This is a genomic window from Aquabacterium sp. (assembly GCF_029946005.1).
Taxonomy (GTDB): domain Bacteria; phylum Pseudomonadota; class Gammaproteobacteria; order Burkholderiales; family Burkholderiaceae_C; genus Aquabacterium.
In genome coordinates this window covers 1-57,671 of sequence record NZ_JAQSDR010000004.1, presented here as the reverse complement: position 1 = coordinate 57,671, position 57,671 = coordinate 1, and the positions used below count along the sequence as shown (strand labels likewise).

Below are 57,671 nucleotides of genomic sequence, written 5' to 3'. Positions count from 1 at the left end.
TCAGCCACTACCTTCTGGCGGCGCTGCGCGACTTGCGCGCGGCCGATCCCACGCCTCAACTCGTCATCCTGGACCCCGCATGATCGGCATCATCATCATTGGCGACGAGATCCTCAGTGGACGTCGCGAAGACAAACACCTGGCCAAGTCCATCGAGTTGCTCAATGAGCGAGGCCTTCGCTTGTCGTGGGCCCGCTATGTGGGCGACGAACCCGAGCACATCACCGCCGAATTGCGCGCCGCCTTGGCTGGCAGCGATGTGGTGTTTTCTTTCGGTGGCATTGGTGCCACGCCCGATGACCACACCCGGGCTTGCGCCGGTGCAGCCTGGGGCCGCTCACTGGTGCTGCACCCCGAGGCGCGCGAGTTGATCCTGGCGCGCGTCAAGGCGATGGCCGACAAGGAGGGCGTGCCCTTCCTGCCCGACCACCCTGACACCCTGCGCCGCCTGGACATGGGCCGCTTTCCTGAAGGCGCCACCATCATCCCCAACCCCTACAACCAGATCCCGGGTTTTTCGATTGAGCGGCGCGTGCATTTCCTGCCGGGCTTTCCCGTCATGGCCTGGCCGATGATGGCTTGGGCGCTGGACGAACTGCACGGCGATCTGCGCGGGTTGGGGCAGCAGGTTGAGCATTCGGTGATCGTCTATGCCATGGCCGAGTCGGTGCTGACACCGATGATGGTGGAGCTGGAGCAACGCTTTCCCGGCGTTCGCGTATTCAGCCTGCCCAGCGTGGATCACCCGGTGCATGGTCGCCACATTGAACTGGGTGTCAAAGGCGTGGCGCAGGACGCCGTCCAGGCCTTTGAATGGATGCAGACCAACTTGTCGCAAATTGGTGCATCAACCGGCCCAATAATGGTGCGTTAAGTTATTTGACTCATATATGCACTTTATTGGTGCAAATAGGAGGGTCTTCACGCCGGGGTCAAGCTGGCTTTGGGGCTCCATTCCCGGCCCGGTGATGCGTTGGGGTGCATCAAGCACTGAATTTGTGGCATCGAGTGGCGGGTGGGTTTCTGAATTTCCAAAGTTGATCGTCTGGGCGACGGCACGCTTTCTGCTATTACACTGCGCGCTGTTTCTGATCTGGAAACATCCTCATTCGATTACTCTGCTTGCAACCAAAGCCTCTAGCTAGGAGCTTCTGATGGCCAATAAGACCGTCGCCGACGTGATGAAGTTGGTGAAAGACAATGAAGTCAAATTCGTTGATTTCCGTTTCACTGACACCCGCGGCAAAGAACAGCACGTCACCGTGCCCGTGTCGCACTTCGACGAAGACAAATTCACTTCAGGCCACGCTTTTGACGGCTCTTCCATCGCAGGATGGAAGGGCATTGAAGCCTCTGACATGCAGTTGATGCCTGACCCGAACACGGCCAACATCGACCCGTTCTTCGAAGAGCCCACCCTGATCCTGTCTTGCGACGTGGTCGAGCCTGCCGACGGCAAGCCCTACGAGCGCGATCCTCGCTCGCTGGCCAAGCGCGCTGAAGCCTACATGAAGGCCTCCGGCCTGGGCGACACCGCTTACTTCGGCCCCGAACCCGAATTCTTCGTGTTCGACAGCGTCCGCTGGGGCAACGACATGTCCGGCTGCTTCTCGAAGATCGACTCCGAAGAAGCTTCGTGGAACACCGGCAAGGAATACGAACACGGCAACACGGGTCACCGTCCTGCTGTCAAGGGTGGTTACTTCCCCGTGCCCCCCGTTGACAGCTTCCAGGACATGCGCTCGGAAATGTGCCTGATCCTCGAATCGCTGGGCATTCCCGTTGAAGTGCACCACCACGAAGTGGCCAACGCCGGTCAAATGGAAATCGGCACCAAGTTCAGCACGCTGATCCAGCGCGCCGACTGGGTCCAGCTGCAGAAGTACGTGATCCAGAACGTCGCCCATGCCTATGGCAAGACGGCTACGTTCATGCCCAAGCCCATCGTTGGCGACAACGGTTCCGGCATGCACGTTCACCAATCGGTCTGGAAAGACGGCAAGAACCTGTTCGCAGGCGACGGCTACGCTGGCCTGAGCGAATATGCGCTGTTCTACATTGGCGGCATCATCAAGCACGCCCGTGCCCTGAACGCCATCACCAACCCTGGTACGAACTCGTACAAGCGTCTGGTGCCTGGCTTCGAAGCCCCGGTGAAGCTGGCCTACTCGGCCAAGAACCGCTCGGCCTCGATCCGGATTCCTCACGTGGCGAACCCCAAGGGCCGTCGCGTGGAAGCCCGCTTCCCCGATCCACTGATGAACCCCTATCTGGGTTTCTCGGCCTTGCTGATGGCAGGTCTGGATGGCGTGGAAAACAAGATCCATCCTGGCGAAGCCGCCACGAAGGACCTGTACCACCTGCCGCCCGAGGAAGATGCACTGATCCCCACCGTGTGCCACAGCTTGGATCAAGCTCTGGAATACCTGGACAAGGACCGCGCGTTCCTGACCAAGGGTGGCGTGTTCACCGACTCCTACATCGACGCTTACATCGAGCTGAAGATGCAAGAAGTCACCCGCTTCCGCATGGCCACTCACCCGGTCGAGTTCGACATGTACTACAGCCTGTGATCCCTGCCGGGATCACGCTCTGGCGTGTGTAAAAGGGGCGACTCCGGTCGCCCCTTTTTGCTTTTCAAGCGTTATGGGTGCTGGGCTGAAGGCATACTTGGCCCGAATCACGCTGGAGCGCTCCCACCATGCACGACAGGAAGAACACTTTGACGAAGGATTTTTCTCTGCCCCAGGCCGCCCGTGGGCTGGCTTTGCTGGCCCTGCTGCTGGCAGGTACCGCCCAGGCGGCGGACGACAAGCCGGTTTACCGTTGCCCAGGCAATCTCTACACCGATGCCTTGTCGGCCAAGGAGGCCATCGCCAAGGGGTGCAAGACGCTGGAAGGCACGCCCATCACGGTGATCCAGTCGATCAAACCCAAGGCGGGCTCGACATCCTCATCATCATCGGGCGGTGAAAAAGTGGCCGCCGATGACCAGAAGGCCCGCGATGCCGACAAGCGCCGCATCCTGGAGGCGGAACTCCAGAAGGAAGAGGCTGCTTTGGCCGCCTTGCAAAAGCAGTACAACAACGGCCAACCCGAGCGCCAGGGCGACGAGCGCAATTTCCAGAAGTACCAGGATCGGGTCAACGAGATGAAGGCTGCCGTGACCCGCAAAGAGGCCGATGTGGCCGCCCTGAGGCGTGAGTTGACGGCGGCAGGAAGCGGAAAGTGAGTCAGGCGGCATCATCTGGCCGCGCAGGCGCGCACTCGGGGCGCCATGCGAGCATGGCCCGGGGCGGTTCCACCGTGGATCCTGGCGAGGTTCAAAAGCTGTTGCCCAGTAATCTGGACGTGTTTGACTACCTGGCCACCATGGTGGCAGTGGTCGAGCCTGACGGGCAGTGCCTGTTCGCCAATGCCGCTTTTGAAGAGGTGCTGGGCCTGTCGCGCCGCAGTGTGTTGCGCGAGTCCATCTTCGACTGGTTCGAAGACCCGATGCTGCTGCAGGACATCGTGGGCGCCGTGGCACGCAATGAATACGCCACCAGCCGCATCGAGGCCCAGCTCAAGCGTCATCCGCATGTCTTTGCGGATTCGTTGCCGGTTCAGGTGATCGTGACGCGGTTGGAGCATGCCGATCTGGTTCTGATCGAGTTGGTCGAGGTCGAGCAGCAAACCCGCCAGGAGCGGGAAGAGCGTGCGCTGGACCAGGCGCAGGCCAACAAGGAGCTGATCCGCAACCTGGCGCACGAGATCAAAAACCCGCTCGGGGGCATTCGCGGCTCGGCGCAATTGCTGCAGATGGAGCTGGAATCCAAATCGCTGACCGAGTACACCCAGGTCATCATCCACGAGGCCGATCGCTTGCAAGCGCTGGTCGACCGGCTGCTGGCGCCGCATCGTCGGCCGCATCTGGTGGGCGACGTGAATGTGCATGAAGTGTGCGAGCGTGTTCGCTCCCTGATCCTGGCCGAGTTCCCCAAAGGCTTGAAGGTCTGGCGTGACTACGACACCTCGCTGCCCGAGTTTCGAGGCGACCGCGAGCAGTTGATCCAGGCTGTTCTGAACATTGCCCACAATGCCGCCCAGGCTTTGTCGGACAGGATTCAGGCTGGTGAAGCGGTGCTGACCTTGCGCACGCGCGTGGCCCGCCGCCTCACCATCAACCGACAATTGCACCGCCTGGCACTGGTCTTGCATATTGAGGATAACGGCCCGGGCATCCCCGAGTCCATCCGCGATCGCATCTTCTACCCCTTGGTGTCTGGGCGAGACGGTGGTTCGGGACTGGGTCTGACATTGGCACAAACCTTCGTTCAACAGCACCAAGGCACCATCGAATGCGAGAGCGAGCCAGGACGCACGGTTTTCAAATTATTGATTCCCTTGCCGTGACCGGGCTGCCCTGTCAGCATTCGACCATCGGGTGCACTCACTGACAGGCCGGCATGAAACCTATCTGGATCGTTGACGACGACCAATCCATCCGCTTTGTGCTTGAAAAAGCGTTGGCGCGTGAAGACCTCCCGGTTCGCAGCTTCACCAATCCGCGTGATGTGCTTGCAGCCCTTGAAGACGACGAGCCGCAGGTGCTCGTTTCGGACATCCGCATGCCCGGCGGCTCGGGCATTGATCTGCTGAGCAAGGTCAAGGCGCGGTTCCCCGGCCTGCCGGTCATCATCATGACGGCCTACTCTGACCTGGACAGCGCCGTGTCGGCCTTCCAGGGCGGTGCGTTTGAATACCTGCCCAAACCGTTTGACCTGCCCAAGGCGGTGGAGCTGATCCGCCGTGCGGTGGACGAGAGCGTGCGCGAGGATGTCTCCGACGAGCGCCTGCAGCAAATGCCTGAGATGCTGGGGCAGGCTCCGGCGATGCAGGACGTGTTCCGCGCCATTGGCCGGCTGAGCCAGAGCAACGTCACCGTGCTGATCACGGGTGAGTCGGGCTCAGGCAAGGAGCTGGTGGCTCAGGCACTGCACAAGCACAGCTCGCGCAGCGGCGGGCCTTTCGTTGCCATCAACACGGCGGCCATCCCCAAGGATCTGCTGGAGTCTGAATTGTTCGGCCACGAGCGTGGGGCTTTCACCGGCGCGCAGACCATGCGCCGTGGGCGTTTCGAGCAGGCCGATGGCGGCACCTTGTTCCTGGATGAAATCGGCGACATGCCGTTTGACCTGCAGACGCGTTTGCTGCGCGTGCTGAGCGATGGCCAGTTTTACCGCGTTGGCGGACACCATCCGCTCAAGAGCAATGTGCGCGTGATTGCCGCCACCCACCAGAATCTGGAAGACCGGGTGCGCCAGGGCGTATTCCGCGAGGATTTGTTCCATCGCCTGAACGTGATCCGCTTGCGCCTGCCGCCCTTGCGCGAACGCCGTGAAGACGTGGCCGCCTTGGCGCGCTTCTTCCTGCAAAAAAGCGGCAAGGACCTGGGCGTGGATGCCAAGCGCATCTCCGAGCCGGCTTTGGCCAGGCTCACGGCCTTCGACTTTCCCGGCAATGTGCGCCAGCTAGAGAACATCTGCCATTGGTTGACGGTGATGGCGCCCTCGCAGGTGATCGAGTCCAAAGACTTGCCGCCTGAGTTGATGGGTGTGCAGCCTGTCGCTTCTTCTGCGCCTAACAGTCTGTCGGCACCCGTTCAGGCTTATGCGCCACCCGAGGCGGTGGCGCCAGTAGGCGGTTTGGGGTCTGCGGACAGCCATGGCGTGGCTTCCTCCATGGAGCCAGCCGTGGCAACCGGCAGCATGGTGGGGGGCGTTGAGACTCCCTATGCGCCGCCCAGTTCCTTTGCAGGCAACTTGGCGCCCAGCACGCCGGCGGCGGCCCCCGCCAGTTGGCTGTCCGATCTGGAGCGCGAGGCGCGTGTCAGGCTGGAGTCTGGCGCCACGGATGTCTGGGACGTGCTGACCCGGCAATTCGAGGCTCAGTTGATCCACACGGCGCTGGAAATCACGCGTGGGCGGCGCATTGAGGCCGCGCAAAAGCTCGGCATCGGTCGCAATACCATCACGCGCAAGATTCAGGAATTGGGCATCGAAGACTGAGCGGAGGGGATGCGTTAAAGTGCCTGAACAGCCGCTGAGGACCATCCCCATGAAACGTTTTTTGATCGCCGCCAGTACCGGCTTGATATTGGCCGTGCTGGCCGCCTGTTCCACGACCAGCCCCGATGTGGTCAAGCCGGGCGACGCGCAGCGTCTGTCCCAGGTCGAGGATGCCGTGGTGCTGAATGTTCGGCCCGTGGTGGTTGAAGGCTCGCAAAGTGGGGCGGGCGCGGCCACTGGCGCCGTCATAGGCGGCGTGGGCGGTTCGGCAGTCGGTGGTTCGCGAGAACAGGTGATCGTGGGGGTGATTGGCGCGGTGGTGGGGGGCGTGGTCGGCAACGCGGCTGAACGCTATGGCACCCGCGAAGACGCGAACGAGATCTTGCTGCAAATGAGCAATGGGCAACGCCGATCGATCGTCCAGGCCAAGGGCAACGAGAACTTCAAACCGGGCGATGCGGTGCTGCTCGTGACCACCGGGGGCAAGGTCCGCGTGATGCGGGCCCCGCCGGTTCGTCCAGCGCGCTGATTAATCCAATCCATCAATCCAGCGTCTGCCGGTAACGCATCATGGCGATGGTGCCCACCACCACGGTGAACAACGCCATCGGCCACAGCTGCGGCCAGATCTCCATCAAGGTGGAGCCCTTGAGCATGATGCCGCGCACCACCCGCAGGAAGTGGGTGATGGGCATCACTTCGCCCACCCACTGCGCCCAGGTCGGCATGCCCCGGAAGGGGAACATGAAGCCGGACAGCAGGATGTTGGGCAGGAAGTAGAAGATCGTCATCTGCGTCGATTGCATCTGCGTGCGCGCGATGGTCGAGAACAAAAAGCCCACCACCAGCGTGGCGATGATGAACACCAGCACGGTCAGGGTCAGCAGCAGGTGGTTGCCGAACATGGGGATGGCGAACAGCCACCTCGAGGCGATGTAGACCATGAGTACCTGCAGATAGCCGATCAGCACGTAGGGCATGATCTTGCCGATCATCACCTCCAGCGGTTTGACGGGTGTGGCCAACAGGTTTTCCAGCGTGCCGCGTTCGCGTTCGCGGGTCATGGCCATGGCGGTCATCATCACCAAAGTCATCACCAGGATGATGCCCATCAAGCCCGGCACGATGTTGTATTGGGTGATGCCTTCGGCGTTGTAGCGGCGGTGAATGCGCAGCTCGAAGGGGGCGGGGCCCGCCTGCAGGCGGCTCAAGGGGCCGCGCAGTTCGGCGTTCAAGGCGATGTTGGGCAGCATGCTCAGGGTGGCCAGCGCGCCGCCAGAGGTGGACGGGTCGCTGGCGTCGCTGTAGACCGCCAGGGCGGGGCGCTCACCACGCATCAGCTTGTGGGTGAAGTCGGACGGGAATACCAGCGCAAATTGGGCATCGCCCTCGGCCAGCCAGCGTTCGGCTTCCTGCTCCGTGACGATGGCCTCGACGTTGAAGTAGCCCGTGTTTTCAACGGCCCGGATGATGCTGCGCACCATGGGGCTGGCGTCGGGCGCTACGACCACGGTGGGCAGGTGCTTGGGGTCGCCATTGATGGCATAGCCGAACATCACCAGTTGCAGCAAGGGGATGGCGACCAGCATGGCCAGGGTCAGCCGGTCGCGCTTGATCTGCACGAACTCCTTGCGCAGCACTGCCCAAATGCGGCGCCATGACAGCGGCTTATCGGTAATTGTCTTGTGCATGCTGGCTCAGGTGGATGAAGACGTCTTCCAGGCTGGTGGGGATGGTCTCGACCAGCCAGTCGTGCTGGGGCGACTGCGCCCGCAGCCATTCGGCAAAGTCCGATGGGCTGGTGCTGCTGACGTGCACCGCCGTGCCAAAGGGAATGGCCATCCAGTCGTCGCTGTGGTTGGTCAGGGCCATCACCTTGTCGAGGTGATCCCCGCGCACCTGCCAGGTTTTCAGGCCGGAGGTGTCGATCACGTGCTCGGCCGTGCCGGCGGTCAGCACCTTGCCGTAAGAGATGTAGGCCAGGCGGTGGCAGCGCTCGGCCTCGTCCATGTAGTGGGTGCTGACCAGCACGGTCAGGCCTTCAGCGGCCAGCAGGTGGATCTGGTGCCAGAAGTCGCGGCGCGCCTTGGGATCGACCCCGGCGGTGGGTTCATCCAGCAACAGCAATTGGGGCTCGTGCAGCAGGCAGGCGCCCAGGGCCAGGCGTTGCTTCCAGCCGCCGGAGAGCGATCCAGCCAGTTGATGGCGGCGCTCGGTCAGGCCCAGGCGGTCCAGGGTCTGCTCAACCTTCTGACGGCCACCGGGCATGCCATAGACCTCGGCGATGAAATACAGGTTTTCTTCGATGTTCAGGTCTTCGTACAGGCCGAACTTTTGCGTCATGTAGCCGGTGCGCAGCTTGATCTGGCGTGATTGGGTGACCAGGTCAAAACCCAGGCAATGCCCTTGGCCAGCGGTCGGCTCCAGCAGGCCGCACAGCATGCGGATGGTGGTGGTCTTGCCGCTGCCATTGGGGCCCAGGAAGCCGCAGATCTCGCCGCGCCGCACCTGGATGTCGATGCCATCGACGACCATGCGGTCGCCGAAACGCTTGCTCAGGCCTCTGACATCGATTGCCAGATCGGGAGAGGGCTCGCTCATGTCTTGGCAGCTGCAGGTGCGGGCGTCACGCTCAGGGGCTGGCCGGGCTTGAGGGTGTCGGTGGCCTGGTTGTCGGGTGTGGCCTCGACCATGTAGACCAGCTTGCTTTTGCTTTCGTTGCTGTAGATCACCGGGGGCGTGAACTCGGCCTGGGGCGACACATAGCGGATCGTGGCGGTGCCTGCGGTGCAGCCGTCGCAGTTGTAGCGCACGGCCTGGCCCACCTTGGTCTGGGCCAGGGCTTCCTGGGGCACGAAGAAGCGCACCTTCACGGCGTGATCGGGCAGCAGGGCGACGACCGGGGCGCCAGCGGGCACCCACTCGCCCAGGCGGTACAACACATCGAACACGCGCGCAGCGACAGGCGCGCGCCGCACTTTTTGATCTTCGGCCCAGCGCTGCTGGGACACCTGCGCCTTGGCGGCCTGAAGCTCGGCCTTGGCGGCGGCCACGGTGTCAGGACGGGCACTGTCCTGGGCGGAGGCCAGTTGCGCTTGCAACTCGTGCACGCGGGCGGTGTCACGCGCTTTGGCGGCCTCCAGCTCATCCATTTGCGAGGGGGTGATGAAGCCTTGGCGCACCAGATCCCGGTTGCGTTTGAGCTGCGCGTTCGAAATGGTCAGCGCCGCCTTGGCCTGGTCCAACTGGGCCTTGATGGCCTTCAGCTCGTTCTGGCGGCGGCCTTTGCCCAGGTCGGCCAGCTGAGCGGCGGCCTTGCTTTGCTGCGCTTGGGCGGCCTGTTTGCCGTAAATTTCAGAGGCGGCGTCAATCTGGAACAAATCGGCGCCAGCGGGGACCACATCACCTCGTTGAACCTGGATGGTGCTGAGCACGCCCGCGCCGGATGAGGCCAGGTACACCAAGTCAGCTTCGGCATAGCCGGACCAGGGCGTCACGTCATTCTTGCCACAGCCGGACAGCAAAACGAGCCCCCCCAAGCTGGCCAGAACGGTGACTGAACGTGAGCGTCGATTCATGTTGATGTGAAGTTTTGTGATGACAGCTGGGGCGCCCAGCAGCATAAGGCCTGAAACGGGAACCTTTCGGGCCCGCGCCTACACTGAACCGCATTGCCACCATCCGATCCACTCGGCGCCGTGATGACTCCCATCCGATCAAGAAATGCGTTTGCTTCTGTGTTGAGCCTGGCCTTGGCCACGGCCTTGATGAGCCCGGCGCTGGCCAAAGGCCCGGTCTTGCCAGCGGTCCTGAGCCAGGTCACTGCCGTGGAAGGCATCCGTGAATACCGCCTACCCAATGGCCTGCAGGTGCTGCTGATCCCGGACGACTCCAAGCCCACGACCACGGTCAACGTGACCTACCGGGTGGGTTCGCGCCACGAAAGTTACGGCGAAACCGGCATGGCGCATCTGTTGGAGCACATGCTGTTCAAGGGTTCTCCCCGCCATCCCCAAGTGTGGGGTGATTTCAACAAGCGTGGCTTCAGTGCCAATGGCTCCACGTCTTACGACCGCACCAACTATTACGCCAGCTTTGCCGCCAACGACGAGAACCTGCGCTGGTACCTGGAGTGGCAGGCCGATGCCATGGTCAACAGCTTCATCGCGCGCAAGGACCTGGACAGCGAGATGACCGTGGTGCGCAACGAGATGGAGATGGGTGAGAACTCGCCCGGTCGCGTCTTGCTGGAGAAAACCGTGGCCGCCATGTACCAATGGCACAACTACGGCAAGTCCACGATTGGAGCCCGTGCCGACGTGGAGGGCGTGGACATCGGTCACTTGCAGGCCTTCTACCGCCTCCATTACCAGCCCGACAACGCCACGCTGATCGTTTCTGGCAAGTTCGACCAGGCCAAGGTGCTGGCCTGGGTGCAGCAGTACTTTGCTGTCATCCCCAAACCCAAGCGTGTGTTGCCCCCGCTGTACACCCTGGACCCGGTGCAAGACGGTGAACGCGCGGTGACCTTGCGCCGCGTGGGCGGTGTGCCGCTGCTTTACGCGGGCTACCACGTGGTGCCTGGCGCCCACCCCGATTTCGCGGCGGTGGAGTTGCTGGAGGTGATCATGGGCGACAACCCTTCGGGCCGTCTGCACAAGCGCCTGACCGACCAACAACTGGCCGCCTCGGTGTTCAGTTTCTCGCAAGCGCTGGCCGATCCGGGCTTCATGATCATGGGTGCGCAACTGGCCCCGGGGCAGGATCTGGCGGCGTCTCGCCAAGCCTTGCTGGACGTGGTCGAGTCGGTGGGCCGCGAGCCCATCACCCAGGAAGAGCTGGACCGGGCCCGCACCAAATGGCTGAACGATTGGGACATGGGCTTTGCCGATTCGCAGCACGTGGGCGTTGCCTTGTCCAGCGCGGTGGCCCAGGGCGACTGGCGTTTGATGTTCCTCAGCCGTGATCGGGTCAAGGCGGTCAAGCTGGCCGATGTTCAACGTGTGGCTCAGCAGTACCTGGTGCAGTCCAACCGCACCGTGGGCGAGTACCTGCCCACCGCCACGCCCATGCGCGCCCCGACGCCCGATCGCGTGAACGTGGCCACCATGCTGAAAGACTTCAAGGGCCAGGATGCGGGAGCCCCGGCCGAAACCTTCGTGGCCAGCCCCGCCAACATCAACGCCCGCACTCAGCGCCTGACCATCGAGCCTGGCTTGAAGGTGGCCTTGCTGCCCAAAACCACGCGGGGTCAGGCCGTGCGCGCCACGCTGACCCTGCGCATGGGCGATGAGAAGTCGCTGGCCAACTGGGGCGAAGTGCCCTCGGCCTTGGGTGAGTTGCTGGACAAGGGCAGCAGCACCTTGAATCGACAGCAGGTGCAGGACCGGATGGATGCCTTGCAAGCCGAGGTGTCTTTCCAGGCGGGCGATGGCACTTTGAGCGTGGGCATCTCGACCAAGCGCGACAACCTGCCCGCAGCGATCGAACTGGTGGGGGATCTGTTGCGCCACCCCAGCTTGCCGGCCGACGCACTGGAGGAGATTCGGCGTCAGGCCCTGACGGGGCTGGAGGGCCAGCGTAAGGAGCCTCAAGCGGTGTTGAGCGAGGCCTTGTCGCGCCACGGCAACCCGTATCCGCGCGGCGATGTTCGCCATGCCCGCACTTTTGATGAGATCGAAGCCGATTGGCGCGCGGTGAAGATCGAGCAGGTGCGTGAGTTCCATGCCAAGTTTGTCGGCACCAGCCAGGCCCAATTTGCGGCCGTGGGTGATTTTGATGCCAAGGCCGTGACCCAGGCCTTGCAACGTGCCTTGGGTGGTTGGTCCAGCCAACAAGCGATCGCCCGTGTGCCGTCACCTTTGATACCTGTGCCGCCGGCCCGCCTGGTGCTCCTCACGCCCGACAAACAGAATGCGGCCATGCAGGTGCTGCAAGATCTGCCTTTGAATGATTTGCACCCGGACTACCCGGCCTTCATGCTTGCCAATCATTTACTGGGCTCCGGCGGCGATTCCAGATTCTGGAACCGTATCCGTGAAAAGGAAGGTTTGTCGTACAGCGTTTACAGCGCGGTGCAATGGAATTCGATTGAATCCAATTCTCAGTGGGTGGCCTCGGCCATTTTTGCGCCACAAAATCGGGGCAAGGTGGAATCGGCTTTCAGGGAGGAGGTGGCCAAGGTGCTGACCCAAGGGTTTACGCAGTCCGAGTTTGAGTCAGGCAAACGCGGGCTCTTGAATTTCAGGCAATTGTCGCGTGCGCAAGATGCGCGCTTGGCCGGCGCCTGGGTCAGCAACCTTTACCTGGACCGCACATTCGAGGTGTCGGCCAAGGTGGACGCGGCTTTGGAAGCCTTGACCTTGGACCAAGTGAATCAGGCCTTGAGGCGGTATCTCAAGCCGGATCAATTCGTGTTTGGGCTGGCTGGTGATTTCAAGGACAAGACCCCATGAGGGCTTGAATCCAAGCGTGAAGCCAATAAAAAAGCCGACGCATGGGCGTCGGCTTTTGCAGAATCAACCTTCGGTTGATTCAAATTCAGATCGCGAAATCTTCGAGTTTCTTGCCCGAGGCCACTGCGGCTTGAACCCACTTGGGTTGCAGGCCACGGCCGGTCCAGGTTTCGCCAGTGGCGGTATTGCGGTACTTGGGGGCGACCTTGCGGCCAGCACTGGCCGAGGGTGCCTTGCCCGAGCCGCCAGCTTTGCCGCCACCCAGGTCTGCCAGGGTCAGGCCGTGTTCAGCCATCAGCGATTTGACTTGGGCGATCACGCCAGCACGTTCAGCGCGGCGAGCATCTTGCAGTTGTTTGTCGAGTTCGGCCGATTGCTTTTCGAGGGCGGCCTTTTTTGCCAGAAGATCTTGGTAGTTGCTCATGAAGAGTCCTTGTGGCCCGAGGTCAGGGGCATTAAATACTTATTGAGGGAATCAGAGCCGGGCGTTAAACGCCACGGCCGAATTCTAAACACAAATATATTGGGTTTGCAAATCAGAGGGTAAGATTTTTTTGGTAATTGCCTGTCTGGAATTCACGGCAAATTGCTGGCATCTCGGGAGACGGTCTGCCCCAGTTGAATCACGGCCAAGGCGTAATAGCTGGACTGGTTGTAACGTGTGACCGCATAAAAATTGTCGGTCCCGGTGACGTAGGTGGGCGCGGCATCACCATTTTGGAGTTTCACCAAAGCCAACAAACCCGTGTGGGTCTGGGCCACGTCGGGCAGGACCGCGCCCAGGCTTTGCATCTCGGCCACGCTGAAGCTGGGCACGATGTCCGGGGCCAACAGTTTGGCCAGCGCATCGGCGTCGGTGGGAGGGGTTACTTCATAGTATGTAGGCATGTCTTTTCGCCAGCCATGCTCAGCCAAGTATTTGGCCACGCTGCCAATGGCATCGACCGGGCTGCGAAGCAGGTCAATGCGGCCATCTTCGTCAAAATCAATGGCGAAGTTGCGAACTGAGCTGGGCATGAATTGCGGTAAACCCAAAGCCCCAGCGTAAGAACCCAACACCGTGGTGGGATCCATGTTTTGTTCATTGCACAGCTTCAGGAAATGGCCTAATTCTTTTTGAAAAAAAGCACTGCGGTCGCTGCGTCCTTTTGGAAAATCCAAACCCAAAGTGGCCAAGGCATCCAGCACGCGGTAGTTGCCAGTGTTGCGGCCGTAGATGGTTTCCACGCCAATCACCCCCGCAATGATGCTGGCGGGCACTCCCCAGCGGGCTTCGGCGCGTCGAAGGTCCATTTCGTAAGTGCGCCAAAAGGTCACACCCGCCTTGATGCGAATCGGGTCGATGAAGCGGCTGCGGTACACCGCCCAGTTCTTGGCGGTGCCACTGGGCGCGGGCATGATGAACCTGGTGATGCTCTCCTTGAAACGGGCTTGGGACAGCATCGAGAGGACCCAGGTCGGGTCCAGCTGAAACTCTGTGGCCAGGCGATCGGCCAGTTGGCGTGCGTCGTCTCTTTGGGCATAGTTGCCGGGTTCGGGCGCGGCCACCTCGGTCTGCACCAGTGCAGGTGCTGGGATGGCTTGGCCATCAAGTGCCTCAGGCGAGGCCAGCGCGGCGATGACGACCTGAGGCGCTGGCGGAGGGGGGCTGGCGCAGCCGCTCAAGCCCATGAGCAGTGCGAAGGGTGCTGTGACGCGGAGTCGCAAAAGAAGGTCTGGCAATGTCGTCATGAGCACGCGTGATGTCTGGTGGCGCCCTGATGCGGGCGCCTCGGACCTCAGTGTGCCCGAAGCCGCACCTTGGCCCTGTGCGAGCGCCACTGGCGGGCACCCTCTTCGATGGACTTGAGCAGGGGCCTGGCTTGGGCCAACTGCTGGCGTGACTTGAGGGGCTGGCCAGCCGCATCCAGGTTCGGTCCATAGCGCAGGGCATCCAGCACTTGCAGTGCGGACACCATCTGGCTCACCAGCTTCACCTGGCGTTCGTCATCAGAGGGCCCCAGGTTTTGCAAGGACCGCACCCAGTTCAGCGCCGAGGCCGGGGCCAGGCCGCCGGGTGGCGGAATGCCGGCTCTGACCAGGGCACGGTGGACTTGCCCCAAGGGGCGCAACCAGGGCGACTGGTGGAGGCGTTCGCGGGTCAGCCACAGCCAGCCCACGCCGGCCAGGGCAATGGCCGACAAGGCGATGGTCAAGGCCCGAGCAATGTCCGTCCAGTCGTTGGCATCCCAACCCAGCTTGCCCAGCAATTGCTGCTGACGGCCTCGGGAATATTGCAAGACCCAGACATTCCAGCGGTGGTTGGTGGCCTCCAGGAATGCCTTGCCTTGGCGCCAGACGGGCGAGTCGAACTGGGGTAGGGTGCCGACCAGTCCGCTGCGGGGTGCTGCCAATGGGCGGCTGCGGTCAATCCGCTCGGGTGCGACCGCGGCGGTGGGGTCAGAGCGCACCCACCCTTCACCCGCTTGCCAGTATTCGGCCCAGGCGTGGGCGTGGCTGTTCCTGATGATGTACAGGCCGTTGACGGTGTTGAGCTCGGCGCCTTGGTAGCCCGTCACCACGCGGCTGGGCACGCCCATGGCCCGCATCACCACCACGAAGGATGAGGCGAAGTGTTCGCAAAAACCGGCGCGCCGGTCCAGCCAGAAGCGGTCGATCTGGTGCGGCTGCGGTTGGTCTGGCGAGACATCTTCATCGCCGGGCGCCAGGGTGTAGCTGTAGTTCTCTCGGCGGATGTGGGCCAGCACGGCTTGAACCAGTTGCCGTGGGTTGGCTTGCGCCAGGGCCGGATCGCGTTGGAAGGATTGAGCCCAGGCGATGGTGCGGGGGTTGAATCCGCGTGGCAATTGCACCCAGGTGGCCAGCTCTTGCGGGGTCAGGTCCACGCCGTGGCGGAACTGTGTCCAGGCTTGCGCATCAAGTTGGATTCGCTCATGGAGTGCGCTGCCCAGAGTCCAGGCCAGGCCTTGTCGCTCCAACCTCAAGGCGGCCTGTTGCACCGGTGTTTGAACCTTCAGCGTGGCTTCCAGCAGAGGCAAGATTCTGGCGTGGGTGGCCTCCATCGTGAGTTGGTAGCGAATGGCCGGGCCACGTGTATCGACGGGCGCGTGCTCTGTGTCTTCGCGTGCGTCGTCGAGGCGCGGGCGGCGGGTGCGCCAGGTTTGCCCGTCAAAGTCGTCCAACACCGGCCCACGGAAATACATCTCCGATGGGGCGGGCGGGGGGCTGTCAAAACGCAAGTGCATCGCAATGCTGTCATCCAGGGCCAGTTCGGCCACATTGCCCAGGGTCAAGCTGTCCGACAGGCCCGAGCGCGCTTGAGCGTCCGAGGGCAAGGCCCACAGCGGGCCAATGCGGGGGAACAGCAAAAACAGCACCAGCATCAAGGGCGCCCCCCAGACCAGCGTGCGCCCAGCCTCGCGGGCCACGGTCAGCAGAGGTGGGCGGCCCAAAGGTCGCTGAGCCAGCACCAGCGAGGTCATCAACCCCCACACGGCCAGTGCCATCAAGGCAGCCAGCAAGATGCTTTGTGAGTACAGGAACTGAGTGAGGATCAGGAAAAAACCCAGCGAGGTCACGACGAAGGCATCGCGGCGGGCGCGCAGCTCCAGCGTCTTCAGTCCAGTCAACACGACCACCAGGGTCACGCCCGCCTCACGGCCAAACAGCGCGCGGTGGGTCAACAAGGTCAGACCCACACAAGCGGCCAGGGCGACCAGCAGTACCCAGCGTGGCGGCAGGCGGCTGTCCCGCCAGGCCATGTGGGCGCGCCACAGCATGGCCAGCGTGGCACCCACGGCGCACCACAGCGGCAAGCGGGCGGCGTGTGGGGCCATGATCAAGGCCAGTGTCGCCAACAGCCACAAGGTGTCGCGGCCTTCGCGGCTGATGGCCAGCGGAGGGAGCCTCATTGGCGAACCTTTCGAGGCGGGGGCGCCACCAGGCCCCAGACGGCCAAGGCATCCAGGCAGGCCCTGAGGTGGGCGCTACCTTGGCCACAGTCAATGGTCTGGCCGGGCAATTTCAGCCCATAGGCCATGCCTGTTTGCTGGTCGGCCAGGATCACCCAACTCGCCAGGCGGCTCAGGCGTGCTTCAGCGTCCAGCCCCTTCAGTCCTGGGCTGTGGTCCCAGTCCAGCCACAGGTCGGGCGTGCGGCCGGCGGCCGGTTCGCGGCTGACCAGGCCTGTGCCCGAGGCCAGCGCATGGCTTGATTTTTTCCAGGCAATCCAACGCAGCGGGTCACCACGCCGGTAGGCCCTCAAGCCCTCGGGCATCTCGGCCGACGGGATGAAGGTGCGAACGGTGTGCGCATCCGGCACCTCGCTGGCGCTGTTGGGCAAGGGCGGGGCAAAAGGGTCAAGCGTGGGCCAGACCAGCACCCGGCCCTGGGGGCGCCAATAGCCCCAGGCCCGGAACAGGCCCAAGGGATAGCGGCTTTGCAGCGTCAAACGTGGCAGGTCCAGCCAGCCACGCAGGGCGGCGGGCACATCCATCTCTACGGTGGTTTCACTGGCAGGCCCCACCTCGCACTCGACCTTGGCCTCCTCGTGCGAAGCGATGCCGGCGGCAATGGGTCGGGTCACTTTCAATTCCAGGCCAAAACGCCCGCGGCGTTTGCCCGTGTGGGCCAAGACCACGCCCACCCGCAGCACATCGCCAGCGTGCAGGCTGCGCAAGGGCAGCAAGCGCAGGCTCAAGCCGCGCACATTGGCGTGCGTGATGTGCATCGTCATCAAGGCCGCACCACTGACCATGAAGGTCAGCGCATAGCCCAGGTTGATCTGCTCGTTGATGGAGGCCAGCAGCATCACCATGATCACCCCGGCAAAGCCCCAACCGGCCGGCGTGGGCAGGATGTACAGGTTGCGCTGGGTGAAGGTGACCTGCTCGCGCGGTTGCAAGCGCGACTCCCACCATTGGCGCCACCACACCTGCGGCCGCCGCACCAGCCACATGAAGGGATCCACGGTGCTCATGGCACTTGGGTGGCCTCCAGCAGTGCGCGCGCCTGGGCGGCGGCACTGCGGCCTGATTGCGGCAGCGATACCAAGCGGTGCGCCACGGTGGGCACCCACAAGGTTTGGATGTCCTCCGGCGACACGTGCCCGCGTCCCAGGAACAAGGCGCGTGCCTTGGCCAATTTGAGCAAGGACAAGCCCGCCCGTGGGCTGAGCCCCTGCGCAAACCAGCGGCCATCGCGTGTGGCGGTCAGCAGGGCCTGCAGGTAGTCCAGCAAAGCATCGGCCACGTGGATGGTGTTCACCTTGGCCTGCCACGCCGCCCATTCGCTGGGCGACAGCAAAGGCTGCAAGTGCTGAATGGCTTCGCGCCGGTCTTCTCCCATCAGCAAGGCGCGCTCCGAGGCCGGGTCGGGGTAGCCCAATGACAAGCGCATGGCAAACCGGTCCAGCTGAGACTCAGGCAGCGGATGCGTGCCCAGTTGTTCGGATGGGTTCTGCGTGGCGATCACGAAAAACGGCGAGGGCAGGGGGCGTGTTTCGCCTTCCACCGACACCTGGCGTTCTTCCATGGCCTCCAGCAAGGCGCTCTGGGTGCGGGGCCCCGCCCGGTTGATTTCATCGGCCAGCAGCACCTGCGCAAAAACAGGCCCGGGGTGAAAGACGAACTCTTCGCGCTGGCGTTCATACACGCTCACCCCGATCAAGTCGGAGGGCAGCAGGTCGGCCGTGAACTGGATGCGCGAAAAGCTCAGGCCCAGGCAACGTGCCAGGGCTTGCGACAAGGTGGTTTTGCCCACACCCGGCACGTCTTCGATCAGCAGATGGCCGCCAGCCAGCAGGCAGATCACACTGAGGGTGACCTGCTCTCGTTTGCCCACGATGATCGTGCTAATCTGATCAACGAGCTGTGTGATCTGCGAGGCTTTCAAGGCGGCGGCGCTTGACGCTGCGGCGGGGAGCGGTTCGGTGCGAAGAAGCATGGCATTACCTTAACCCAAACCGGCGGACCACACCGCGCGGGACTGACCCATGGCGACCGGTTATTTCACCCATCCAGATTGCCTGGCCCACGACATGGGCCCGGGCCACCCCGAGTGTCCCCAGCGCTTGCTCGCCATCGCCGATCACCTTAGGGGTCAGGGCCTGGACGCCATGATGTTGCAGCGCGAAGCGCCGCTCGCCAAACTGTCCGACTTGAGTCTGGCTCACGAGAGCAACTACGTCGCGACGTTGGATGATTTCCTGCACCAGTTGGAAGCCACCGGCGACACCCGCGCGCTTGACCCTGACACCCTGGCTTGCCCGGGCACCCGCTCCGCCGCATGGCGCGCAGCGGGGGCTGCCGTGGCCGCCACCGATGCCGTCATCGATGGGCAACTTGACAACGCCTTTTGCGCAGTGCGCCCGCCCGGCCACCATGCCACACGTCGGCAAACCATGGGCTTTTGCCTGTTCAACAACGTGGCCGTGGCGGCCCGCCATGCCCTGGACGTGCGGGGCCTCAAGCGGGTGGCCATCGTGGACTTTGATGTTCACCACGGCAACGGCACGCAAGACATCCTGGCCAACGATGACCGCGTCTTGATGGTCAGCTTTTACCAACATCCCTTCTACCCCTACAGCGGTGAGGAGTGCCACGCCGCCAACATGGTCAACGTGCCTGTGCCGGCCCGCAGCAACGGGAAGGTGATCCGCGAAATCGTGGAAACCTACTGGATTCATCGGCTGGAGTTCTTTCAGCCCGAGATGATTTTCATCTCCGCCGGTTTTGACGGCCACCGCGAGGACGACATGGGTGGCTTGGGCCTGGTCGAAGCCGACTACGCCTGGATCACCAGCAAAATCATGGACGTGGCCAAGCGCTTTGCCAAAGGCCGGATCGTCTCCTGCCTGGAAGGTGGCTACAACCTGGACGCCTTGGGCCGCAGCGTCGCGGCCCACCTGCGCGTGTTGATCGACGAATGACTTTTTTCACCCATGCCGACAACGTCTTCTCTGCACTCCGCCCAGCCCCTGACGGCCGAAGAACTCACCAAACTCTGGACTCAACTGCAGCAACCCACCGCCCTGGCTGAACTGGGCCTCCTGCTCGCCTGCCTGGGCGGTGCCTGGCTGATCGTGCGCTTGATGCGTGGCCGGCAAGCCGACCCCAAGTCCATCTGGTTCGGCCAGCATGTGGTGGACGGCGTGCTGTTTCCCATCCTGGCGCTCCTGCTGGCACTGGGTGCGCGCCGCTTCCTGGCGGGTGTCGAGATCCCCTTGGCCGTGTTCCGCGTGGCCATCCCGGTGCTGGTGTCCCTGGCCGTCATCCGGCTAACCGTCAAGGTGCTGGGCGTGGTGTTTCCCAACGCACCCGCCATGCGCGTCATCGAACGCACTGTGTCCTGGATGGCCTGGGTGGGCAGCGTGCTGTGGATCATCGGGGTGATGCCTTTGCTGCTGGACGAGCTGGATGGCATCACCTGGAAGATCGGTTCCAGCCAGGTCAGCCTGCGCAACCTGATCGAGGGTGCATTCAGCGCGGTGCTGGTGCTGATCCTGTCGTTGTCGCTGTCCTCGGCCATCGAGAACCGCCTGCTCAAAGGCGCCACCGACAACATGTCGCTGCGCAAGATCATGGCCAACCTGTCCCGGGCCCTGCTGTTGACCGTGGGCTTGATGATGGCCTTGTCGGCCGTGGGCATCGACCTGACCGCGCTGTCGGTGCTGGGCGGCGCCATCGGTGTGGGCGTCGGTTTTGGCCTGCAAAAGCTGGCGGCCAATTACGTCAGCGGCTTTGTCATCCTGGCTGAACGCAGTTTGCGCATTGGCGATCTGGTCAAAGTCGACAACTTCGAAGGCCGCATCACCGACATCAACACCCGGTATACCGTGCTGCGCTCGTCGGCGGGCCGCGAAGCCATCGTTCCCAATGAAATGCTGATCACCCAGCGGGTTGAAAACGCCTCGCTGGCCGACAACAAGCTGCTGCTCATGACCGAGGTGCAAGTGGCCTATGGCACCGACCTGGACTGGCTGCGCCCTTTGTTGGCCGAGGCCGTGGCCAAGGTGCCCCGCATCCTGCCCAGCCCGGCGCCGGCGGTTCACTTGACGACCTTCGCCCCGGACGGCCTGGGCCTGACCGTGGCCTTCTGGATCGCCGACCCTGAAAATGGCCAATTGGCAGCGCGCTCCGAGGTCAATCTGGCCATTCTGGCCACGCTGAATCAGTTGGCAGTCGATATTCCCTATCCTCAAAGGGTGGTTCATGTGCGTGGGCCGCTTGAGGTATCCTCCCCCGAACATGACATCACCCACGACGCAACCTGACCCAGCCTCGACCCGAGTGGTCGATCTGCCCCTGGACGACACGGAAGATTCACCTAGCACGCGTCGGCGCCGCAAGGGCATCTTCATCTTGCCGAACCTGTTCACGCTGGCCGCGCTGTTTGGCGGTTTTTACGGCATCGTGATGGCCATGAATGGGCAATTCGAGCAGTCCGCCATCGGCATTTTCTGCGCCATGGTGCTGGACAGCCTGGACGGCCGGGTGGCCCGCATGACCAACACCCAAAGCGCCTTCGGCGAGCAGATGGACAGCCTGTCGGACATGGTGTCCTTCGGTGCCGCGCCTGCGCTCATCGTCTACGAATGGGCCTTGAAAGGCCTGGGTAAATGGGGCTGGATCGCCGCCTTTGTGTATTGCTCCTGTGCCGCCCTGCGACTGGCCCGGTTCAACACCAACATCGGCGTGGTTGACAAACGCTTCTTCCAGGGCCTGCCCAGCCCGGCAGCCGCCGCTTTGGTGATCGGCCTGATCTGGGTGGTGACCGACCTCGACCCGGTGTTGCGCTCAGCACCGTGGATGATCTGGCTGGCATTCGGCTTCACCCTGTACGCTGGGCTCACCATGGTGACCAACGTGCCGTTTTACAGTTTCAAGGACGTCAGTTTCAAACGCACGGTGCCCTTCATCGTGATCGTGGCCATCGCCCTGGGCATTGCGGTGGTGACCATCCACCCTCCCGTGGTGCTTTTCGGCGTTTTCGTGGTCTACGGCGTCTCCGGCTACGGCGTTTATGTGTGGAAGCGCCTGAAGGGCAAACCGGTGAGTGTGATTTCCACCTCGACCGACGAGCCCGATGAAGAAGGGCTGCACCGCTGATCGCTTTTTCGGGGCTTTTGCCCAGTATCAAGCCATGAGTCGCGTGCTATATTGCTTTCCATGACGACCTTCAACGCCAACCTGCCACTACTTCTAGGAGTGCCCCGGGCGCGTTGATCGCTTTCGTTTGTACCCAGTACACATCCGAACTTTCGCAAAACGGCCCGCCAGCATTGCCCGCGGGCCGTTTTGTTTGGTAGCAGTCATTTCAAGTGTCTCCAAACCCAACAGCCCCCAGTGCTGAGGTTTGACCAGACCCTTTGACTTGTCCCACGGAGACCACCATGACCGACAAACTCATCATTTTTGACACCACCTTGCGCGATGGCGAGCAATCGCCCGGCGCCTCCATGACCCGCGAAGAAAAGCTGCGCATCGCCCGCCAGTTGGAGCGCCTCAAGGTGGACGTGATCGAGGCCGGTTTTGCCGCCTCATCCAATGGTGATTTCGAAGCCGTCAAGGCGATTGCCGCGGCGATCAAGGATTCCACCGTTTGCTCGCTGGCCCGCGCCAATGACCGCGATATCGCCCGTGCCGCCGAAGCCCTGAAGGGCGCCAACTCCTGGCGCATCCACACCTTCATCGCCACCAGCGCCCTGCACATGGAGAAGAAGCTGCGCATGTCGCCCGAGCAGGTGCTCGAGCAGGCCAAGCTGTCGGTGCGCTTTGCCCGCAACCTGACCAGCGATGTCGAGTTCTCGGCCGAAGATGGCTACCGCTCGGACATGGACTACCTCAGCCGCGTGATCGAGGCCGTCATCAACGAGGGTGCCAGCACCATCAACATCCCTGACACGGTGGGCTACGGCATCCCCGACCTGTACGGCAGCTTCATCAAGACCCTGCGCGAGCGCGTGCCCAATTCCGACAAGGCGATCTGGTCGGTGCACTGCCACAACGACCTGGGCATGGCCGTGGCCAACTCGCTGGCTGGTGTCAAGATTGGCGGCGCGCGGCAGGTGGAATGCACCATCAATGGCCTGGGCGAACGCGCCGGCAACGCCGCGCTCGAAGAGGTGGTGATGGCGGTGCGCACACGCCGCGATTACTTTGGTCTGGACGTGGGCATCGACACCACGCAGATCATGCCGGCCTCGCGCCTTGTCTCGCAAACCACCGGTTTCGTGGTGCAGCCCAACAAGGCCGTGGTGGGTGCCAACGCCTTCGCGCACGCCTCCGGGATCCACCAGGACGGCGTGCTCAAAGCGCGCGACACCTACGAAATCATGCGTGCCGAAGACGTGGGCTGGGCCGCCAACAAGATCGTGCTGGGCAAGCTGTCGGGCCGCAATGCCTTCAAGCAACGCCTGACCGAACTGGGCATCACGATCGACTCCGAGGCCGACATCAACGCCGCTTTCGCCAAGTTCAAGGAACTGGCCGACCGCAAAAGCGAGATTTTCGACGAGGACATCATTGCCCTGGTGGGCGACGAAAGCCTGACTGCCGAACAGGACCATTACCGCCTGGTCGCCTTGTCCCAACATTCGGAAATGGGTGAGCGTCCGCACGCCAGTGTCGTGTTCGCAGCTGGCGATGTTGAACACCAATCCGAGAGCGATGGCAATGGCCCGGTGGACGCCAGTCTCAAGGCAATCGAGGCTGTTGTGAAAAGTGGCGCGGAAATCGTCCTCTACTCGGTCAATGCGATCACCTCCGGGAGCACAGAATCACAGGGAGAGGTGACCGTTCGTTTGCAACACAGTGGGCGCGTGGTCAATGGGGTCGGAGCCGATCCGGACATCGTCGTGGCATCTGCCAAAGCCTACATGTCAGCTTTGAACAAGCTGCGCAGCAAGGCCGAAAAGGTGGCTGCCCAGGGGTAAATCCTGATCATGATGGCCTGAATGGCGAGGTCACTTTACAAAAGGCGCGTAAGTCATTGATCTGGCGCGCCTTTTTAATTACACTTCGCACTGTGACGAAAGGGCTGTGATGGTCGTGCTCAAGAAGTTCAAGAAAAGCTGTTTGACGTTGTTGGTGATGCTGTCGGTGGCCTGTCTGGCCTTGAGCACGCCAGGCTTGGCCGAGGCCAAGGCCAAAACCAAGTCAAAGGCCCGCACCACCGCCACGGCCAAGTCCACACGTGACGTTCAAAGCAACCGGGTCAAGGCCAGCAATGTGCGCACCTCCCGCGTTGTTCGTGCGCGTGGTCCCGTCAAGATCTCGCGCGCCCAAGCTCGCAGGCTCGCAGTGAAGTCGCGGCCCACACCCGCCAGTGGCTCGGTCATCAAGGCCACAGCGATTGGCGCCGCCGTCGGCATGTCCGCGGCGTCGGGCGCCTCTTTTGGCCAGCTTTATGGCCTGCACCACACGCCTGATCCCCTGGACCTCAAGTCCAGCGTGGCTTTCGTGATGGACCAGGACACCAACGAGGTTCTGTTTTCCAAAAATTCCGAAGCGGTGTTGCCCATTGCCTCGCTGACCAAGCTGATGACCGCCATGGTGGTGGTCGAGGCCAAGTTGTCACTGGACGAGTCCATCACCATCACTTCTGACGATGTGGACACCGAAAAGAACAGCAGTTCCCGCCTGGCTGTGGGTGCCACGCTGACCCGGGGCGAATTGTTGCACTTGGCCTTGATGTCCTCCGAGAACCGCGCTGCGCATGCTTTGGGTCGGATCTACCCAGGGGGCTTGCAGGCCTTTGTCGTGGCGATGAATCGCAAGGCGCAGCTTTTGAGCATGGCCGATACCAAGTACGTTGAGCCTACCGGCTTGAGCAGCCAGAACCAGTCCAGCGCCCGCGACTTGGCCATCCTGGTCAAAGCCGCCTACCAGCAGCCCTTGATCCGTGAGTTGTCTACATCGCGCGAGTACGCCGTCCACCTGGGCGCACGCCAGCTCCAATTCCGTACCACCAACAGCCTGGTGCGCAGCCCTAACTGGGACATCGGTCTGCAAAAAACGGGTTATATCGTCGAAGCAGGCCGCTGCTTGGTCCTGCAGGCCCGCATGGCGGGTCGCAAGCTGATCATGGTGTTCCTGGATTCAACAGGCAAATACTCACGTCAGGCCGATGCCGAGCGTGTTCGCCGCTGGATTGAAACGGCGCCTCAGGTGCCGCGTGGTTCGGCCGACCTGATTGCCATTCCCAAGGTCACATCCTGAGGGATCACGTGCCCGCCTGAGTGGCTCGGCAGGTCAAAGAAAAAGGCCCATTGGGCCTTTTTTCATGTCTGGCTGATGTGGGTCGGCTGTTCAGCGTCCCGACCAGCCCAGGGAGGTGGAAATGCGACTGGCCGCGCTCTTGAGCGCCTCGCCCCATTCGGCGCTCAGCCGCAAGCTGGAGGTGTTCAAGGCCAGGCTGGCCACGATGTGACCCTGGTCGTCCAAGATGGGGGCTGCCGCCTGTTGCTGGGGCGCTTCCACCGAATCACCATCCACCGCCAGACCATTGGCCCTCACGCTTTGCAGTTCGGTGTGCAGTGTGTCAGCGCGTGTACCGTTGGCCTGAGTCAGGGGGTGCAACTGCGCGGCCGTCCACTGGCTGATCAGCACCTTGCCTGTCGCGCAGGCGACCAAAGACGTGCGTGCGCCCATCACCCGGTTGACCTGGACGCCGTTGCGTTCATTGCTGGTGCGCTCCACACAAACCGATTCATCGTCCTGGCGAATGTGCAAAGCCACGGTCTGGCCAGTTAGGCGGTGCAACTCTTGCATCGGGCGCATGGCCAGGTCGCGCACATCCAGGCGGGATTTGACCAGGTTGCCAAGCTGCAGCAAACGCAAACCCAGGCGATAGGTGCCCGGGCCGGATCGTTCAACAAAGCCTCCCACCGCCAGATCGTTGAGGATACGGTGGGCGGTGGATGGGTGCAAACCCGTGCGTTCGCTCACGGTTTTCAGAGAAACGGAGTCTCCTTGATGGGCCAATGTGTCCAAAAGACTGAACATTCTGGCCATGACCTGGATCGAAGTGGAGGGCGAAGTGGATTCACTCATCGGGTTTTCCTTTGTGGCAAACCATTTTGAAAGGTGGGATCCCTCGTCATTCGGCGAAATAATCAGTGGCTTGAGGGCCATCTAAGGGCACATCAGCCCACTTTCCGGGATTTGATAACGCCTTATGAAAAATCTCTTCCATGAAGTCCTGATTCGGGCGGGTTGGGTCGGCGGATTGGTGGCTGGTCTCCTGGGGGCTGGTTCTGTGCATGCTGCGGTGCCCTCACTGGCCGCCGAGTTCAGCGAGGCCGCAGCGTCCAGCGGTGCGGCCGCTGCATCAGACCGACGTTGGATGCCCATGCCGCGTGTTTTTGGGCACCTCCTCGCCAAGGACCTCGGTGTGGTCATCAACACCGATGACCCCTATTCCGTCCAGGTGGGGGAGTACTACGCCAAGGCCCGCGCCATTCCAGCCAGCCGGGTACTTCGCCTCAGCCTGCCCATGAAGGCCACCTTGGATCCCGACGAGTTCGAGGCCTTCAAAAAGCAGATCGACCATTTTTTTGGTGCCAAGGTACAGGCCCTGGCCTTGACCTGGCGGCTTCCGTACGGGGTGAACTGCAACTCCATCACGGGGGCGCTGGCCATGGGCTACGACGCCAAGTTGTGTTCCAACAGCTGTGCCGTACCAGCCAAAACGTCCACCTATTTCGGGTCCAGCTCCACGAAACCTTTCGCCGACCATCGCATGCGCCTGAGCATGTTGTTGGCGGCCAAGGACGCCGACTCAGCCAAGGCCTTGATTGATCGCGGCGTGCGCTCTGACGGAACCTTGGGGTTGCGCGGTGCGCCTGCGGTGAATGCCCACTTTGTCACCACCTCGGACAGTGTTCGCAGTGTGCGCCAGCAACTTTTCCCGCCTGCGGGCAGCAACCCGCCTTTTGGCGTGGATGTCTTCCTGGACCAGACCGAGGCCTTGAAAAACGCGGGCCGGGTCATGTTGTACCAAACGGGGCGTGCCCAGGTGGATTTCCTGGACACCAATGAGTTCGTGCCCGGGGCGCTGGGGGATCATCTGACCTCGTTTGGCGGCATCCTGGACAAGCCCCATGGGCAGATGACCGTGCTGTCCTGGATTGACGCTGGCGTCACTGCCACTTACGGCACGACCAGCGAGCCTTGTGCCCACCTGCAAAAATTCCCCCATCCTCAGGCTTTGATCGGGTTCTACCTGCAAGGGGCAACTGCTCTCGAGGCCTACTGGAAAAGCGTGGCCTGGCCGCAGCAAGGGCTGTTCGTGGGCGAGCCCCTGGCCTCACCGTTCGGTCGCTGAAAACCAGCCCCAGCGCACTTGGGTGGCGATCCACCACTTGCGCAGCGGCGTCAGCATGATGCGTTGGTGCAAAACGCGCTCGCCTTGTGCAGCGATCTCGTCAATCAAGGCGATCTGCAACGCCGCCAACACCGCCAGCGGGCGCATCGTCTCGCGTTCGGCGCGGGGCAGTTGGGCGAGGGCCTGCCAGGACGCCTTCAAGCTTTGCCGAGCCTGTGCATGCAGATAGCTCAACAAGGCGGGCCAATGTTCGGGGGCTTGGCCTGGCAATGGCCGCAGCAGTTCATGCGCCTTCACGTCGTGTTGCTGCAAGATGTTGACCGGGGTATGCAGCCAGCCCAGCCGCGCGTCCTGCCCGAGTCGGGCCAGGTGGTGCGCCTGGCGGATGCCCCAGCCCAGTTCATGTGCTACAGACAGGGCGGCCTCTGATCGGGCTCCCAGCAAATGGGCGGCGCCCTCGCAGGCGGCGCCGGTCGTGGCCAGCGCATGTTTTCTCTGGCTGATTTCGTCCAGCCAACGCGTTTGGCTCACCAGCGCCTGCATTCCCTCGATCTGCGCCAGCCACACCTCTAGCGGGGGCAATTGCCCCGGCGGCGCAATGGGCTGAAACAAGGGCCGAAGGCGGGGATGAGAAGATTTGCCCTCGAAACTTTGGCGCACTTCCTGGTGCCACCAAGCCAGTTTGGTCTGGGCCACCCCTGGGTCGTTCACGGTCAAAGGGATGGCGCTGACCTCGTGCCACCAATGGACCCACGCTTGCAACGCTGGGCGCAGCGTCAACGGGGCAGATTGCAGGGCATAGTAAAGACTGCTGCCCGGCCTGATCAGGGGCGGGGGGGCATTGGGCGTTTGAGGCATGGGCTGGATGTGGACAAAGACCCCACATTGTCGCCATTGGCGCGCGCTCGCCTAAAAAAATCAGATTACTGACCCGTTGGTCAGTTACGATCGCGCCTTGAAAGTCAGCGGATTCAGGCAATGACAGGGATGAACCATGTGCCGCTGCCATGGGCCCTCCATTCTTTGAGCGACCCCATGAGCATTCCCCCTCGGACCCGCATTTTCGCATTTGTCCTGGCAACCCCCTTGTTGCTGGCCACCGTGGGTTGCGGCAAAGCGCCCTCGGCCCCTGAGCCTGTCCGGGCGGTGCGCACCCTGGTGTTGAGTGAAACTGGAGGTGCGGTTGACCGAGAGTTTTCAGCCGAAATCCGCGCCCGCATTGAGTCTCGGCTGAGCTTCCGGGTGCCAGGCAAGGTGTTGCGACGCCAGGTCGAGTTGGGTCAGATAGTCAAGCCGGGCCAAGTGCTGGCGCAGCTTGATCCTCAGGATCTGACCCTGACGCAGGAGTCCGCCCGTGCCGGCTTGGCTGCGGCCGAGGCCAATGCCGCGCAGGCCGCGGCCGATTTCAAGCGTTTCAACGAGCTCAAGAGCCAAGGCTTCATCAGCGTGGCCGAACTGGATCGCCACAGCACCACCCTGAAGTCGGCCGAGGCCAGCTTGCGCCAAGCGCGTGCCCAAGCTGGCGTGCAGGGCAACCAGGCCACTTACGCCACCTTGACGGCGGGTGCCTCCGGGGTCATCACCGCGGTAGATGCTGAGCCCGGGCAAGTGGTGAACGCCGGCACCCCGGTGCTGACCCTGGCCCAGGATGGCCCGCGCGACGCCCTGTTTTCGGTGCCTGAAGACATGGCGCCCACCATGCGAGCCCTGCTGAACAAGCCTGGCGCCATCAAGGTGCGCCGTTGGGGCACCCAAGAATGGCTGCCCGCCAAGATCCGCGAAGTCTCGGCCGCCACCGACAGCGTGACCCGCACTTTCCTGGTCAAGGCCGACGTGGGGCAGGGTGCTTACGAACTGGGCCAAACCGCGACCGTGGCCCTGAGCACCCCCGTGCGCTTTGCCGGGGGTTTGAGGGTGCCCTTGCAAGCTTTGGTTGAGTTGAATGGCCGGTCGGCCGTGTGGGTGCTCGATGGCGCCAGCATGACCGTCAAGGCTCAGCCCGTGATCACGGCCGATGTCACCGGCAACATCGTGATCGTGGCCAGTGGGCTCAAAGCCGGTCAGGAGATCGTGACGGCCGGCGTGCATGTGCTCAAACCCGGTCAGAAGGTCAAGCGCTACCAAACGGCCTTGGACCTGGCTGCAGCGCCACCGGCGGCCCCTGCGGCCAGCCAGCCTGCCGTCTTGCAGTGATCGCCAGGAGATCGCTGTGACCGACATCGTCAAGAAAGTGCCCGATCCTTCGGCCCGTCATTTCAACCTGTCCCGCTGGGCGCTGGAGCATCAGGCGCTGACGCGCTACCTGATGGTCGTGCTGATGTTGCTGGGCCTGGCTGCCTATTTCCAGTTAGGGCAGGACGAAGACCCGCCCTTTGCCTTCCGCATCATGGTCGTGCGGGCGTATTGGCCTGGCGCCACGGCGCAAGAGATGGCCGAACAGGTCACCGACAAGATTGAGCGCACGCTGCAGGAAGTGCCCTACGCGGACGTGATCCGCTCGTACAGCAAGCCGGGCGAATCCTTGACCTTCATGCAGGTCAAGGACTCGTCGCCGCCCAAGGAAATCCCCAACCTCTGGTACCAGGTGCGCAAAAAGGTTGGCGACATCAGGCAGACCCTGCCGCCTGGCGTCGTCGGCCCGTTCTTCAACGACGAATTCGGTGATGTGTACGGTTCCATCTATGCCCTGTCGGCCGATGGCTTCACCCCGGAAGAGTTGCGCCAGTTTGCCGAAAAGGTTCGATCGCAATTCCTGCGCGTGCCCAGCGTGTCCAAGGTCGAGCTCTTCGGCGTGCAGCCTGAAAAGATTTTCATGGAGGTGCCTCAGCAAAAGCTGGCCCAGATGGGCTTGGACATGGGGCAGTTCATCCAGCAGCTCAACGCCCAAAACGGCGTTGAGGGTGCGGGCGTGTACTCCGGTGCCAACGACAGCATCCAGATGCGCGTCACCGGCGCATTCACATCCATCGAGCAACTGCGCCAGATGCCCATCCGGGCCGTCAATCCGGCCACGGGTCAGGCCCGAACCGCCCGACTCGGTGATGTCGCCACCATCCGCCGGGCCTACGAGTCCCCGGCCACCACCAAGGTGCGCCACAACGGCAAGGACATCATCGCGGTCGGCATCTCCATGGCCAAGGGCGGCGACATCATCCAGTTGGGCAAAAATCTAACCGCCGCGGCTGACAAGGTGCATGCCGATTTGCCCGTGGGCATCGAACTGGACCAGATCCAGGATCAGCCAAAATCGGTGTCCAACTCGGTGGGCGAGTTCGTCCACGTGTTGATTGAGGCCGTCGCCGTGGTGCTGGCCGTGAGCTTCATCAGCCTGGGCCTGCACACCAAGCCCTTGCGGCTGGACATTTGGCCCGGCCTGGTGGTGGCCATCACCATTCCCTTGGTGCTGGCCGTCACCTTCCTGATCATGTACTTCTGGAACGTGGGTCTGCACAAGATCTCGCTGGGAGCGCTGATCATTGCCCTGGGCCTGCTGGTGGACGACGCCATCATCGCGGTCGAAATGATGGTGCACAAGCTGGAGGAGGGCTACGACAAGGTCGCGGCCGCCACCGCCGCCTACGACATCACCGCCATGCCCATGCTGACCGGCACCCTGATCACGGCCGCAGGCTTCCTGCCCATTGGCCTCGCGCAATCGGCGGTGGGCGAGTACACCTTCGCCATCTTTGCCGTCACGGCCGCCGCCTTGATCGTGTCCTGGGTGGTCTCGGTGTACTTCGTGCCTTACCTGGGGCAGCACCTGCTCAAGACCCGGCCCAAGGTCCAGACGGTGGATGGTGCGCCCAAAGTCGATCTGCACGACACCCCCTTTTATCGCCGCTTCAAGGCCCTGGTGAACTGGTGTGTAGAGCACCGTTGGATCACCATTGGCCTGACCATCCTGGCCTTGGTGCTGGGGGTGTTGGGCATGGGCAAGGTGCAGCAACAGTTCTTCCCTGATTCCAGCCGCCCCGAGGTGCTGGTCGACCTGTGGATGCCCGAAGGCACCAGCTTTGACGCCACCGAGGCGGTGGCCAAGCGCTTCGAGGCGCGGGTCATGAAGGAGGATGGTGTCAGGGCCGTCAGCACCTGGATTGGCTCTGGCTTGCCCCGCTTCTACCTGCCCATGGACCAGATTTTCCCGCAGAGCAACGTCAGCCAGGTCATGGTCATGCCGACCAGTCCGGAAATGCGCGAAACCCTGCGCGCCCGCTTGCCTGAATTGCTGGCCACCGAATTTCCGGAGGTCCGTGCCCGCCTGCGTTTGTTGCCCAACGGACCCCCGGTGCCTTACCCTGTGCAGTTCCGCATCGTGGGAGAAGACCCCGCTCAATTGCGCCACTGGGCCGAAGAAGCCAAAACCTTGATGCGTGCGCACCCCAACATGACGGGTGTCAACGACAACTGGAACGAGTCGATCAAGGCCATCCGCTTGGTGGTGGACCAGTCCAAAGCACGGGCCCTGGGTGTGACCACCCAGTCGATCGCGCAAGCTGTTCGCGTGTCCACCTCGGGCACCACCGTGGGCCAGTACCGCGATCAGGACCGCCTCATCGACATCGTCATGCGCACGCCCTTGTCGGAACGTGCCACCTTGAGCGCGCTGGACAACTCCTACATTCCCACCGCAAACGGCCGCATGGTCCCGGTGCTGCAGGTCGGCAAGCCCCAACTGGTGTGGGAGCCCGGTGTGCTGTGGCGTGAAGGCCGCCATTTCGCCATCACGGTGCAAGGCGATGTCACCGAAGGCACTCAGGGGCCTACCGTCAGCACGGCCCTGTGGCCGCAGATGATGGCCCTGCAGCAAAAGATGCCCCCTGGCTTCCACGTCGAGCTGGCCGGCACGGCTGAAGAAAGCAGCAAGGGCCAGGGCTCGATCTTCGCCAACATGCCTGCCATGCTGTTCATCATCTTCACCCTGCTCATGTTGCAACTGCAAAGCTTCTCGCGCGCCTTGCTGGTGTTCCTGACGGGCCCCATGGGCATCGCGGGTGTGGCTGCAGCCTTGCTGCTGCTGAACCGGCCATTCGGCTTCGTCGCCTTGCTGGGCGTGGTGGCGCTGATGGGCATGATCATGCGCAACTCCGTCATCTTGATCGACCAGATAGAGCAAGACCGCGCCCAGGGCGTGCCCGACTGGGACGCCATCGTCGGGGCGGCCGTGCGCCGTTTCCGCCCGATCGTGCTGACCGCTGCGGCCGCCGTGCTGGCCATGATCCCCCTGACGCGCAGCGTGTTCTGGGGCCCCATGGCCGTCGCCATCATGGGGGGCCTGATCGTGGCCACCGCCTTGACCCTGCTGGCCCTGCCAGCGATGTACGCGGCCTGGTTCCGGGTGCGCAGGCCGCATGAGGGTAGCCGCCGATGAAAACTGTGCTCAGGGCACGGTAGAATCGGCGGTTACGACCAAATAGCCTACTTGGCTGCATCAGTGCAGTCCGGTTGTCAAAGTCGATGCGCGGGTGGCGAAATTGGTAGACGCACCAGGTTTAGGTCCTGACGCCAGCAATGGTGTGGGGGTTCGAGTCCCCCCCCGCGCACCAGGCCTTTTATCAATCACCTAATTTTGAGAGTACATAACATGGCTGTCACCGTGGAGACCCTCGACAAGCTGGAACGACGCATCACGCTGTCGCTGCCAGCCGACGTGCTCAGGACCGAAGTCGACGCCCGCTTGAAGAAGCTGGCCCGCACCGTCAAGGTTGACGGCTTCCGTCCGGGCAAAGTGCCCATGACCGTGGTCGCCCAGCGCTACGGCTATTCCGTCCAGTACGAAGTCGTCAACGACCAAGTCGGCCAGGCCTTCTCCAAGGCCGCCGCTGAAGCGCAACTGCGCGTTGCTGGCCAGCCCCGCATTGCCGAAAAAGAAGGCTCTGCCGCTGAAGAAGGCAAGCTGCTGTTCGACGCCACCTTCGAGGTCTATCCCCAAGTCGTCATTGGCGACCTGGCCACCGCCGAAGTCGAGCGCGTGACCGCCGAAGTCAATGAAGCCGCCATCGACCGCACGGTTGAAATCCTGCGCAAGCAACGCCGCACGTTCGAACAACGCGCTGCGACCGAAGTCGCGGCCGATGGTGATCGCGTCACCATCGACTTCGAAGGCAAGATCGACGGCGTGCCGTTCGACGGCGGCAAGGCCGAGGGCTACCAGTTCCTGCTGGGCGAAGGCCAGATGCTCGAAGCTTTCGAGAAGGCCGTGCGTGGCATGAAGACGGGCGAGTCCAAGACTTTCCCCCTGAAGTTCCCTGACGACTACCACGGCAAAGACGTGGCCGGCAAGGAAGCCGACTTCCTGGTGACCCTCAAGAAGCTGGAAGCGCAAAACCTGCCCGAAGTGAACGAAGAGTTCGTGGCCAGCCTGGGCCTGCCCGAGTCTTCGATCGAAGCGCTGCGCGCCGACATCAAGAAGAACCTCGAGCGCGAAGTGAAGTTCCGCGTGGCTGGCCGCAACAAGGCTGCCACCATGGACGCGCTGCTCAAGATCGCCGAGTTCGATGTGCCCAAGTCTTTGGTCGCCGCTGAAACCGATCGCCTGGTGGAAGGCGCCCGCGCCGACCTGAAGGCTCGCGGTGTCAAGGATGCCGAAAAGGCCCCGATCCCCGCTGAAATGTTCCAGCCTCAGGCCGAGCGCCGCGTGCGCCTGGGCCTGATCGTGGGCGAGTTGGTGCGCAACAACAACCTGCAAGCCAAGCCTGAGCAATTGCAAGAGCACATTGCCGAGCTGTCGCAAAGCTACGAGCAGCCCCAGCAAGTGGTGGCCTGGTACATGAGCGACCGCCAGCGCATGGCCGAAGTTGAAGCCGTGGTGATCGAGGCCAATGTGGTCGATTTCATCCTGACCAAGGCCAAAGTCACCGACAAGGGCCTGGGCTTTGAAGAATTGATGGGCCAGCAAGGCTGATTTGCGCCCCATCCCGCAGGGGTTTCAACCCCTGCATGGGCACCTGCCAATCCCCAGTGGAGGCAGGTGCCTTTTATTTTGTGGGAACGTCCCCATGTGCGTCCTAGCAACGGAAAGACGACAAGGACACTCTCCCGCTTTTTCCGGCGTTCTAGCGGGCCTTCCGAGGCGCCATAATCAAATCACGCATTGAATATTCCACAAGGAAGCACATGAGCGCACTGGACACACAAAACCTGGGCTTGGTGCCCATGGTCATCGAGACCTCAGGCCGCGGCGAACGCGCCTACGACATCTACAGCCGTTTGCTGCGCGAGCGGGTGGTTTTCCTGGTGGGACCGGTCAACGACCAATCGGCCAACCTGGTCGTGGCACAACTGCTGTTTCTCGAAAGCGAAAACCCCGACAAGGACATTTCGCTGTACATCAACTCGCCAGGCGGCAGCGTGAGTGCAGGCATGTCGATTTTCGACACCATGCAATTCATCAAGCCTGACGTGTCCACGCTGTGCATGGGCATGGCCGCCAGCATGGGCGCCTTCCTACTGGCCGCGGGCGCCAAGGAAAAGCGTTTTGCCTTGCCCAACTCCAAGATCATGATCCACCAGCCTTTGGGCGGCACGCAAGGTCAGGCCACGGACATCGAGATCCACGCCCGTGAGATCCTGAAAACCCGCGAGCAACTCAACCGCCTCCTGGCCGAGCGCACCGGTCAGACCTTGGAAAAGATCCAGCTGGACACCGAACGCGACTACTACATGTCGGCTTCGGAATCTGCAGCCTACGGTTTGATCGACAAAGTGCTGGAAAAGCGCCAAGCGTCGGCTTCCTGATGCCTGGGCAGGCCGGATCCGAGGTAAAGCCCCAGCAAAGGCTTCTTCTTCGACCGGCCGCCTCCTTGGGCGTTTGACTTATCATCATCACCAACATTTGCTGACTCACTGACAGGCCTGCCCCATGTCCGAAAAAAAAGGCTCTTCCAGCGAAAAGATCCTGTACTGCTCCTTCTGCGGTAAGAGCCAGCACGAGGTCAAGAAGCTCATCGCCGGCCCATCGGTTTTCATTTGCGACGAGTGCATTGACCTGTGCAATGACATCATCCGTGATGAAGTCGCGGCCGAGTCGGACCAGACTTCCCGGCCTGCCAAGAGTGATCTGCCCACGCCCGGCGAGATCAAGGCCCAACTCGACCAGTACGTGATTGGCCAGGACACCGCCAAGCGCACGCTGTCGGTGGCGGTGTACAACCACTACAAGCGCCTGCGCCACATGGGCACGGGCGAGGGCAAGAAGCCTGACATCGAGCTGTCCAAGAGCAACATCCTGCTGATTGGCCCCACGGGCTCCGGCAAGACCTTGCTGGCCCAGACGCTGGCCAGGTTGCTCAACGTGCCTTTCGTGATTGCCGACGCCACCACGCTGACCGAAGCCGGTTACGTGGGCGAAGACGTCGAAAACATCATCCAGAAGCTGCTGCAGAACTGCAACTACGAAGTGGACAAGGCCCAGCGCGGCATCGTCTACATCGACGAAATCGACAAGATCTCGCGCAAATCTGATAACCCATCCATCACGCGTGACGTGTCGGGTGAGGGCGTGCAACAAGCCCTGCTGAAGTTGATCGAAGGCACGATGGCGTCGGTGCCTCCACAAGGCGGCCGCAAGCATCCCAATCAAGACTTCCTGCAAATCGACACGACCAACATCTTGTTCATTTGCGGTGGCGCCTTCGATGGCCTGGAAAAGATCATCCAGAACCGCTCCGTCAAGTCCGGTATCGGCTTTGGCGCCTCGGTCAAGAGCAAGGAAGACCGCAAGCTGTCCGAGGTGTTCCGCGAAGTGGAACCCGAAGATTTGATCAAGTTCGGCATCATTCCCGAACTGATTGGCCGCATGCCCGTGGTCGCCACCTTGGGGGAGTTGACGGAAGACGCCCTGGTGCGCATCCTGACCGAACCCAAGAACGCGCTGATCAAGCAGTATCAACAGCTGCTGGGCATGGATGGCGTCGAGTTGGAGATCCGTCCTGCCGCCTTGACGGCCATTGCCCGCAAGGCTTTGAACCGCAAGACTGGCGCCCGTGGTTTGAGGTCCATCCTGGAGCAATCCTTGCTGGACACGATGTTCGAATTGCCAACCCAGGAAGGAGTGCAAAAGGTGGTGCTGGATGAACCCACCATTGATGAAAACGCCAAGCCCTTGTTGGTGTACCGGGAACAGGTCAAGGCCAGCGCTTGATTCTGAACATCCTGCTCTGATGGGTGTCGGTCCCCCGACGCCCTTGTGTTTTGGTTTTGGAGCCCCATCTGGGACTCTGACAAAGAAAGGCCATCATGTCAGGACATCCCATCCTTCCTTCTGATCCCATCAGCCTGCCGCTTCTGCCGCTGCGCGATGTGGTCGTCTTCCCCCACATGGTGATCCCACTGTTCGTGGGTCGCCCCAAGTCCATCAAGGCCCTTGAGGCTGCCATGGAAGCCGGTCGTCAGATCATGCTGGTCGCTCAAAAAGCGGCAGGCAAAGACGAGCCCAAGGCCGAGGACATGTTTGAAATCGGCTGCGTATCCAGCATCTTGCAGATGTTGAAATTGCCCGATGGCACCGTTAAGGTGCTGGTCGAAGGCGTTCAGCGCGCCAACACGTCGTCGATCGACGATTCGGGTGAGTTCTTCACCTCCGTGGTCGTGCCTGTTCAGCCGGAGGCCAATGTCACGCCTGAAGTCGAAGCCTTGCGCCGCGCCGTGACGCAGCAGTTCGACCAATACGTCAAGCTCAACAAGAAAATCCCGCCCGAGATCCTCACCTCGATCTCTGGCATCGACGACGCTGGCCGCCTGGCCGACACCATCGCCGCTCACCTGCCTTTGAAGCTGGAAGCCAAGCAATCGGTGCTGGACTTGTTCTCGGTCTCGCAGCGCCTTGAAAAGCTCCTGGAGCAGCTCGAGCACGAAGTCGACATCCTGCAGGTTGAAAAGCGCATCCGTGGCCGCGTCAAGCGCCAGATGGAGAAGTCGCAGCGCGAGTACTACCTGAACGAACAGGTCAAGGCCATCCAGAAAGAGCTGGGTGAAGGCGAAGAGGGTGCTGACCTCGAAGAGCTGGCCAAGAAGATCGAAGCTGCGCGTATGCCCAAAGAGGCGCGCAAGAAGGCCGATGCCGAGCTCAAGAAGCTGCGCCTGATGTCGCCCATGTCGGCTGAAGCCACCGTGGTGCGCAACTTCATCGACACGATCGTCGCTTTGCCCTGGGCCAAGAAAACCAAGATCAAGCACAACCTGGCGAACGCTGAAGCGGTCTTGAACGAAGACCACTATGGCCTGGACAAGGTTAAGGAACGCATCCTTGAGTATCTTGCTGTCCAACAACGCGTGGACAAGGTCAAGGCGCCCATCCTGTGCCTGGTCGGCCCTCCGGGTGTCGGCAAGACCTCGCTGGGGCAGTCGATTGCCCGCGCCACCGGTCGCAAGTTCGTTCGCATGGCCCTGGGTGGCGTGCGTGACGAGGCCGAGATCCGTGGCCACCGCCGCACCTACATCGGCTCGATGCCAGGCAAGGTCCTGCAATCGCTGGCCAAGGTCGGCACGCGCAATCCGCTGTTCTTGCTGGACGAGATCGACAAGCTGGGCATGGACTTCCGGGGCGACCCATCGTCGGCCCTGCTGGAAGTGCTCGATCCCGAGCAGAACCACACCTTCGGCGACCATTACATCGAGGTCGACTTCGACTTGTCGGATGTGATGTTCGTGGCGACGTCCAACTCGCTGAACATCCCGCCGGCCTTGCTCGACCGCATGGAAGTGATCCGCCTGGCGGGCTACACCGAGGACGAGAAAGTGTCGATCGCGCAAACGTACTTGCTGCCCAAACAGCGCAAGAACAACGGCGTGAAGGACGAAGAGCTGGAAGTGGCCGAATCCGCCATCCGTGGCGTGATCCGTTACTACACCCGCGAAGCTGGTGTGCGTTCGCTTGAGCGTGAAGTCTCCAAGATCTGCCGCAAGGTGGTCAAGGGCTTGGCGCTGAAGCAATACACCGGCAAGGTCGTGGTCACCGACGAGAACCTGAACGACTTCCTGGGTGTGCGCCGCTACGATTACGGCCAAGCCACCAAGGACAACCAGGTCGGCCAGGTGGTCGGTCTGGCGTGGACGGAAGTGGGCGGTGATCTGCTCACCATCGAGTCGGCCAGCATGCCGGGCAAGGGCGTCATCACCCGCACCGGTTCACTGGGTGATGTGATGAAGGAGTCGGTCGAGGCTGCCCGCACGGTGGTGCGCAGCCGAGCCGCTCGCCTGGGCATCAAGGATGAGGCGTTCGAGAAGCGCGACATCCACATCCACGTGCCCGATGGCGCCACGCCCAAGGACGGCCCGAGCGCAGGCGCGGCCATGGCGACAGCACTGGTGTCGGTGCTCACGGGCATCCCGGTCAAGGCCAGTGTGGCCATGACGGGCGAGATCACGCTGCGAGGCGAGATCACGGGCATTGGTGGCTTGAAGGAAAAGCTGCTGGCCGCTCACCGCGGTGGCATCAAGACGGTGCTCATCCCTGAAGAGAATGTGAAGGACCTTCAGGAGATCCCCGAGAACGTCAAGAGCGCCATCGAGATCGTGCCTGTGAAGTGGATCGACAAGGTGCTGGAAATCGCCCTGGAGCGCATGCCCACGCCGTTGCCGGAAGAAGAAGCCAAGGTTGAGGTCAAGCCAGATGCTGCACCCGCAGCGGCGGCCGCAGCCCCGACTTCGACCGAAGCTGTGAAGCACTGATTGTTGTTGTCAAAAATCAGCGAAGCTTGATGAAAGCACCGAAATCGGTGTATAGTTCAGGTCTTCGCTGATTGCAGCAACCGATAAACCAAACGGTTGCAGACTCCCTAAAAGTCGAACGCAACAAGCGGGTGACACACAGTCATGCGGGAATAGCTCAGTTGGTAGAGCGCAACCTTGCCAAGGTTGAGGTCGCGAGTTCGAGTCTCGTTTCCCGCTCCAGAATGCAGAGGGAAGCCCCCGTTTTAACGAAGGCTTCCCTTTTTCGCATAGGCAGATTGCATAAACGGCGCGATAGCAAAGCGGTTATGCCCCGGATTGCAAATCCGGTTAGCCCGGTTCGACTCCGGGTCGCGCCTCCACCCCCTCCCCGATACAAAATCAGCATCACCGACGACGGTACAGTGCTTCGGCGACGATGCGCGCTGCGGCCGCTATCACGTCATTGCGCATGGGGGTGGCCTTGTCGGGCTGCGTGAAGTAGACGGCCAAGACGATGGGCGATCCCGTGGGTGGCCAAAGCACCGCGATGTCGTTGGTGGTGCCGTGATCACCCGCACCGGTTTTGTCGCCCACCACCCAATCTGCCGGAACGCCCGCGCGAATGCGGGTGGCGCCGGTGGTATTGCCGCGCAGCCAAGCCTGCAACTGATCACGCTGAGGATCGGCCAGCACGTTGTTCAGCGCCAGTCCTTGGAGGCTGCGCGCCATGTTGTTCGGGGTCGAGGTATCCCGAGGATCGCCAGGAATAGCGGTGTTCAAGTCGGTTTCCCAGCGGTCCAGCCGGAAGGCTTCGTCTCCGATGGAGTGCGCGAAGGCGGTGACGGCGGCCGGACCGCCCAGCAGCTTCATCAGCACGTTGGCAGCGGTGTTGTCGCTGTGCTGAAGGGCGGCGGCGCACAGGTCGGCCACCGTCATGCCCTGGCCGACATGCTTGCCTGTGATGGGTGAGTGGGCGACCAAGTCGCTGGCTTCATAGCTCATGCGTTGCTGCATCAGGGCGGGCTCTTTGATGCTGCGATTGAGCACAGCGCCCACGGCAATGACCTTGAAGGTGCTGCACAGGGGAAAACGCTCATCGGCACGGTGTTGCACATGCGCATTGTTGGCTACATCGAAGGCGGCCACGCCCAGCCTGCCGCCAGAGCTGGCTTCCAGTTGGGCCAGCAGTTCTTCGGCGGCGGACGTCTTTCGGGCATTGGGTGCGGGCACGGTGGCCACGCTGGTGCAGGCCGCCAAGAACGGGGCTGAGGCACAGGCCAGCAGCAATGAGCGACGAAGAGGAGAATGGTTCATGGGTTGCATCGGGCAATTGGTGTGCCGTGATCAAGTATGTGCGGAGCACAGGTGCTCAAGTCCACTGATTGCGTGGTCCTCTGACTTCATGGGCGCGTGCATCTTGCTCCAACGGTGCAAGCTCGTAGCCTACGCCGCCCATTTGAGCAAGGTAGATGGGCATGAACCCCTCAATGCCGCCCAGTGTTTCGTATTGGCGCACGTGCCGCAGTTCGTGAGAGATCAGGCGTGCGTCGTCATGGCCATGGACGATGAAGATGCTGTGACCCAGTGTCAACCCCACCATGTCGGGCCTGAGCATGCCGGTGTCGAGTGCCGCCTGTCGCAGGCGCGGTGGCTCAACAGGTATGGGCAGTTGATCCACATACAGGAGCCGCACGAGTTCTGGGTTTTTCACCCCGACTTGATGTGCCAGTTCCAGGCCTGGCGCGGACAAAGCGTGCCCATGGTTGGCCACATGTTGCGCCTGGGTCTTTGCCCAAGCGATGGCCTCCGGCAGCAGCTCTTGAAGGTTCATGGATTGCTCATCGAATGCTTCATGAGTGGTGCCCCGGACCGGAATCGAACCGGTACGCCGCTTGCGCAGGCGGCAGATTTTAAGTCTGCAGTGTCTACCAATTTCACCACCGGGGCACGGCCGAGAGTGTAAGCCCAGCGCCCTAGTGACAAGGTCGTGGATGGCGCAAATTTGGTTCGACCTGTTTGCCAGCAAGGCCAAAAAAAGTGTATAGTCATGGTCTTGGCTGATGACTGCAATGCAGTTGACAACAATGCGGGAATAGCTCAGTTGGTAGAGCGCAACCTTGCCAAGGTTGAGGTCGCGAGTTCGAGTCTCGTTTCCCGCTCCAATATTCGATTCGCCTTCAGGTGAGTCACGAAAAAGGAAGCCCGTGTCACCACAGGCTTCCTTTTTTTGTACAGAATCACGCAGATTCTGGCGCGATAGCAAAGCGGTTATGCCCCGGATTGCAAATCCGGTTAGCCCGGTTCGACTCCGGGTCGCGCCTCCAGACACTTGTTGAACAAGCCCATCGTTGCTGAAGGCGCGGTGGGCTTTTGTCATGTCAGGACCGCACGGTGGCTTGAGGGTGGAGCGGTTGGTCCAGCGTGGCGGCGATCAGCCTGAGAGCGGCCTCGCATTCACCGCGCGACAACGGTGCCCCCAGCAGGCAGATGCGCACCATGTCCGGTGGATCGACATCGGTCGAATTCGAAGGCGCTGGGGCCGTCGTTGTCCAGGGGCAAGGCTTGCTTGCAGCTTGATGCCCAGTTGCGTAGCGCGCGTCGCCCTGAAGCAGCGTCTCTGGCCGAAAACCAGGAGGAGATGAGCCTCTTGTCCTGAGCCAGGCCCGGAATTGACGGGTCAACGTGCTTTTATTGCGCCTTAAGTCCTGACGGTCGATCTCTAGCATCCAGAGGTACGACATGAAGGAGTTTTCTAGGTGGAAGACGCAATGGACCCTGGTTTGGCCGATCCGCACGAGGCGCTAGAGCCCCAAGCGGAAGGCGAGGGTGCGCCTTCTTCCTACGGACCGACGCCGACCGATCCGATGCTGGAGGCGCTGCTTTGGCTGTGCCGCCACCACGGCGTGGACCGCACCCCCGCTTCTTTGCTCAATGGCATGCAACTGAATGGGCCCATGACGGCCGTTCAGGCGGTGCAGTTGATGCGCCAGGCAGGCTTCAGTGCCACCTTGGTCCGGCGTCCGCCCAGCAAGATCCTGACCTTGTTGATGCCGGTGGTGCTGCTGCTCAAAAACGGCGATGCCTGCATCGTGACGCGCCGTGTGGGCGAGCGCTCCAAACGTGCTGGTGGTGTGCGCTTCGAAGTGATCATGCCCGGCGCGGACAACGAAATTTGCACCGCAACTGAGGAAGAGCTGCTTCCCGAATATTCCGGCTACACGCTGGTGACGGCCTTGCGCGCTGGCATGCGCCATGGCACGCCCGAAGTCGAGTCGGATTCCGACTCGCACTGGCTGTGGTCCACGCTCAAGAATTACGTGCCGTATTACCGCTCGGCCATGCTGGCTGCCTTGCTCAGCAATGTGCTGATGCTGGTGACGGGGTTCTTCACCTCGGTGGTGTACGACAAAGTCATCCCCAACAAAGCGCTGGTCACCCTGTGGTCTCTGGGCGCAGGCACCTTGCTGGGCATCGCCTTTGACTTGGTGGCGCGCCAGTTGCGCAGTTACCTGATCGACATGGCGGGCAAGAAGGCCGACCTGAAGCTGGGCAACATGTTGTTCAACCAGGCCTTGGCCATCCGGCTGGAGCACCGGCCTGAGTCGGCGGGCTCGTTTGCCCACCGCCTGGCCCAGATTGAAGTGGTGCGCGATTTCACGGCCTCGGCCAGCATCTCCGTGCTCACGGACATGCCCTTCATCCTCTTGTTCATTGTGATGACCTATGTCATCGCGGGGCCCTTGGTGACGGTCTTGCTGGTGGCCGTGCCGTTGGTGCTGGGCCTGTCCTGGGGTATCCAGAAATACCTGCGCAAGATGATGACGGCCAACATGAGCCAGCACGCCAACTTACAGGGTGTGCTTGTTGAAGCGGTTGAGGGCATGGAAGACGTGCGAGCTGCGGGTGCCCAAGGGTACTTCGCGACCCGCTACGAGGAGGCCAACGCCGCGGCGGCGCAAACCTCCCTGCGGTCGCGGGCCATGGCCAGCTGGGTCAGCAACTTCACCATGGTCATTCAACCGCTGGTGACCGTGAGCATGCTCATCTGGGGCGTCTTGCTGATCGAAGACAACAAGATTTCCGGTGGCGCCTTGATCGGGGCCGTGATGTTCGCGGGGCGGGCCATTGCGCCCTTGACCTCGGTGGTTTCGCTGGCTGGGCGTTACCAAGGGGCCCGTGCCGCCTTGATGTCGCTGAACGAGTTGATGGCCTTGCCGACCGAGCGCGAGCCTGGCAAGCGCTACCTGTCGCGGACATCGCTGACCGGCCAAGTGGGCCTGCACGACGTGAGCTTTTTCTACCCCAAAGGCAAAAACCAGCATGCGCCCACGGTGCTCAAAGGCGTAAGCCTGCAGATTCGGCCGGGCGAGCGTGTGGCCATCTTGGGCAAGATCGGCAGCGGCAAGTCCACGATCTTGCGTCTGCTGGGGGGGCTGTACCAACCCACGGATGGCTTCGTCGAAGTGGATGGCATTGACCTGCGCCAGATTGACCCCACCGATTTCAGAACGCACGTTGGCTTCGTGTCGCAAGAGCCGCGGCTCTTCCATGGCACGCTGAAAGACAACGTGATGCTCGGCCGCGCCAATGCGGACATGAGCCACTTCATCAACGTGGCACGCCTGACCGGCCTGGACAAGCTGGCCGCAGCGCACCCGATGGGCTACGAACTGCCTGTCGGTGAAATGGGGGCCTTGCTGTCAGGGGGGCAACGCCAACTCGTGGCCTTGGCGCGTTGCCTGGTGACGCGTTCACAAATTCTGCTGATGGACGAGCCCACCAGCTCGATGGACGCGCAAGCCGAATCCAGTTTCATCAACCACCTGCGCACGGCCGTGGATGGCCAGACGCTGGTGGTGGTGACGCACCGGCCCGCCTTGCTCGACGTGGTGGACCGCGTGATCGTGGTCGACTCCGGCAAGATCCTGGCCGATGGCCCCAAGGCTCACGTGCTTGCCCTGTTGGCCGGTCGGCCCGCGCCTGCCGCTCCCCAGTCTGCCCCGGCGGAGGCTCCACAAGTTCGGCGCGAGCTGTCCGCCGCAGGCGGGATGTAGGGGAGGGCGGATGTCGTCACACGCCGACCAACAGGTGCAGGGCAACTACTTTCGCGGTGACGAGCGGTTCCTGTCGGGCGTCAAGGAAGCTCAGCTCAATGAAGCGACACCGCGCGCCTCATGGGCGCTTTACCTCATGCTGACCGCCGTCTTCTCGGCCATTGTCTGGGCCTTCATCGCCCGGGTGGACCAGGTGACCAAGGCCGAAGGGCGCGTGGTGGCCGATGGGCGAGAGCAAGTGATCGCCAGCCTGGAAGGCGGCATCTTGCACAAGGTGCTGGTGCGCGAAGGCATGGTGGTGGAAAAAGGCCAGGACTTGCTGCAAATGGACCCGACCCGTTTCGAGGCTCAGCAGAACGAAGGCCAGGCCAAGCTGGTGGCCTTGAAGGGCACCTTGTCGCGGCTGGTGGCCGAGTCCACGGGGCGGCGTTTGTTGTTCCCGCCAGAAGTCCTCGCGCAGCCGGTGATCGTGCAAGGCGAGAGCGAGTCTTACGCCGCGCGCCGTCAGGCGCTGGAAGAGGGCGTGGCGGTGAATCGCCGCAGCCTGGCTTTGCTGAACCGCGAACTGGCCATGGCCCAGCGCATGTCGGCCAAGGGCCTGATGTCCGAGGTCGAGGTGATGCGCTTGCAGCGCCAGGGCAATGACATGACCTTGCAGATCCAGGAACGCATTAACCGCTTCCGCCAAGAGGCCAGCACCGAGCTGGTCAAGGCCCGGACAGAGCTGGCCCAGCTCGAAGAACAAATGGTGGTGAAGCAGGACGTGCTGACGCGCACCACCCTGAAGTCACCGGTGCATGGCCTCGTCAAGAACATCCGCATCGGCACGGTGGGCGGCGTGGTCCAGGCCGGTGCGCCCATCATGGAGATCCTGCCCATTGGGCCGCGCGTGCTGATCGAGGCGCGCATCAAGCCTTCAGACATTGGCTTTGTGAAGGTGGGGTTGCCCGTCACGGTCAAGCTGTCCGCCTACGACTACTACATCTACGGTGGCCTGCAGGGCACGATTGACTACATCAGCCCCGATGCCTTGGGCGAGGAGGCCAAGGCGGCCAATGCGCCCGACACCACCTATTACCGGGCCCTGATTCGGTCCAACCAATCCACCTTGCACAAGGGCAACAAGCCCCTGATGGTGATGCCTGGCATGACGGCATCCGTTGAGGTGCGCACCGGCGAACGCTCGGTGCTGGAGTACCTGCTCATGCCGATGATCAAGTCACAGGAAGCCTTCCGGGAACGTTAGCCATGAACATTGTTGAAACACTGAAGGCGTCTTTGCTGGCATCCGCCCTGGCCACGGCGGTCTGTGGCCAGGCACTGGCGGCCCGTTGCACTGACGACATCGTCAACCTGCCCGCGGCCAAGCCGGGCGCCAAGTCGCTTGTCGAGGTGGAAGCACCGCTGGACCCGATGACGCAGTTGCGGCTCATCGCCCGGGAAGCTGCCAAGCGCAGTGCCGAAGTGGGCGCGGCGCGCTTGTTGGCCGAAGCCGCCGACTACGATCTGGAAGAAACCAAAGGCGGGCGCTATCCGCAAGTCAGCGTCAGTGGCACCGTGGGCGCCGGCAACACCAAGGTGGATGGCGTGACGACCCAGAAGGGCAACCTGTCCAGCGTTTCGTTGAACATGTCGTCCAACCTGTACGACGGTGGTCGCTTGAACCGCTTGACCGAATGGCGCACTCAGCTGGCGGGCTCTGCGAAGTACGGCGCCGCGGTCACGCAAGAGCAGGTGGTGCTGGAGGCTGTGACCACGGCGCTGGAGCGCAACCGCTACCGCCTGCAAGCCCAGGTGTACCAACAGTACGCCCGCAAAATGAGCTGCCTGGTCGAGGCGCTGGAAGGCATCGTGGCGGAGGACAAGGGCCGCGCCAGCGAACTGGTCCAGGCGCGCAAAACCCAGGCGCAAACCGAGTTGTCGCGCGATGGCGCCCTGGCCCAAAGCCGTCAGATCGAGTTGCGTTTGCGCAAGCTGATTGGCGACAAGCTGTCGCTGGGCGAGGGCATCACGGTGCCGCTGGCCGCCGTGCCTGAGATTGGCGAAATCAACCGGCAGATCGAATTCGGCAACGATGCGCAACAACTGCGCACCCAGGCCGATGCCATGGACAGTTATGCCAGGGCCGTGGTGGCGGGGCAAAAGCCCCAGCTCAACTGGGCCTTGTCCAAGACCGAAGGCATGGCGGGGTCGGCCAAGGTGTCGTCCTGGCAAGCTGGCGTGAGCGTGTCTTACAGCTTGTTCAATGGATTCTCTGACAAGGCCACGTCGATGGCGGCGAGCAAGCGGGCCGAGTCGGCACGTCAGCAGCTGGCGGAACTGCTGGCTTCGAAGTTTGCGCGTACTGCCGAGATCTACGACATTGCCACCACCTCGCTGGACCGCGCCAAGCGCTATGTGGACGTGCTGCGGGACAGCGAGCGGGTGCGCAATTTCACCTTTCAGCAATGGTCTCAGTTGGGCAAACGCTCGCTGTTTGACGTGATGTCCGCCGAGTCGGACCACTTCAGCTTGCGCATCGCCTACGTCAACTCCTTGCACGACGGCTTTGCCGCCAGCGCGCAGATGAGGTCCATGGGGGCTGGCCTGACCGCGTGGTTGATGCCAGAGCAAAAACCATGACGATCAAGCTGGCCCTGAAATGGTCGATAACCTGCGTGAAGTCGCATAATCGATCAAGAATCCCTGGCGGAGACTCTATGAAAAGACACAGGTTGGCGTGGCTGCTGGCTGCTGGCGTGGCGAGTCTCATGGCGGTGGCTTGTGGGGGCGGTGATCCGGATTACGGCACCCCAGGGACGGACCTCCCGGGGTTTGTTCCAGGAGAAGGCATTGCGCCGCCACGGTTTGCGTACGTGGTTCACTCCAATGACAACAGCGTGTCCGGTTATTCCGTTGATCCCACTGATGGCACGCTGACCACCATGGGCGCAGGAACCCCCTGGCTGACGGGCTCTACCCCCACTTGCATTGCGGTCGATCCACTGGTGAAGTACGCCTACGTGGCCAATTCGGGCTCCAACAACCTCTCGATTTTCAGCATCTCCGATCCTTCTGGCGTATTGATCAGCGCGGCTTTGCCGGTGCCCACCGGCAGCCTGCCCAAGTCGGTGGTGGTTGATCCCCAGGGACGCTATGTTTATGTGGCCAACTCCGGCAGCGACACCATTTCGGCCTTCACGCGCAGCACGGTCACCGGTTTGCTGACCGCCATCCCGGGTTCTCCATTCGCGCTCCCATCTTCCGCAGACATTGCTCCTTGGTCGGTGGCTGTTGACCCTTCTGGGAAATTCGTCTATGTCGCCAACCGTGGTGCGACGTCATCGCCCAGCACGATTTCCATGTTCACGATCGACACGGCCAGCACCGGCAGCCTGGTGGCGGGCGCTTTGACGCCTGTGGGGTCGATTGCCGCAGGGGCCCGTCCCAATCTGATCACGGTGTCGCCATCAGGCAGGCAGGTTTATGTGTCAAACGAAACGGGTGACAGCGTGATGGTGTATGACATTGCCAACACCCTCACTGGCGGGCTCGCCTACAAAGGTTTCGTGTCCACGCCCGGCTCCACACCGACGGGTATCGCGATCGATCCCAACAACAAATTTGCCTACATCTCCAACCGGTCGGACAACACCATCGGAGCCTATTCAATCGCGCAAGGCGGTGGCTCCCAGGGCTTATTGACGGCGATATCAGGCGGAGGAACCATAGTCACCACGCCTTCCAACCCCGGGCCCACTGCCGTGGCCACGGATCCTTCCGGAAAATTCGTGTACTCAAGCCTGCTTGCGGGTGGGGGAGTTGCGGCTTACAAGATCAACGCCAGCACGGGCGCCTTGACCATGGTGGATGACTCACCGTTTAATGACGGTGGTGCGAGCACGTCAGACTTCATCGTCATCACCAAATGATCCAGGCCGGATTTGATCGGTTTTCACCGCTTTGTTGTCTGGAGTCGTGAACTTCTGCCTCATCTAAGCTGGATGTCGCGGCGATAGCGCCGTGTCATAGGGCCTCCAATGATGGGAAATCGATTTCATGCCGCGACGTTGCCACGTCGCCAGCCTGCCAAGGCTGATAGCGCCGCGCCTGTTCTGACCAACGACCCCTCGGCCTTGATCCTGGGCATTGAGTTGCAGAACAAGGGCCAGATCGCGGAGGCCGAAGCGCTGTTCCGCGCCTACCTGATCACGCACCCCGCTGACGGCGCCGCCCTGTATTCATTGGCGGTGATTCTGTTGCAACGAGGCGACCATGCCCAGGCGTTGGAGCTGCTGTCAGATGGCGTGCTCAAGTGCCCCACCTTCGCCCCCTTGTGGATGGCCTACGCCAATGTGCTGCAAGCCTTTGGGCGCGCCGCCGATGCCATGGCCAGCTACGACAAGGCCTTGGAGCTCAACCCCGAATACACCGAAGTTCTGCTCAACAGTGGTGTGCTGTTGCGCGACCAGCAGCGCCACCTGGAGGCGCTGGAGCGCTTCAAGCGCGTGCTGGCCATCAAGCCCGACCACGAAGCCGCCATGGGCAACAGCGGCATCATCCTGACCGAGTTCAAGCGCAGTGACGAAGCCATTGCCATGTTCGAGCGCCTGCTGGCGGTCAACCCCAATTACGACTACGGCCACGGACTGCTGGCTTATGAGCGCCTGCACGCCTGCGACTGGACCGGTTTTGAAGGCAACTCGGCCAAGATCATCTCGGGCATCAAGGCCCACCAAAAGAGCTGCAAATCACTGCCCTTGATGGCGTTCTCGGACGATTGCCAAGACCATCAGATCAGCGCACAAATCTTCGCCACGCGCTTTCCGGTGTCCAAGAAGCCGCTGTGGACCGGTGAGCGTTATCGCCACAAGAAGATCCGCCTGGCCTACGTGTCGCCCGACCTGCGCGAACACCCGGTCGGCCACCTGATGGCTGGCATCTTCGAACACCACGACAAGAACCGTTTCGAAACCGTGGCCATCTCGCTGGGCATCGACGACCAGAGCCGCCTGCGCTCACGCATGCTGGCCTGCTTCGACAAGTTCGTGGATGCGCGCACGATGACCTCGCGGCAGATCGCCGAGCTGATGCGCGAAATGGAGATCGACGTGGCCGTGGACCTGGCGGGTTACACCGCCGATTCGCGCACCGACCTGTTCGCCCACCGGCCCGTGCCTGCCCAGGCCAACTTCCTGGGTTACCCGGGCACCTTGGGCACCAGTTACATGGACTACATCATTGCCGACCGGCATGTGATCCCGCCCGAACACCAGCGCTTCTACAACGAGAAGGTGGTGTACCTGCCCGACGCCTACCTGCCGACCGATGCCGGCCTGAAGATTTCCGAGCGCACCCCCACGCGCCAGGAGTGCGGCTTGCCCGACACCGGCATCGTGTTCTGCTCTTTCAGCCACGACTACAAGATCAACCCGCCTTTGTTCGACATTTGGATGCGCCTGCTGGCCCAGGTGCCCGGCAGCGTGTTGTGGTTGATGTCTCGCAGCGCAGCCTCGCAAGCCAATCTGCGCAAGGAAGCGCAACTGCGCGGGGTTGACCCGTCGCGTCTGGTGTTCGCGGGCCGCGTGCCCTTGGTCGAAGACCACATGGCACGCTACCGCCAGGCCGACATCTTCCTCGACACGCACCCCTACAACGCCCACACCACCGCCGCCGATGCCCTGATGGCCGGTTTGCCCGTGGTGACCTTCATGGGGGGCGCTTTCCCGGCCCGGGTGGCGGCCAGCCTGCTGCACGCGATCGGCCTGCCCGAGCTGGTGGCCAACTCGGCCGCGGGCTACGAAGCCCTGGCCTTGAAACTGGCCACCAACCCTGAGTTGCTGGGGGCAGTGAAGGCCAAGTTGCAGGCCAACAAGGCGACATATCCGCTGTTTGACACCGACAGCTTTTGCAAGAATCTGGAAGCGATTTACGTGTCAATGTGGCGCCAATCTGAACTGGGCGGCGCCGTGGATGCCTTGAGTGCTCCGGCCTCGGCTTGATCGATCACCCACCTTATTCATCGGAGCGTCTCATGGACCAACAACGTGTCGAGCAGCTGCAGCAAAAGTACGGGCTGTCGTACCACATCAATTTCGCAGTGCTGGCCCAACAGCTGGTCGGCCTGTCTGACAAGCGCGTTCTGGAAGTGGGCGGCAGCCTGCCTGGCGGCCTGGTCCTGGAAGACCTGGGTGCGCACCAGTGGCTGTCGCTGGAAGAGCCTGACTACTGGGACGAAACACTGAGCACCGGCTTGGTGCTGGGCACGCCTCCGCCCATGACCGGTCAGCGCAAGCGCTTCAAGGACGCGGTGCCCGACCAACTGGACCGTCACAGCCTGCTGTACGGGCGCATTGAAGACCTGCCCGAGGCACTGCATGGCCACTTCGACGTGGTGTTTTCGATCGCGGCTTTCGAGCACATCCACAAGCTGCCCCAGGCCCTGGACAAGATGCTGATGGCTTTGAAGCCTGGTGGCAAGCTGTTCTCGCTGTTCTCGCCCGTGTGGTCCGCCCACGATGGCCACCACCTGCCCGAGATCATGGACAAGGCTGGCAACAAGTACAACTTTGGCAAATCGCCGATCCCGCCCTGGGGTCATCTGCTGATGCGCCCCATGGAGATGTACGACTACCTTTTGAGCGTCAACTGCGACAAGGAGTTTGCGCGCGAGGTGGTGTACTACGTGTACTCGTCCAACCACATCAACCGCTTCTTCCTGGATGACTTCCTGGAGATCGTGGGCCGCAGTGATTTCAAGGTGGTGCAAGCCACGCCGGTGTTCCCGGTGCCGGTGCCCGCCGAGGTGCAGGCCAAGCTGGAAACCCTCTACGCTGGCCGCAAGAATTTCAGCAACGATGGTTTGCTGCTGGTGCTTGAGCGTCCCTGATCGGCCGCCGCATCCATTGAACACCTGACAGGGGACCTCATGTCATCCACCATTGCCTCCATCTTCCAGCGCATCGAGAACAAGGAACTGCCGGTGACGCAGTCGTCCGCGTGCGTGACCTTCACCCAGGCGGAATCATTCTTCCACCTGGCGGCCGCCAAGAACTCGCGGGCCGAAGCCCTGCGCGCGCACTTTGCCAAGATCGGCTTTGGCAAGGTGTTCCTCAGCGCCAACATCAATGGCTTTGGTTGCCAGATTCCGGGCAGCACGGTGCAGTTCCTTGAAAAAGGTTTTTTCATGGAAACCGACCCGGCCGCGCGCGCTCAAAAGCGCGCGATGCTGGAAGATGCCGTGGTCATCGTCAACAACAACGATGTGGGGCAGGGCCCTGCGCAATACGCTGATTTTTTCAGCCAGTGCGAGCGCACGATCTTCGTCGCCTGGGACTGGGACAACCACCATTGGCTGGACCTGAGCACCTTCCTGGCCGCGCACTCCGACGTGTACGCGCCAGGCCACCACGAGAACCTTTACCTGCTGACCCGCTACAACTGGGCCACGGTGGGCCCGGTGTATTGCTCGACCGTTCAGTGGACGCGCGAATTCCTGGCCGACAGCCTGCCGATGCTGATCAGTGCCACGCGCTCGTCCGATCCGCTGGGCAAGCACATCCCCTATGGCCCGTTCAGCTTTCGCAACCGCGTGGTGAGCACCCTCAGCCAGCACTATCCATCCATCGGTTTCAGCGACCGGACCTTCCATGTGCGCACGCCGCAAGAGCGCCTGGAAGAGTGGGCCGCGCACAAGGCTCACTGGATCGTGCCGGTGCTCAACGACATCCCGATCCGGATCTTTGATGCGCTGATCACCGGGGGCATCCCCATTGTTCCGGAGTCGATGCGCTACTTGCCACTGGTCCGTGACATCGGGCGCGAGCACATCGTGTTCTGCACACCGCACGACATCATGGATCCGCGTGCGGTGGTCAATAAAGCCAATGCCCTGTTCGATGCGCATGGTCGTGATGGCCTGGTGGCACGTCACCGCCTGGCACTGGACCACCACCATGGTGACCAGCGCATGCAGCAGGTCATGGCTTTCGTGCGCGAGAAGTTTGAAGCCACGCCGCAGGCCTGAGCATGAAGAAGTTGGTTGTCGTCCTGATCCCGATTTACAGGGCGCATCTGGAGCCCTTGGAACAGTTCTCGCTGGACTATTCGCTGGGCAAGTTGCAGGGGCGTGAAGTTCGCTTCATCGGCCCGCGCCAGTTGGACACCAGCTCGTACGAGCGCCTGTACCCCGGCCTGCCGGTGGACCGCTTCGACGACGAGTGCTTTGCCTCGATCCCCGGCTACAACCGCTTGCTGATGAGCCGGGCGTTTTACGAGCGTTACCCAGAGCACGAGTTCATGCTCATCTTGCAGACCGACGCGATCCTGTTGCGCGACGAGCTGGACGACTGGTGTGCCAAACCTTATGACTACGTGGGCGCCCCCTGGCCCGAGGGCCTGGACATCCAGGTGAACCTGGACCAGTTCAAGGGCGAGCATGCCAAGCGGGTGCACACCTGCGTGGGCAATGGCGGCCTGAGCCTGCGCCGATCAAACCGCTGCATCGCGTTGATGGACGAGTTCCCTGAGGCGCTGTCGGTGTTTTGCCGAACCGGGTCGAGCGAAGACATTTTCTTTTCGATCATGGGCACCTTGTCGCTGGGCTTCGTCTTGCCCAATGAGATGGTGGCCTCCTTGTTCTCGCTGGAGCTTCGGCCCGAGCACTACCACGCGGTCAATGGTGGTCGTCTGCCCATGGGCGGGCATGCCTGGTGGCGCTACAACATGCCGTTCTGGGCCGCGCTGCTGGACCAGGTGCCTCCGGTTTTGCTGCCAGCTTCGCCACCCGGCAGGGCGGTGATCAATGCGGCGGCGGTTTCATCAAGCAGTTGAGTAGGGCCAGCCCCAAGCAAAAAGCCTCGTTTTTCAACGAGGCTTTTTTCATGCCGGCACCGGCCCATCCATCCAGCGCTCAGTCAGGCTTGCGCAAATAGGGGTTGGTGTTGGTGCTTTCGAACAACCACTTGCGTTCGGTCAGGCGTTCGACCAGCGCAGGGTCTTTGAACAAGGCTTCGTCCTTGAAGAGGATGGTCAGCACGTAGTTCCACTTTTCAAGGCGCTGTTCGCAGCGGGCTTCCATGGCGGTCACGGTTTCGGTCATCTGCTTGAACAGGGGATCCGACAAATCAGCCTTGGCGAACTCGCAGCCCTGGATGTAGACATCCATCATGTTCTTGCTGGCATAGCCGGGCAGGTTCAGGCCCAGGCAGATCTTCTGGATCTCGCGGAACGACAGGCTGTAGACGTAGTTGCCCACGCCTTCGTAGAAAGGTGAGGCAGCGCCGGTGCGGGTGGGAAAGTCCACCCACTGGTCTTGCGGCTCGATCAGCACCACGGCGCGCTTGGCCACGCGCAGCATTTCATACAGGCCCATGTAAGGGCGGCGCATGTGGTGGAAGGCTTCTTTGCACAGCACGAAGTCGAACTGCTCGTCGTCGAACTGCAGGTTCTCGGCATTCGCCTGGGCGCATTTCTGGATGCGGCCGTCCTTCAGACTGCGCTTGAGCGTGCCATCGCCGATGTCGGTGGACAAGATGTCTTCGAAGCCGTCGTTGAACATGATCCAGCTGTCGTGGCCGGAGCCATCGCCGATGGTCACCCAGGTGTCTTGCTTGGTCTGCAGGATGTCGAGCACCGGCTCCATGAACCTGCGGTGCCGCCAATGGTTGGCGGTTTGGTCGTCCCACCAGGTGGGGTACAGGTCATTGTGCAATGCCGAGTCGAAGAAATTTTCCCAGTGGTTGATGTGCAGGTCGTCAGCGCTTTTCATGAAAGAGTCCCGGTGAGAGTTTGTGGGGCAGGGCGCTCAGACCTTGCGCATGATCGACATCAGGTGGGGGCCGCGCCACTCCTGGCTGACGATCTCGAAACTGCCTTTGAACCCATAGGCCGAGGCCCAGCGGTTGACGTTGTCGAAGTAGGCGGGGAAGGTTTGGTCGGTGATGATGTTGACGTGCGTCGGGTCGCGAAAGGCTTCCGGATGCGGATAGGCCGGCGTGAACGACATGAAGTGGCCACCGGGTTTCAGCACGCGCCAGACTTCGTTCATCACTTCGACGAAGGCGTTGCGGCGCTGCGGCGTGTAGATCAGGCGGGGCACGTGCTCCAGGAAGTCGTGGGCGGTCACGAACTCGAAGGTGTTGTCGGGGAAGGGGATGGGGTCGACCACGAGGTCGGCCTTGACGATGTTGGCGTCCGCGTCGTCGCGCACATCGATGCCGTACACCTCGACGGCGTTGAAGGGGTTCTTGGGCTTGAGGCCGCATCCAATGTCAAGGGCTTTGGTCATGGTGGTTCGATCCTGCGTTCAGTAGGAAGAGACTGGGCGTGAAAGGGGAAAACTCAGGCCGCTTTGGCGGACTTGGGCTTGGTGACGTTCGAGCTCAACAGCTTGTCGAAATAGTTGATCGTCTTGGTCAGCCCTTGCTCCAGTGCAATGGTGGGCTGCCAGTCCAGCAGTGTCTTGGCGCGGGTGATGTCCGGGCAGCGCTGCATGGGGTCATCGTGGGGAAGGGGGCGGTAGACGATTTCCGATTGGGAACCCGTCATCTGGATGATTTTTTCAGCCAGTGCCTTGACCGTGGTCTCGACGGGGTTGCCGATGTTGATCGGGCCGGTGATGTCGTCGGCCGAGTCCATCAGCTTGAGGGCGCCGTTGATCAGGTCGTCCACATAGCCGAAAGAGCGGGTCTGCAAGCCATCGCCGTAGAGGGTGATGGGCTGGCCACTCAAGGCCTGGACGATGAAGTTGGACACCACGCGGCCGTCGTTGGGGTGCATGCGGGGGCCGTAGGTGTTGAAGATGCGCATGACTTTGATGCGCAGCTTGTGCTGACGGTGGTAGTCGAAAAACAGGGTTTCGGCGCAGCGCTTGCCTTCGTCGTAGCACGAGCGGTAGCCGATGGGGTTGACGTGGCCCCAGTAGTCTTCGGGCTGCGGGTGCACCTGGGGGTCGCCGTAAACCTCGCTGGTCGAGGCTTGCAAGATTTTGGCCTTCACGCGCTTGGCCAGGCCCAGCATGTTGATGGCGCCGTGAACGCTGGTCTTGGTTGTCTGAACCGGGTCGTGCTGGTAATGCACGGGCGAGGCGGGGCAGGCGAAGTTGTAGATCTCGTCCACCTCGATGTAGAGGGGGAAGGTCACGTCATGGCGCTGGAATTCGAAACGGGGATGGTCGAGCAGGTGCTCAATGTTGCGCCGTGTGCCGGTGAACAGGTTGTCCAGGCAGATGACGTCGTGACCACGCTCCAGCAGCTCCTCGCACAGGTGTGAACCCAGGAAGCCAGCGCCCCCGGTGACGAGGCAGGTTTTGTTGGATCCCAGCTGGATGCTCATGCGCGTGCTCCTTGACGTTGCGTCGGGGAGCACCAATGCTGCCCAGACCTGCCCGTATGGTGCATTCCTTCACGGACCGCGGTGGGCCGGATAAGGCAGGGATGGTGGGCGCAGTTCTGAGCTTTGACAACCACACATGACCGAAAGGCCATGTGTGGTTGAGGGCTTTGCCTGGGGCTTAAATCAGCAGGTTGTTCTGCTTGTCGTCGATCAGCTGGGTGTGGTCCACGGTGACCAGCGGGATGTCATGGCGAACCTCGGCGACGGTGAGGGTGGACGTGCTGGCCGCTGTGTCGGCATGGCCTGCCAGCAGGTCTTGCCCTCGGTCGGACAGCAGGTCCTGGGCCGTGACGCCCAGCGGGCTGGCGGCCTTGTCCTGGTCGGTAACCGGGTCATTCGCCCCGGTGGCCGAGGCCGCCTGGACGGTGGTGGTGTGGCTGCCGTCGTCCAATGTGGCCGTGGTGGCCGACGCGGTCGTGGTCGTGTCCTTGGCGAACCAGACGTCGGCCATCTCATGGCTGGCACCGTCCGAGGTCTTGTAACTGGAGACCAGGCCCAACAGGTTGCCGTTGTCGATCTCGGTGCCGGTCTTGGCCCCCAAGTCAAGCTCGATGATGCCCAGGCTGGCCAGGGATTTGAGCTCCCCGTTGCTGGTGACCCCGTCGCTGTTGGCGTCCACCCAGACTTGCAGGTCCTTGAAGTGGGCATCGGCGGCGGTGAGTTTGCCGTCGTGGTTGGAATCAATGTCCCTCATGGCGGTGTAACCGTCACCCGCACGCTGCCCGCTGGACAGCACGGTGGCCGCGCCGAAGAGTTCGGTGCCGTCGTTGATGAGGCCGTCGTGGTTGCGGTCCATCACCAGCAGGCCGTCCGTGGCGGAGACCCAGCCCGCTGCTGTGGCCTGGCCGTTGGCCAGCAGGTCAAACTTGGTGCCATGCGAGGCGGCCAAGGTGTGAACGCCGTCACCATTCAGGTCCAGCACCATGGGCGAGACGCCGCTCAGCGCGTTGGTCTGTTCCGTGGTCAGCGCAGCGAACTGCGTGGAGGTGATGGCCGAGGCCTGCACCATGGTCAGGGCTGCGATGTCGGTGGTCTCGATCGCGGAGATCTGGTCGGTGGTGAAGGCCTGGATCTGCGCGGTGGTCAGGGCCCGCATTTCGGCGGTGGTGAAGGCCACGAGCTGATCGGTCGTCAGGGCGGCCACCTGGGCGGTGGTCATGCTGGCGATTTGGGCCGTGGTCATGACCATGATGTCGGTCGTCTCGATGGCGGCGATCTGGCTGGTGGTCAGCGCAGCAAGCTGGCTGGTGGCCAGGGTCGACATCTGTGCCGTGTTCAAAGACTCGATCTGGTCGGTGGTCAGCGCGGCCATGCCAGCGGTGGTCAGCGCACGGATGCTGGCGGTGCTCAGGGTGCCGATGTCGGTGGTCTCGATGGCAGCAACCTGGGCAGTGGTCAGCGCCGCGATCTGGCTCGTGGCCAGGGCAGTCATCTGACTGGAATCCAGCGCGGCGATCTGGCTCGTGGTCAGCGCGGCGGTGCTGGCGGTGGTCAGGGCCCTCACTTCAGCGGTGGTCAGGACGGCGACCTGGTCAGTGCCCAGGACAGCCACTTGAGCGGTGTTCAGTGCAGCGATCTGGGCGGTGGTCAGCGCCTTGATGTCGGTGGTTTCGATGGCGGCCACTTGCGTGGTCGTCAGGGCGCCGACTTGAGCGGTGGACAAGGCGGAAGCCTGGGCCGTGTTCAGGCCCGCGATCTGGTCGGTGGTCAGTGCCCCGACACCCGCAGTGGTGAGGGCGCGGATGCTGGCCGTGTTCAAGGCCCCGATGTCGGTGGTCTCGATGGCGGCCACTTGCGCAGTCGTCAAAGCGGCAATCTGGTGGGTGCCCAGGGCAGCGACTTGGGCTGAATCCAGGGCTGCGACTTGAGAAGTGGTCAGTGCGGCGGTGCCAGCGGTGGTCAAGGCGCGCACTTCAGCGGTGGTCAGGACGGCGACCTGATCAGTGCCCAGGACAGCGACTTGGGCGGTGTTCAGTGCAGCGATCTGGGCCGTGGTCATGGCCTTGATGTCGGTGGTCTCGATGGCGGCCACTTGCGTGGTCGTCAGGGCGGCCACTTGGGCGGTGGACAAGGCCGAGGCCTGCGCCGTGCTCAGGTTGGCGATCTGGTCAGTCGTCAGCGCAGCGACACCCGCGGTGGTGAAGGCGCGGACGCTGGCGGTGCTCAGGGCCGAGATGTCGGTGGTCTCGATGGCGGCCACTTGGGCGGTCGTCAAGGCGGCAATCTGGTGGGTGCCCAAGGCAGCCAACTGAGCCGAGTTGAGCGCAGCGACTTGATCCGTGGTCAGGGCCGCGGTGCCGGCCGTCGTCAGGGCACGGGCCTCGGCGGTGGTCAGGACAGCAACCTGATCGGTGCCCAGGATAGCCACTTGGGCGGTGTTCAGTGCCGCAATCTGAGCCGTGGTCATGGCCTTGATGTCGGTGGTTTCGATGGCGGCCACTTGGGTGGTCGTCAGGGCGCCGACTTGGGTGGTGCTCAGGGCGGCAGCCTGGGCGGTGCTCAGGTTGGCGATCTGGTCGGTGGTCAGTGCGGCAACCCCGGCCGTGCTGAAGGCGCGGATGCTGGCCGTGTTCAATGCAGCGATGTCGGTGGTTTCAATGGCGGCCACTTGGGCGGTCGTCAAGGCGGCAATCTGGTGGGTGCCCAGGCCAGCCAACTGAGCCGAGTTGAGCGCGGCGACTTGATCCGTGGTCAGTGCAGCGGTGCCAGTGGTGGTCAAGGCGCGCACTTCAGCGGTGGTCAGGACGGCGACCTGATCAGTGCCC

At 62.2% G+C, this 57,671-nt stretch carries 43 protein-coding genes, 6 tRNA genes and 1 pseudogene (1 of these 50 running past the window's edge); 33 read left to right on the top strand and 17 right to left on the bottom strand.

The window, feature by feature from the left end:
• The 7 genes from PSV38_RS02740 to PSV38_RS02710 form a co-directional block, all read left to right on the top strand.
• A protein-coding gene (locus PSV38_RS02740) for an EI24 domain-containing protein (RefSeq protein WP_300544588.1) crosses the window boundary here: on the top strand, positions 1 to 83 show its final stretch. It extends 751 nt beyond the left edge of the window; 83 of the gene's 834 nt are visible here — the last part of the coding sequence; the start codon falls outside the window, past its left edge; its stop codon occupies positions 81 to 83.
• A complete protein-coding gene (locus PSV38_RS02735; RefSeq protein WP_300544585.1) occupies positions 80 to 874 on the top strand; it encodes a molybdopterin-binding protein in 795 nt (264 codons plus the stop codon). Before PSV38_RS02740 ends, PSV38_RS02735 begins: the two co-directional genes overlap by 4 nt.
• A gap of 280 nt (positions 875 to 1,154) precedes the next feature.
• Positions 1,155 to 2,573: a type I glutamate--ammonia ligase gene (glnA, locus tag PSV38_RS02730; protein WP_300544583.1), complete on the top strand. Its 1,419-nt coding sequence runs from the start codon at positions 1,155 to 1,157 to the stop codon at positions 2,571 to 2,573.
• Between the two features lie 128 nt (positions 2,574 to 2,701).
• Entirely contained in the window at positions 2,702 to 3,232 is a 531-nt protein-coding gene (locus tag PSV38_RS02725) for a hypothetical protein (RefSeq protein ID WP_300544580.1), read from the top strand.
• On the top strand, positions 3,229 to 4,395 hold the full coding sequence (gene glnL / locus PSV38_RS02720; protein WP_300544578.1) for a nitrogen regulation protein NR(II): 1,167 nt from the start codon (positions 3,229 to 3,231) through the stop codon (positions 4,393 to 4,395). Before PSV38_RS02725 ends, glnL begins: the two co-directional genes overlap by 4 nt.
• A gap of 53 nt (positions 4,396 to 4,448) precedes the next feature.
• Entirely contained in the window at positions 4,449 to 6,050 is a 1,602-nt protein-coding gene (gene ntrC, locus PSV38_RS02715; RefSeq protein WP_300544575.1) for a nitrogen regulation protein NR(I), read from the top strand.
• Positions 6,051 to 6,099: 49 nt separating this feature from the next.
• Positions 6,100 to 6,579, top strand: coding sequence for a glycine zipper 2TM domain-containing protein (locus PSV38_RS02710; protein WP_300544572.1), 480 nt, complete (start codon positions 6,100 to 6,102; stop codon positions 6,577 to 6,579).
• Between the two features lie 13 nt (positions 6,580 to 6,592).
• Here the strand turns inward: PSV38_RS02710 and PSV38_RS02705 are convergent, their stop codons facing one another.
• From PSV38_RS02705 to PSV38_RS02695, 3 genes are read right to left on the bottom strand one after another with little or no spacing between them, the layout of a single operon-like run.
• Complete coding sequence (locus tag PSV38_RS02705; RefSeq protein ID WP_300544570.1) at positions 6,593 to 7,741, bottom strand: ABC transporter permease; 1,149 nt, start codon at positions 7,739 to 7,741, stop codon at positions 6,593 to 6,595.
• Entirely contained in the window at positions 7,719 to 8,651 is a 933-nt protein-coding gene (locus tag PSV38_RS02700) for an ABC transporter ATP-binding protein (RefSeq protein ID WP_300544568.1), read from the bottom strand. Before PSV38_RS02700 ends, PSV38_RS02705 begins: the two co-directional genes overlap by 23 nt.
• Positions 8,648 to 9,628 (bottom strand): HlyD family efflux transporter periplasmic adaptor subunit, encoded by a 981-nt coding sequence (locus PSV38_RS02695; protein WP_300544566.1) that lies wholly within the window; start codon positions 9,626 to 9,628, stop codon positions 8,648 to 8,650. Before PSV38_RS02695 ends, PSV38_RS02700 begins: the two co-directional genes overlap by 4 nt.
• 123 nt (positions 9,629 to 9,751) lie before the next feature.
• On the opposite strand from PSV38_RS02695, the gene PSV38_RS02690 reads away from it, so the two are divergent.
• Positions 9,752 to 12,505: a pitrilysin family protein gene (locus PSV38_RS02690; RefSeq protein WP_300544628.1), complete on the top strand. Its 2,754-nt coding sequence runs from the start codon at positions 9,752 to 9,754 to the stop codon at positions 12,503 to 12,505.
• 85 nt (positions 12,506 to 12,590) lie between these two features.
• Here PSV38_RS02690 and PSV38_RS02685 read toward each other — a convergent pair whose 3' ends face one another.
• From PSV38_RS02685 to PSV38_RS02665, 5 genes are all read right to left on the bottom strand, one after another.
• Positions 12,591 to 12,929: an H-NS histone family protein gene (locus PSV38_RS02685; RefSeq protein WP_300544563.1), complete on the bottom strand. Its 339-nt coding sequence runs from the start codon at positions 12,927 to 12,929 to the stop codon at positions 12,591 to 12,593.
• A gap of 152 nt (positions 12,930 to 13,081) precedes the next feature.
• Positions 13,082 to 14,236, bottom strand: coding sequence for a lytic murein transglycosylase B (gene mltB, locus PSV38_RS02680; RefSeq protein ID WP_300544561.1), 1,155 nt, complete (start codon positions 14,234 to 14,236; stop codon positions 13,082 to 13,084).
• 47 nt (positions 14,237 to 14,283) lie between these two features.
• Entirely contained in the window at positions 14,284 to 16,416 is a 2,133-nt protein-coding gene (locus tag PSV38_RS02675; protein WP_300544559.1) for a DUF3488 and transglutaminase-like domain-containing protein, read from the bottom strand.
• Positions 16,413 to 17,483, bottom strand: a complete 1,071-nt coding sequence (locus PSV38_RS02670; RefSeq protein ID WP_300544556.1) for a DUF58 domain-containing protein — start codon at positions 17,481 to 17,483, stop codon at positions 16,413 to 16,415. The genes PSV38_RS02675 and PSV38_RS02670 overlap by 4 nt, the downstream gene beginning before the upstream one ends.
• Positions 17,480 to 18,448 (bottom strand): MoxR family ATPase, encoded by a 969-nt coding sequence (locus PSV38_RS02665; RefSeq protein ID WP_300544554.1) that lies wholly within the window; start codon positions 18,446 to 18,448, stop codon positions 17,480 to 17,482. Before PSV38_RS02665 ends, PSV38_RS02670 begins: the two co-directional genes overlap by 4 nt.
• A gap of 49 nt (positions 18,449 to 18,497) precedes the next feature.
• On the opposite strand from PSV38_RS02665, the gene PSV38_RS02660 reads away from it, so the two are divergent.
• The 5 genes from PSV38_RS02660 (at position 18,498) to pbpG (ending at position 24,723) form a co-directional block, all read left to right on the top strand.
• Entirely contained in the window at positions 18,498 to 19,433 is a 936-nt protein-coding gene (locus tag PSV38_RS02660) for a histone deacetylase family protein (protein WP_300544552.1), read from the top strand.
• A 12-nt stretch (positions 19,434 to 19,445) separates the two neighbouring features.
• Positions 19,446 to 20,777 carry a mechanosensitive ion channel domain-containing protein gene (locus PSV38_RS02655; RefSeq protein WP_300544549.1) on the top strand — a complete coding sequence of 444 codons (1,332 nt, stop codon included), beginning with the start codon at positions 19,446 to 19,448 and terminating at the stop codon, positions 20,775 to 20,777.
• Entirely contained in the window at positions 20,752 to 21,612 is an 861-nt protein-coding gene (gene pssA, locus PSV38_RS02650) for a CDP-diacylglycerol--serine O-phosphatidyltransferase (protein WP_300544547.1), read from the top strand. The genes PSV38_RS02655 and pssA overlap by 26 nt, the downstream gene beginning before the upstream one ends.
• A 284-nt stretch (positions 21,613 to 21,896) precedes the next feature.
• Complete coding sequence (locus PSV38_RS02645) at positions 21,897 to 23,438, top strand: 2-isopropylmalate synthase (protein ID WP_300544545.1); 1,542 nt, start codon at positions 21,897 to 21,899, stop codon at positions 23,436 to 23,438.
• Between the two features lie 109 nt (positions 23,439 to 23,547).
• A complete protein-coding gene (gene pbpG, locus PSV38_RS02640; RefSeq protein ID WP_300544542.1) occupies positions 23,548 to 24,723 on the top strand; it encodes a D-alanyl-D-alanine endopeptidase in 1,176 nt (391 codons plus the stop codon).
• A gap of 90 nt (positions 24,724 to 24,813) precedes the next feature.
• Here pbpG and PSV38_RS02635 read toward each other — a convergent pair whose 3' ends face one another.
• The gene (locus PSV38_RS02635) at positions 24,814 to 25,557 is read right to left on the bottom strand and encodes an IclR family transcriptional regulator (protein ID WP_300544540.1); all 744 of its coding nucleotides are present in this window, start codon (positions 25,555 to 25,557) and stop codon (positions 24,814 to 24,816) included.
• Between the two features lie 124 nt (positions 25,558 to 25,681).
• Here PSV38_RS02635 and PSV38_RS02630 point away from each other — a divergent pair, with 124 nt between their 5' ends.
• Positions 25,682 to 26,830 carry a TIGR03790 family protein gene (locus PSV38_RS02630; RefSeq protein ID WP_300544538.1) on the top strand — a complete coding sequence of 383 codons (1,149 nt, stop codon included), beginning with the start codon at positions 25,682 to 25,684 and terminating at the stop codon, positions 26,828 to 26,830.
• Here the strand turns inward: PSV38_RS02630 and PSV38_RS02625 are convergent.
• Positions 26,813 to 27,688, bottom strand: a complete 876-nt coding sequence (locus PSV38_RS02625) for a squalene/phytoene synthase family protein (RefSeq protein ID WP_300544536.1) — start codon at positions 27,686 to 27,688, stop codon at positions 26,813 to 26,815. The two genes, PSV38_RS02630 and PSV38_RS02625, sit on opposite strands and share 18 nt — an antisense overlap.
• Positions 27,689 to 27,865: 177 nt before the next feature.
• Between PSV38_RS02625 and PSV38_RS02620 the strand changes: the two genes are divergently transcribed.
• The 9 genes from PSV38_RS02620 to PSV38_RS02580 all read left to right on the top strand — a co-directional run bounded on the left by PSV38_RS02620 (position 27,866) and on the right by PSV38_RS02580 (position 38,859).
• Positions 27,866 to 29,023 (top strand): efflux RND transporter periplasmic adaptor subunit, encoded by a 1,158-nt coding sequence (locus PSV38_RS02620; RefSeq protein WP_300544534.1) that lies wholly within the window; start codon positions 27,866 to 27,868, stop codon positions 29,021 to 29,023.
• Positions 29,024 to 29,039: 16 nt separating this feature from the next.
• Positions 29,040 to 32,198, top strand: a complete 3,159-nt coding sequence (locus PSV38_RS02615) for an efflux RND transporter permease subunit (protein ID WP_300544532.1) — start codon at positions 29,040 to 29,042, stop codon at positions 32,196 to 32,198.
• Between the two features lie 88 nt (positions 32,199 to 32,286).
• Positions 32,287 to 32,373 (top strand) — tRNA-Leu (locus tag PSV38_RS02610).
• Positions 32,374 to 32,411: 38 nt separating this feature from the next.
• A complete protein-coding gene (tig, locus tag PSV38_RS02605) occupies positions 32,412 to 33,731 on the top strand; it encodes a trigger factor (RefSeq protein ID WP_300544530.1) in 1,320 nt (439 codons plus the stop codon).
• Between the two features lie 212 nt (positions 33,732 to 33,943).
• Entirely contained in the window at positions 33,944 to 34,564 is a 621-nt protein-coding gene (gene clpP, locus PSV38_RS02600; RefSeq protein WP_290661829.1) for an ATP-dependent Clp endopeptidase proteolytic subunit ClpP, read from the top strand.
• 124 nt (positions 34,565 to 34,688) lie between these two features.
• Positions 34,689 to 35,969, top strand: coding sequence for an ATP-dependent Clp protease ATP-binding subunit ClpX (clpX, locus tag PSV38_RS02595; protein WP_300544526.1), 1,281 nt, complete (start codon positions 34,689 to 34,691; stop codon positions 35,967 to 35,969).
• A 95-nt stretch (positions 35,970 to 36,064) separates the two neighbouring features.
• Positions 36,065 to 38,497 (top strand): endopeptidase La, encoded by a 2,433-nt coding sequence (lon, locus tag PSV38_RS02590; RefSeq protein ID WP_300544523.1) that lies wholly within the window; start codon positions 36,065 to 36,067, stop codon positions 38,495 to 38,497.
• A 146-nt stretch (positions 38,498 to 38,643) separates the two neighbouring features.
• Positions 38,644 to 38,719: transfer RNA gene (locus tag PSV38_RS02585), tRNA-Gly, on the top strand.
• Positions 38,720 to 38,785: 66 nt separating this feature from the next.
• Positions 38,786 to 38,859, top strand: a tRNA-Cys gene (locus tag PSV38_RS02580).
• Between the two features lie 25 nt (positions 38,860 to 38,884).
• On the opposite strand, the gene bla is transcribed toward PSV38_RS02580, so the two are convergent.
• The 3 genes from bla to PSV38_RS02565 all read right to left on the bottom strand — a co-directional run bounded on the left by bla (position 38,885) and on the right by PSV38_RS02565 (position 40,426).
• A complete protein-coding gene (gene bla / locus PSV38_RS02575) occupies positions 38,885 to 39,793 on the bottom strand; it encodes a class A beta-lactamase (RefSeq protein WP_300544521.1) in 909 nt (302 codons plus the stop codon).
• 55 nt (positions 39,794 to 39,848) lie between these two features.
• The gene (locus PSV38_RS02570; protein ID WP_300544518.1) at positions 39,849 to 40,310 is read right to left on the bottom strand and encodes a hypothetical protein; all 462 of its coding nucleotides are present in this window, start codon (positions 40,308 to 40,310) and stop codon (positions 39,849 to 39,851) included.
• A gap of 26 nt (positions 40,311 to 40,336) precedes the next feature.
• Positions 40,337 to 40,426 (bottom strand) — tRNA-Leu (locus tag PSV38_RS02565).
• 139 nt (positions 40,427 to 40,565) lie between these two features.
• Between PSV38_RS02565 and PSV38_RS02560 the strand changes: the two genes are divergently transcribed.
• The 10 genes from PSV38_RS02560 to PSV38_RS02515 all read left to right on the top strand — a co-directional run bounded on the left by PSV38_RS02560 (position 40,566) and on the right by PSV38_RS02515 (position 52,344).
• Positions 40,566 to 40,641, top strand: a tRNA-Gly gene (locus tag PSV38_RS02560).
• Between the two features lie 88 nt (positions 40,642 to 40,729).
• A tRNA-Cys gene (locus tag PSV38_RS02555) sits at positions 40,730 to 40,803 on the top strand.
• 444 nt (positions 40,804 to 41,247) lie between these two features.
• On the top strand, positions 41,248 to 43,533 hold the full coding sequence (locus PSV38_RS02550; protein WP_300544515.1) for a type I secretion system permease/ATPase: 2,286 nt from the start codon (positions 41,248 to 41,250) through the stop codon (positions 43,531 to 43,533).
• A 10-nt stretch (positions 43,534 to 43,543) separates the two neighbouring features.
• Positions 43,544 to 44,779: an HlyD family type I secretion periplasmic adaptor subunit gene (locus tag PSV38_RS02545; protein WP_300544512.1), complete on the top strand. Its 1,236-nt coding sequence runs from the start codon at positions 43,544 to 43,546 to the stop codon at positions 44,777 to 44,779.
• A gap of 2 nt (positions 44,780 to 44,781) precedes the next feature.
• Positions 44,782 to 46,155, top strand: coding sequence for a TolC family protein (locus PSV38_RS02540; protein WP_300544510.1), 1,374 nt, complete (start codon positions 44,782 to 44,784; stop codon positions 46,153 to 46,155).
• Complete coding sequence (locus PSV38_RS02535; protein ID WP_300544507.1) at positions 46,152 to 47,444, top strand: beta-propeller fold lactonase family protein; 1,293 nt, start codon at positions 46,152 to 46,154, stop codon at positions 47,442 to 47,444. Before PSV38_RS02540 ends, PSV38_RS02535 begins: the two co-directional genes overlap by 4 nt.
• A gap of 111 nt (positions 47,445 to 47,555) precedes the next feature.
• Positions 47,556 to 49,514, top strand: a complete 1,959-nt coding sequence (locus PSV38_RS02530) for a glycosyltransferase family 41 protein (RefSeq protein ID WP_300544504.1) — start codon at positions 47,556 to 47,558, stop codon at positions 49,512 to 49,514.
• 32 nt (positions 49,515 to 49,546) lie between these two features.
• The gene (locus PSV38_RS02525) at positions 49,547 to 50,401 is read left to right on the top strand and encodes a methyltransferase domain-containing protein (protein WP_300544502.1); all 855 of its coding nucleotides are present in this window, start codon (positions 49,547 to 49,549) and stop codon (positions 50,399 to 50,401) included.
• Between the two features lie 39 nt (positions 50,402 to 50,440).
• Positions 50,441 to 51,538, top strand: coding sequence for a hypothetical protein (locus tag PSV38_RS02520; protein ID WP_300544499.1), 1,098 nt, complete (start codon positions 50,441 to 50,443; stop codon positions 51,536 to 51,538).
• A gap of 2 nt (positions 51,539 to 51,540) precedes the next feature.
• A complete protein-coding gene (locus PSV38_RS02515) occupies positions 51,541 to 52,344 on the top strand; it encodes a DUF5672 family protein (protein WP_300544496.1) in 804 nt (267 codons plus the stop codon).
• 79 nt (positions 52,345 to 52,423) lie between these two features.
• Here the strand turns inward: PSV38_RS02515 and PSV38_RS02510 are convergent, their stop codons facing one another.
• From PSV38_RS02510 to PSV38_RS02495, 4 genes and pseudogenes are all read right to left on the bottom strand, one after another.
• Positions 52,424 to 53,281 (bottom strand): methyltransferase domain-containing protein, encoded by an 858-nt coding sequence (locus PSV38_RS02510; RefSeq protein WP_300544494.1) that lies wholly within the window; start codon positions 53,279 to 53,281, stop codon positions 52,424 to 52,426.
• Between the two features lie 36 nt (positions 53,282 to 53,317).
• Positions 53,318 to 53,800, bottom strand: coding sequence for a class I SAM-dependent methyltransferase (locus tag PSV38_RS02505; protein ID WP_300544491.1), 483 nt, complete (start codon positions 53,798 to 53,800; stop codon positions 53,318 to 53,320).
• 53 nt (positions 53,801 to 53,853) lie between these two features.
• Positions 53,854 to 54,846 carry a UDP-glucuronic acid decarboxylase family protein gene (locus tag PSV38_RS02500; protein WP_300544489.1) on the bottom strand — a complete coding sequence of 331 codons (993 nt, stop codon included), beginning with the start codon at positions 54,844 to 54,846 and terminating at the stop codon, positions 53,854 to 53,856.
• 178 nt (positions 54,847 to 55,024) lie between these two features.
• Positions 55,025 to 57,671: pseudogene (locus PSV38_RS02495) on the bottom strand (heme utilization protein); the annotation flags it as partial.

Bases quoted from the DNA above. Each gene is read 5' to 3' on its own strand.
- PSV38_RS02695 (WP_300544566.1), bottom strand. From the start codon at position 9,628: ATGAATCGACGCTCACGTTCAGTCACCGTTCTGGCCAGCTTGGGGGGG.
- PSV38_RS02500 (WP_300544489.1), bottom strand. From the start codon at position 54,846: ATGAGCATCCAGCTGGGATCCAACAAAACCTGCCTCGTCACCGGGGGC.
- PSV38_RS02685 (WP_300544563.1), bottom strand. From the start codon at position 12,929: ATGAGCAACTACCAAGATCTTCTGGCAAAAAAGGCCGCCCTCGAAAAG.
- PSV38_RS02705 (WP_300544570.1), bottom strand. From the start codon at position 7,741: ATGCACAAGACAATTACCGATAAGCCGCTGTCATGGCGCCGCATTTGG.
- ntrC (WP_300544575.1), top strand. From the start codon at position 4,449: ATGAAACCTATCTGGATCGTTGACGACGACCAATCCATCCGCTTTGTG.
- mltB (WP_300544561.1), bottom strand. From the start codon at position 14,236: ATGACGACATTGCCAGACCTTCTTTTGCGACTCCGCGTCACAGCACCC.
- PSV38_RS02725 (WP_300544580.1), top strand. From the start codon at position 2,702: ATGCACGACAGGAAGAACACTTTGACGAAGGATTTTTCTCTGCCCCAG.
- glnA (WP_300544583.1), top strand. From the start codon at position 1,155: ATGGCCAATAAGACCGTCGCCGACGTGATGAAGTTGGTGAAAGACAAT.
- PSV38_RS02570 (WP_300544518.1), bottom strand. From the start codon at position 40,310: ATGAACCTTCAAGAGCTGCTGCCGGAGGCCATCGCTTGGGCAAAGACC.
- PSV38_RS02535 (WP_300544507.1), top strand. From the start codon at position 46,152: ATGACGATCAAGCTGGCCCTGAAATGGTCGATAACCTGCGTGAAGTCG.
- PSV38_RS02510 (WP_300544494.1), bottom strand. From the start codon at position 53,281: ATGAAAAGCGCTGACGACCTGCACATCAACCACTGGGAAAATTTCTTC.
- PSV38_RS02505 (WP_300544491.1), bottom strand. From the start codon at position 53,800: ATGACCAAAGCCCTTGACATTGGATGCGGCCTCAAGCCCAAGAACCCC.
- PSV38_RS02545 (WP_300544512.1), top strand. From the start codon at position 43,544: ATGTCGTCACACGCCGACCAACAGGTGCAGGGCAACTACTTTCGCGGT.
- PSV38_RS02735 (WP_300544585.1), top strand. From the start codon at position 80: ATGATCGGCATCATCATCATTGGCGACGAGATCCTCAGTGGACGTCGC.
- PSV38_RS02525 (WP_300544502.1), top strand. From the start codon at position 49,547: ATGGACCAACAACGTGTCGAGCAGCTGCAGCAAAAGTACGGGCTGTCG.
- PSV38_RS02645 (WP_300544545.1), top strand. From the start codon at position 21,897: ATGACCGACAAACTCATCATTTTTGACACCACCTTGCGCGATGGCGAG.
- tig (WP_300544530.1), top strand. From the start codon at position 32,412: ATGGCTGTCACCGTGGAGACCCTCGACAAGCTGGAACGACGCATCACG.
- pbpG (WP_300544542.1), top strand. From the start codon at position 23,548: ATGGTCGTGCTCAAGAAGTTCAAGAAAAGCTGTTTGACGTTGTTGGTG.
- PSV38_RS02675 (WP_300544559.1), bottom strand. From the start codon at position 16,416: ATGAGGCTCCCTCCGCTGGCCATCAGCCGCGAAGGCCGCGACACCTTG.
- clpP (WP_290661829.1), top strand. From the start codon at position 33,944: ATGAGCGCACTGGACACACAAAACCTGGGCTTGGTGCCCATGGTCATC.
- PSV38_RS02655 (WP_300544549.1), top strand. From the start codon at position 19,446: ATGCCGACAACGTCTTCTCTGCACTCCGCCCAGCCCCTGACGGCCGAA.
- PSV38_RS02665 (WP_300544554.1), bottom strand. From the start codon at position 18,448: ATGCTTCTTCGCACCGAACCGCTCCCCGCCGCAGCGTCAAGCGCCGCC.
- PSV38_RS02660 (WP_300544552.1), top strand. From the start codon at position 18,498: ATGGCGACCGGTTATTTCACCCATCCAGATTGCCTGGCCCACGACATG.
- PSV38_RS02620 (WP_300544534.1), top strand. From the start codon at position 27,866: ATGAGCATTCCCCCTCGGACCCGCATTTTCGCATTTGTCCTGGCAACC.
- PSV38_RS02670 (WP_300544556.1), bottom strand. From the start codon at position 17,483: ATGAGCACCGTGGATCCCTTCATGTGGCTGGTGCGGCGGCCGCAGGTG.
- PSV38_RS02540 (WP_300544510.1), top strand. From the start codon at position 44,782: ATGAACATTGTTGAAACACTGAAGGCGTCTTTGCTGGCATCCGCCCTG.
- PSV38_RS02710 (WP_300544572.1), top strand. From the start codon at position 6,100: ATGAAACGTTTTTTGATCGCCGCCAGTACCGGCTTGATATTGGCCGTG.
- PSV38_RS02690 (WP_300544628.1), top strand. From the start codon at position 9,752: ATGACTCCCATCCGATCAAGAAATGCGTTTGCTTCTGTGTTGAGCCTG.
- PSV38_RS02635 (WP_300544540.1), bottom strand. From the start codon at position 25,557: ATGAGTGAATCCACTTCGCCCTCCACTTCGATCCAGGTCATGGCCAGA.
- PSV38_RS02630 (WP_300544538.1), top strand. From the start codon at position 25,682: ATGAAAAATCTCTTCCATGAAGTCCTGATTCGGGCGGGTTGGGTCGGC.
- pssA (WP_300544547.1), top strand. From the start codon at position 20,752: ATGACATCACCCACGACGCAACCTGACCCAGCCTCGACCCGAGTGGTC.
- lon (WP_300544523.1), top strand. From the start codon at position 36,065: ATGTCAGGACATCCCATCCTTCCTTCTGATCCCATCAGCCTGCCGCTT.
- PSV38_RS02700 (WP_300544568.1), bottom strand. From the start codon at position 8,651: ATGAGCGAGCCCTCTCCCGATCTGGCAATCGATGTCAGAGGCCTGAGC.
- PSV38_RS02520 (WP_300544499.1), top strand. From the start codon at position 50,441: ATGTCATCCACCATTGCCTCCATCTTCCAGCGCATCGAGAACAAGGAA.
- PSV38_RS02625 (WP_300544536.1), bottom strand. From the start codon at position 27,688: ATGCCTCAAACGCCCAATGCCCCCCCGCCCCTGATCAGGCCGGGCAGC.
- PSV38_RS02530 (WP_300544504.1), top strand. From the start codon at position 47,556: ATGGGAAATCGATTTCATGCCGCGACGTTGCCACGTCGCCAGCCTGCC.
- bla (WP_300544521.1), bottom strand. From the start codon at position 39,793: ATGAACCATTCTCCTCTTCGTCGCTCATTGCTGCTGGCCTGTGCCTCA.
- PSV38_RS02550 (WP_300544515.1), top strand. From the start codon at position 41,248: ATGGACCCTGGTTTGGCCGATCCGCACGAGGCGCTAGAGCCCCAAGCG.
- clpX (WP_300544526.1), top strand. From the start codon at position 34,689: ATGTCCGAAAAAAAAGGCTCTTCCAGCGAAAAGATCCTGTACTGCTCC.
- PSV38_RS02515 (WP_300544496.1), top strand. From the start codon at position 51,541: ATGAAGAAGTTGGTTGTCGTCCTGATCCCGATTTACAGGGCGCATCTG.